Here is a 56723-nt window from a genome sequence, read left to right as displayed (position 1 = left end):
AAGAAACCCCTCCCCCTGGTGGGGAGGGGCAGGGGTGGGGGTCGCAAAGCCGGAGCGATCGATAGAAACCAGGCGGCGCTGCCACTGCTGCCAGCCCCATTTCCTGCCGACGATCACCAAGCGGCACCACCCCCATCCCCATACCCTTCCCCACAAGGGCGAAAGGAGGAGCCTACGCAGGAAAGGCAGCGCAATGAGATCGCCCTCGATGCAGCGTCCTCTGTATCAGGCGGCGGCCGGCCGCTGTGCCATCAGCTTGCGCGTCGCCCAGACGAAGACCGGCCAGAGCAGCGCGCCGAAGGTCATCGCCGCCAGCACCGACGAGACCGGCCGGCTGAAGAAGGGCAGGATCGAGCCGTCCGACTTGATCAGCGAGGTCACGAAGCTCTGCTCCACCATCGTGCCCATGACGATGCCGAGCACCATCGCCGCGACCGGATAGCCGTTCTTCTCCATCACGAAGCCGATCAGCCCGAAGATGGCGACACAGTAGACCGCGAAAAGGTTGTTGCCCGCCGTGGCGAAGGCGCCGACCGCGCAGAAGATCATGATCACCGGCATCACCGCCGAGCGCGGCGCCCCCACGACCTTGCTCGCCAGCCGGATCATGACGATGCCGAGCGGGATCATGATGATGTTGCCGATGATGAAGATGATGTAGAGCGCGTACATGCTCGACGCCTGCGAGGTGAACAGCGTCGGGCCGGGATTGAGCCCCTTCATGTAGAGCACGCCGATCGCGATCGCGGTGATCGTGTCGCCCGGGATGCCGAAGAGCAGCGCCGGCACCCAGCCCGAGGCGAGCGAGGCGTTGTTGGAGGCGCCGGCCTCGATCAGTCCTTCCGGGTGGCCTGTGCCGAACCTCTCCGGTGTCTTCGAGAAGCGCTTGGCCATGGCATAGCTGACCCAGGCCGCCATGTCGGCGCCGGCGCCCGGCAGCACGCCGATGATGATGCCGATCAGGTTCCCGCGCGCTTGCTGCTTGGGATACTTCTTGGTCAGGGCCCACTGGCCCTTCAGGATCGAGCCGAGCCGGCGGTTCTCCAGCTTGGGCGGCTCGCGTTCGGTCAGGGCCCGCATCACCTCGGCCAAGGCGAAGACGCCGACCAGTGCCGGAATCACCTCGATGCCCCCCAGCAGGTCGGTCGAGCCCAGTGTGAAGCGCGGCACGCCGCCGGGATTGTCGATGCCGATGCAGGTGATCAAAAGGCCGAGCAGCATCGCCGCAATCGCCTTGATCGGCGAGGAGCGCGCCACCAGCGTCGAGCACATCAGCCCGAGCATGGCGAGCCAGAAGTTCTCATAGGTCGAGAAGGACAGCGCCATCTCGGCCAGCAGCGGCGCGATCAGCATTAGCGAGAGCGTGCCGGCGATGCCACCGAGCGCCGAGAACCACAGGCAGATGCCGAGCGCGGTTTCCGCCTCGCCCTTGCGCGTCATCGCATAGGCTTCATCGGTATAGGCGGCGGAAGCGGGCGTGCCTGGGATGCGCAGGAGGCAGCCGGGAATGTCGCCCGAGAAGATCGCCATCGCCGAGGCGGTGATGATCGTCGCCACCGCCGCGATCGGCGAGAGGTAGAAGGTGACGGGCACGAGCAGCGCCGTCGCCATCGTCGCCGACAGGCCGGGCAGCGAGCCGACCACCAGCCCGTAGATCGCCGAGGCGAAGATCGCGATCAGCACGTCGGGGGCGAAGACGAGCCCGAAGGCCTGGATGACGGTGTTCATCGCGGCCTCACCAGGGGAAGGGCAGCAGGCCGCTGGGCAACGGCACGCGCAGCAGCTTCAGGAAGATCAGGTTGATCACGAAGGGCGCGATCAGCGCGAGCGGCACCGCGAGCTTGGGCCTGGCGCCGAAGGCGAGGCTCGCGGCCAGCACCATGATCGCCGCCGTCGGCAGGAAGCCGAGCTTTTCGGAGACGAGCGCGTAGAAGATCAGCAGCGCCGGCGGCAGCAGCGCCAGCCAGTTGCGCCAGGCCGGCAGTGGCTCGAGCAGCTCGGGCGCGCTGTGGCTCGCGACATCGGCCTCGGCGACCTCCTCGAAGCGGCGGCCGATACCGAGCACGATCATCACGCCGCAGAGCACCAGCCCGGCGCCCACCACCATCGGGAAGGCCGAGGGGCCGACCTGCTGGCCGGGCACCGGCGGCAGTTTCGAGCCATAGAAGAAGGCGGCGGCGCCGAGCGTCGCGATCACGCCCCCGGTCACGCGGTCTGGCAACAACATGCTGCGAATTCTCGTCGAACTGTGATTGCGCCACATGGCGCCAACTAGGCAGAGGAACGGACAGGCGTGGTTTCGCCCGTCCGTCCTGCTTGCGAGCGATCAGGCCTTGGCCAGACCGGCAGCCTTCATCGCCGAGGCCATCGAGGTGTCGCTGTCGGCCATGAACTTGGCGAAGCCCGGCCCGTCGGCGAACTTCATGCCGAAGCCGCGCGAGTTCATGAAGTCCTGGTATTCCTTCGAGTCGAAGGCCTTCTTCAGCGACGCGGTCAGCTTCGCCTGGATGTCGGCCGGCACGGCCTTGGGCGCGCCGATGCCGCGCCAGGCGCCGACCGAATAGTTGATGCCGAGCGACTCGTTCAGCGTCGGCACGTCCTTGAACTGCGGGTTGCGCGCGCTCGCCATGATCGCCAGCGACTTCGCCTTGCCGGCGTCGATCATCGCCCGCGCTTCCGGCACCGAGCAGGTGACGATGTCGATGCCGCCTGCCGCGAGATCCTGCATGCCGGGCGCAGCGCCGTTCGATGGCACCCAGGCGACATGGTCGGGCTTCAGACCCATCGCGACCAGCCAGCCGACCAGCGCGAGGTGCCAGATACCGCCCTGGCCGGTGCCGGAGGCCTTGAGCTTGCCGGCAGGCGCAGCCTTGATCGCCGCGGCCAATTCCTTGATGTCCTTGTAGGGGCTCGAGGCCGAGACTTGGACGCCCGGCGGGTCCTCGTTCATCAGGGCGAGCGCGGCATAGTTGGTCGATTTCAGCTCGGTCAGGCCCTGATGGTGCATCATCGCGATCTCGACCGTCAGCATGCCGATCGTGTAGCCGTCTGGCGCTCCGGACGCGATCGCCTGGTGCCCGACCACGCCAGAGCCGCCGGTGCGGTTCACCACATTGAAGGGCTGACCGAGATCCTTCTCCAGCAATTGCGCGACGATGCGCGCCGTTGCGTCGGTGCCGCCGCCCGCGCCCCATGGGCAGATCAGGGTCACCGGCCGGCTCGGATACTGCGCCTGGCCGATCGCCGGGCCTGTGATCAGGCCGGCCGCGCCGGCTGCCGCCGCGCCTTTGAGGACCGAACGTCTGCTGATTCTGCTCATTCCGATGTTCCTCCCGTTCAATCGATTTAAAATTTGAAAGCTTCTTCGCCTCACGGCGCGGCTTCCTTGGTATTCTCGCTATCAGAGCCGATTGCCGCTGGCGAGGCAACCGTCTTTGTATGCAGTATGCACGACCTGCGCAGCGAGCTTCAAAGCCCGCAGGCCACGGGCACGACGCTCTTGCCGGCGGCCTCCGCGATCGCCCCGGTGCTCAACTCACCACCGGCGGCCGCGGCGCCAAGCTTGGCATCGGCCTTCTCCAGCATGGTCCGAAGTTGCGCGACGCCGGCGATGGCATGATTGCGCTGCGGCGCGACCCCGGCAATCAGCCCTTTGTCCGAGGGATTGGCGGTGACCAGTCCCGCCAGACGGCCCTGCCGATCGAAGACCGGGCTGCCCGCACCGCCGGGCTGCAAGGGCGCGAGCACCGCATCGCTCATCACCTCTCCCGGCAGTGCGACCGCGGTACGCGCCGCCGCGGTTCCATCATAGGCCAGCACGACCACGGCCTCCTTCGCAACAGGCGCGGCCTCGCGCAGCCCCGGCACTGCGCCGGAGACCAGACCCGGCACGTCGAGCAGGGCGAGCCCGCTCGCCTGATCCTGCGATCGCAGCTTTGCCGGCCGCGAGCCGACCTTGAGCCCCTTGCAGGGATCGGCCGCAGCACGGGCCGTCAGCACCAGCTCCTTGCCGACGACGAGGCCGACGCCGAAGCGCTCCGTCGCCGGCTGCGCCGGAGCGGTTGCCACCGGAGGTGCGCCGGGCGCTGCGGGAGCCGGAGCCGGGCCGCTTGGGAACGGCTCGAAGCTGTCGGCGATCGCGGTCACCACCTTGTCGAAGGTCGTGGCCATGCTCTTGTCGTAGCCGACAGAGAAGCCGCGCAGGCCCGTTGGCCCGAGCGCCTGGCGCCGGAAGAATTTTCCGGTCGGCGTGTCGCCGGCGACGACAAAGAAGGTCGGCTGCAGCAGCTTGTAGGTGACCTTGCGCTGGATGTTCGGATTGACCGCGATGGCGCGCTCGAAAATCGCCTGAAGCGGCTCGGTCGCAGGGCCTGCGCTGACATCGAGCGTGACCTTGCCATCTGCGCTCTGCCAGCGGCTACCGCCGGCTGCGGTCGCCTCGCGCTTCGGCAGCAGCTTCTGCGGAATGCCGATACGCACGCCGGTGGGCTGGTCGGTGATCACGGCAAAACCAGCCGCATCGCGCGCTGTCTTGGCGAGCCGCGCCAGGTCCTGCCGTTCTGCCGCAGACAGCTGCCCGTCTGGCTGGCCACGGCCGGCCTTGAAGCCGTTCACGGCACGGAAGGTCAGCGCCCCGAAATTCCCGGTCGCAGCGCTGTTGAGATGCCCGGTCCAGATCAGGTCGGCCTGGATCGCCTTGCGCTCGGCTTCCGGCAAGGCGGCATAGGCCTGAGTCGCCACAGCGAGCCGCGGGTCCACCGGCTGCTGCGCTTGCGCGGCGCCGAGGCAAGCGAGGATGGCGGCGATGCCGATCAGCGCGGGAACCTTGAACACGACCATCTCCTCGTTCCAGACCGCGCCGCGACGCGGCGCCATTCAGCGTCAGCCTTGCCGCAGAGGCAAGAGGCGAGAACGGCTCACTTGGCCGCAAGCCGAGTTGCGCCCAACGCGCCCGGTGCTAGCTTCGCGCAGCGCAATGCGATGACCCGTCATCGCGTCGACGCCTGCCGCGGCAACACTCAGGCCGCCCGCCTTTCGGAGACCGAGCCATGCGCCATCTCGTCCGTCTCGCCCTCCTGCTCGGCCTGACTGTCGCCGCCGGACCCGCTTTCGCCCAGAAGGCCTATGTCCGGCCCGATCTCGCCAGCGACGGCCAGCGCCTCGAGGAACGCTTGAAGCGCGAAGTCTCGGTCGGCCAGCGTCCCTTCGCCACCCTGCTGCGCGACGGCAGCGCCGCCCTCAATCGCGGCGACGCCCGCGCCGCCCTGCCGCTCGCCAATGCCGCAGCGGTCGCCGATCCAGCCAATCCCGGCGGCTGGCGCCTGATGGCGCAGGCGGCAAGCGGCATCGAGCCGCGCGATTATCGCGAGCGCTATGAATTGCGCGAGCGCGCCGTCAGTGCTGCTTATCTTGCCTATCAGCGCTCGACCTCGCGCCCCGACGAAGCCTCTTCGCTCGGCGTGCTCGCGCGTGTCTTCGAGAAGCACGAGCTCTGGCGCCCGGCGCTGACCACCTATCGCCTCAGCCTCGATCTTTCCGACAACGCCTCGCTGCGCACCGACTACGAGGCACTGCGGGCCCAGCGCGGTTTCCGCCTTACCTCCAACAAGGTCGATTCCGATGCGGCGAGCCCGCGCGCCTGCTTCGAGTTTTCCGAGCCGCTGTCGCGCGGCCGCGTCGACTTCGCCCCTTACGTCGCGATCACCGGCAAGGGCGACTTCGCCGTCAGCGGCGAGGAGCGCCAGCTCTGTGTCGACGGCCTGCGCCATGGCGAGCGCTACGGCTTCGTCATCCGCCAGGGCGTGCCCTCAGCCATCCCCGATGAGAAATTGCTGAAATCGGCCGATTACGAGGTCTATGTCCGCGACCGCGCCCCCTCGGTGCGTTTCACCGGCAAGAACTACGTGCTGCCGCGCACCGGCCAGCAGGGCGTACCGGTCGTCTCGGTCAACGCCGACAGTCTCGATCTCGAGGTGATGCGCATCGGCGACCGCAACCTGATCGGCTCGGTCCACTCCGATGACTTCCTCAGCCAGCTCGGCGCCTACAACGCCAATCAGATCGCCTCGGACAAGGGTTCGAGCGTCTGGAAAGGCACGATGGCGGTGAAGTCCGAGCTCAACAAGGACGTTACCACCGCCTTCCCGGTGCTCGAAGCCGTCGGCCGGCTCCAGCCCGGCGTCTATGTCATGTTCGCCAGGCCGACCGGCAGCACCCGGACCGCGAGCGGCTCGGACAGCGACGGCGACTATGACGACGGCACGACGCGGGCGACGCAATGGTTCGTCGTCTCCGATCTCGGCCTGACCTCCTTTTCCGGCCCGGACGGCGTGCATGTGCTGGTGCGCTCGCTCGCCGACGCCTCGCCCGTCGCCAATGCCGAACTGCGCCTCATCGCCCGCAACAACGAGGTACTGGCGACCATCCGCTCCGACGGCAACGGCTATGCCCGCTTCGACGCAGGCCTCGCCAAGGGCCAGGGCGGCAATGCGCCCGGCCTCGTCACCGCTGCGCTCGCCGAGGATTACGGCTTCCTCGACCTGAAGCAGACCGCCTTCGACCTGTCGGATCGTGGCGTGAAGGGCCGCGTCGCCCCCGCGGGCCTCGACGCCTTCCTCTATACCGAGCGCGGCGTCTACCGCTCCGGCGAGACCGTCTACCTGACCACGCTGCTGCGCGATGCCAAGGGCGCCGCCGTCTCCGGCCTGCCGCTGACGCTGGTCGTCAGGCGCCCTGATGGCGTCGAGTACCGCCGCCGCCAGGTTGAGGATCAGGGCGCCGGCGGGCGCGCCCATTCGATCCCGCTGATCTCCGGTGCCCAGAGCGGCACCTGGCGTGTCCAGGCCTATTCCGATCCGAAGGGTTCGGCGATCGGCGAAATCTCCTTCCTGGTCGAGGACTACGTTCCCGAGCGGCTGGAATTGACTCTCGCACCGAAGAAGCAGGTGCTGCAGGCCGGCGAGCCGGCCGAGATCGACGTCAACGCCCGCTATCTCTACGGCGCCCCCGGCTCCGATCTCGACGTCACCGGCTCGATGACCGTGCGCTCGGCGGCGCAGACCGCGATCCCCGGCTTTTCCGGCTACGAGGTCGGCCTGACCGACGAGGCTTTCGAGCCGCAGCAGGCCGAGTTCGAGGATGCTGCCAAGACCGGCGCCGACGGCAAGGTCACCATCGCCAACCCGGTCGCCCAGCCCGAGACCAACCGCCCGCTCGAAGTCGAACTGACCGTGCGCGTCGGCGAGCCCGGCGGGCGCGCCATCGCCCGCTCCGTCACCATGCCGATCGTACCCAAGGGCGCCGCCATCGGCGTGCGCAAGGCCTTCAAGGACGGCGAGCTCGGCAACGGTCAGACCGCGACCTTCGACGTGATCATGGCCCAGGGCGACGGGCGCCGCATCGCCCGCCAGGGCCTGAAATGGACACTGTCCAAGGTCACCCGCAACTATCAGTGGTTCTACCAGGACGGCCGCTGGAACTATGAGGGCGTGAAGACGACCCGCCGCGTCGCCGATGGCGAGATCGCCGTCGCCGAGGCCACGCCGGCCCGCATCGCCGCTCCTGTCCAATGGGGCAATTATCGGCTCGACGTCAGCGCCGATGGCGGCGAGGCGACCGAGACCAGCGTCTCCTTCAATGTCGGCTACGAGACCGAGAAGACCGCCGACCAGCCCGATGTGCTCGACGTCGCCCTGGACAAGCCGTCCTACGCCAATGGCGAAAGCATGCAGGTGCGTCTCACGCCGCGCTTCGCCGGCAAGGCGACGCTGGCGGTGATGAGCGACCGCGTCGCCGAGATCCGCACCGTCGACGTGCCGGCGGGCGGCACCACCGTGACCATCCCCGCCAAGTCGGACTGGGGCGCCAGCGCCTATCTCGTCGTGCTCGCCCATCGCCCGATGGACACGGCGGCGCAGCGCATGCCCGGCCGCGCCATCGGTCTTACCTGGTTCAGCGTCGGCAAGGAGGAGCGCAACCTCGCCATCGACCTTAACGCGCCCAACCTCGTGCGCCCGCTCTCGACGCTGTCGCTTCCTGTCAAGGTCACGGGCGCGAAAGCAGGTGAGGAAGCCTTCATCACCGTCGCTGCGGTCGATGTCGGCATCCTCAACCTCACTCGCTTCGAGAGCCCTGATCCGACCAAATACTTCTTCGGCCAGCGCCAGCTCGGCCATGAACTGCGCGACCTCTACGGCTATCTGATCGACGGCATGCAGGGCGTGCGCGGCGCGATCCGCTCCGGCGGCGACGGCGCCCCGCAGCTCAATGGCGAGGCGCCGACGCAGGAGCCGCTGGCGCGCTATTCCGGCGTGGTCAAGCTCGGCCCCGACGGCACCGCCAAGGTCGACTTCGAGATGCCGGCCTTCAACGGCTCGGTCCGCGTCATGGCCGTGGCCTGGAGCGCCGGCCGCACCGGTCAGGCGAGCGCCGATGTCCTCGTGCGCGACCAGATCGTGGCGCAGGCGACGCTGCCGCGTTTCCTCGCGCTCGGCGACCAGTCGCGCTTCCACCTGCAGATCGACAATGTCGAGGGCCCGGCCGGCTCCTATCTCGTCGATCTCGACGTCAAGGGCCCTGTCGTCGTCGCCGCCGACGCGACCCGCCGCAGCATGACCATGACCGCCGGCGCCAAGAGCTCGCTGACGATCCCGGTGACCGCCGCCGGCATCGGCCGCGCCTCCTTCGACGTCAGGATCACCGGCCCGAACGGCATCGGCACGGTACAGAACCTTGCTGTCAGGGTGCAGCCCTCGACCCAGACGATCGCGCGCCGGATCATCAGGCCGATCCCCGGCGGCGGCTCGCTCACCGTCTCCGCCGACTTGATGGCCGATCTCGTGCCGGATTCGGGCGCAGTCTCCGTCTCGGTCTCGCCGGTCGCGGCGCTCGACGTCGCAGCGGTGCTGAAGGCGCTCGACCGCTACCCCTATGGCTGCACCGAGCAGACCATCAGCCGGGCGCTGCCGCTGCTGGTCGTCAACCGGCTCGCCTCGATGGAGCAGCTGGCGCTCGACGGTAACGCAGACGAGCGCGTCACCGCCGCGATCGAGCGCGTGCTCGCCCGCCAGGGCAATAACGGCTCCTTCGGCCTGTGGGGCGTTGGCGGCGAAGACCTCTGGCTCGACGCCTTCGTCACCGACTTCCTGACCCGCGCCCGCGAGCGCCAGTTCGCGGTGCCGCAGACGGCGTTCAACATGGCGCTCGACCGGCTGCGCAACCAGGTCGTCAACACCAGCGAGATCAACAAGGAGGAAGCGGCCGGCATCGCCTATGCGCTCTATGTGCTCGCCCGCAACGGGCGGCCGGTGATGGGCGATCTGCGCTATCTCGCCGACAACAAGCTCGGTGATTTCGGCTCAGCCCTCGCCCGCGCCCAGATCGGCGCCGCGCTCTCGCTGCTCGGCGACCGCACCCGTGGCCGCGCCGCCTTCACCAGCGCGCTGGGAACCCTGCAACAAGCCAGCGATGACGGCCTGTCGCGCGCCGATTACGGCTCGCGGCTGCGCGACGGCGCCGGCATCCTGACCCTGATCGCCGAGAGCAATGGCGAGCGCGCCGACCTCTCCCGCGCCGCCGACGTCGTCCAGAACGCGCGCCAGAACGCGCGCTACACCTCGACGCAGGAGAACATGTGGATGGCGATGGCCGCCGCGGCGATGGCCAAGGAGGCGGACGGCATGGCGTTGACCGTCGACGGCGCCGAGCGCAAGGGCGCGCTCTACCGCACGATCCCGCAGGCGGCGCTGGAGGCCAAGCCGCTGGTCATCGGCAATCCCGGCACCGCCTCGGCCAATGCCGTGATCACCGTCTCCGGCATCCCGACGACGCCGGAGCCGGCACTGAACCAGGGCTTCGGGCTGGAACGCACGCTCTTCACCATGAAGGGCGAGCGTGTCGATCCCGCGCGCCTGCGCCAGAACGAGCGCTATGTCGTCGCGCTCAAGGTCACCGAGCCGGCGGCGCGCTATGGCCGCCTGCTGCTGGTCGATCCCGTGCCGGCCGGCCTGGAGATCGAGAACGCCAAGCTGACTGAAGGCGCCTCGGTCGAGGGCCTCAACTGGCTGAAGCAGGAGGTCTCGCCCGTCCATACCGAGGCGCGCGACGACCGCTTCGTCGCGGCCTTCGAGCGCAGCGGCGGCAAGAATGATCAGCTTGGCTACACGGTCGCCTATATCGCCCGGGCCGTCTCGCCCGGCCGCTATGTCGCACCGGCGGCGGTGATCGAGGACATGTACCGACCCGACCGCTTTGGACGGACGGGCTTCGGCACGATCGAGATCACGTCGGCGCGGTGACGCCATGAAGGCGCGACCAGACGAACGGGACGCCTCTTCCTTCTCCCCTCGGGGGAGAAGGTGGCAGCGCGAAGCGCTGACGGATGAGGGAAGTCAGGCGCAAGCTGGCGACCGGCACGCCCAGTCGAACGGCCCTCATCCGTCTGCTTCGCAGACACCTTCTCCCCCGAGGGGAGAAGGAAGGCGCGCCTGGCATCGTCGGCTCGCCTATGCCGGCATAGGTGCCACCGCCTTGATCGCAGCGACCGCCACCTCCCTCTTCTGGTACGCTTCTACCCTGCCGCCGATCGACTTCGCCGCCGCCCGCGACCGCTCGACTGTGGTGCTCGACCGCGATGGCAAGCTGCTGCGCCCCTTCGTCACCAATGACGGGCGCTGGAAGCTGCCGGTCGGCGCCGATGACGTCGATCCGCGCTACCTTTCCATGCTCAAGGCGTTCGAGGACAAGCGCTTCGACGATCATGCCGGCATCGACCCGCTCGGCACCTTGCGCGCGGCAGGGCAGATGCTGGCCAATGGCCGCATCGTCTCCGGCGGCTCGACGCTGACCATGCAGGTCGCCCGCCTGCTTGAACCCCGCCAGGAGCGCTCGCTCCCGGCCAAGCTGAGGCAGGCAGTGCGCGCCTTCGAGCTCGAACGGCGCTTCAGCAAGACCGAGATCCTCGATCTCTATCTCACCCTCGCTCCCTTCGGCGGCAATCTCGAGGGGGTGCGCGCCGCGAGCTTCGCCTATTTCGGCAAGGAGCCGAAGCGGCTCTCGACCGCCGAAGCTGCCCTGCTCGTCGCCCTGCCGCAATCGCCCGAGACGCGCCGGCCGGACCGTTCCCCGGAAGCTGCACGCAAGGCCCGCGAGCGCGTGCTCGCCCACGTCGAGGCGGCGGGCCTTGCAACACCGGACGAGGTCTCCGCCGCACGGGAGGAGCCGGTACCGACGGCCCGGAAACCTTTCCCCAACCTCGCCCCGCATACCGCCGAGCAGGCCGTCGCCGAGGCGCCGGAGCAGCGCAGCCAGCGCCTGACCATCGACGCGCGCTGGCAGGCGAGCCTGGAGCAGCTCGCCCGCGAGCGCGCCACCGGTCAGGGACCTCAACTTTCCATCGCCATCCTCGTCGCCGACAACGAGACCGGCGAGATCCGCGCCTCGGTCGGCGGCGTCGACTATTTCGACGCCGGGCGTGCCGGCTCGCTCGACCTGACGCAGGCGCTGCGCTCGCCCGGCTCGGCGCTGAAGCCTTTCATCTACGCGCTCGCCTTCGACAACGGCCTCGCCCATCCCGAGACCATGCTGGAGGACCGGCCAACCCGTTACGGGCTCTACGTGCCCGAGAATTTCGACCTCGGCTTTCAAGGCATGGTCAGCGCCCGCAAGGCATTGCAGCTCTCGCTCAACCTGCCAGCGGTCGAACTGCTCTCCGCGCTCGGCCCGCAGCGCTTCCTGTCGCGAATGAAGGATACCGGCGCGGCCATCGCCATGCCCAGGGACGGCGGTGCGCCCGGCCTCGCCATCGGCCTCGGCGGGCTCGGCATCACGCTCTCCGACCTGACCCGGCTCTATGTCGGCCTCGCCCGTGGCGGCGAAGTCGTGCCGCTGCATGTGAAGCCGTCAAGCGGCATAGCCGAACCGCCGCTGCGCCTCGTCGAGCCGGTCGCCGCCTGGTATGTCGCCGATACGCTGCTCGGCGCTCCGCCGCCGCTCAACGCCCCGCCGGGTCGCATCGCCTACAAGACCGGTACGTCCTATGGCTATCGGGACGCCTGGGCCGTCGGCTTCGACCGCAAGCATACTATCGGCGTCTGGGTCGGCCGGCCCGATAATGGCGCGGTGCCGGGCCTGGTCGGGCGCGTGGTCGCGGCGCCGATCCTGTTCGACGCCTTCGCCCGCATCGGCCTCGATCCCCGCCCCTTCGTGCAGCCGCCGGGCACGATCGCAGCGACCAGCGCCGCCCTGCCGCCGCCGCTGCGGCATCTGCGTCAGGATGTGCCGAAGACGGTCGCCGCGCTGGCGACGCCGGGACTCAAGCTCGCCTTCCCCCCGGAAGGAGCCAAGATCGATCTCGCCACTTCGGCGGTCGACGGCAGCCCGCAGCTCAACCTCAAGGTCTCCGGCGGCGTCGCGCCGTTCACCTGGCTGGTCGACGGCGCGCCGGTGATCGCAGCAGTGAAGCGCCGGGAAGCCACCTGGCAACCGCCCGGCAAGGGCTTCATGCGGATTTCGGTGATCGATGCCGCCGGCGCCAGCGAGAGCGTCGCGGTCAGGCTGCAGTAATTGGGGTTGCTCTACGGGGAGACGAGGTCGTCCCGGGCGACCGGAGGGAGACCCGGGACCCATTCCGGAACCTCTTTCGGGAAGGCTCAGGAATGGATCCCGGATCTTCGCTTTGCTCCGTCCGGGATGACCAGATTTCATGCGATTCTGGGACAGAGCATCAGATCACTCGACCTTGACGCCGCTCGCCTTGATGATCGGTGCCCAGCGCTCGATCTCAGCCCCGACGAAACTGCGGAGACCAGCCGGCTCCTGCAGCTCGGCCGAGGGGATTTCGGCCCCGAGTTCGTTGAGCTTGGCCTTCACCGTAGCATCGGCGAGCGCCGCCTTCAGCGCCTGGTTGAGCTTCGCGACGGCCGGTGCCGGCGTGTCCTTGGGCGCGAACATCGCATTCCAGACCTCGACCTTGAAATCGGGCACGCCGCCTTCGGTGCTGGTCGGCACATCCGGCAGCGCCGTCGCGCGGGCCGTCGAGGCGACCGCAAGCGTCTTGATCGTACCGGCGCGGTGCTGCGGCGCGACATTGACCGCCTGGTCGCAGAGATAGTCGACCTGGCCGGCAACGAGGTCGTTCATGGCCGGGCCGGTACCGCGATAGGGCACACCGTTCGGCTTGACCCCGAGGACGGTGTTGAACAGCAGGCAGGTGGTGTGGCTGACCGAACCGACGCCGGCATGGGCGTTGCTCGCCGCTTTCTCGTTCGCCTTCACCCAGGTCACGAACTCAGCCAGTGTGCCGCTCGGATGCGTCTTGCGCACGGTCAGGAAGATCGGGTTGATGTTGACCAGCCCGACCGGTGCGAAATCCTCGACCGGCCGGTATTTCAGGTTCGGATTGAGCGAGACGGCGGCGGCATGCGTGCCGGTATGGCCGATCAGGATGACATGGCCATCGGCAGGCGAGCCCATCAGCCGCTGCCCGGCGAGCGTTCCGGCCGCGCCGACCGCATTCTCGATGATCACCGGCTGGCCGAGCGTGCAGCCCATATGCTCGCCGACGAGACGCCCGACCACATCGGTCGGCCCGCCCGCCGCGAACGGGATCAGCATGGTGACCGGCTTGCTTGGGAAGTTCTGCGCCTGCGCGATCGAAGCCGCGCCCGCCATGCAGGCGGCGGTCGCCGCCGCGTTGAACCAGAAACCAATCCTCATGCCGTTCCTCCCGTTTATCGCGGGCGGTCGCCTGAGTTCTTGCTCGTTTTGGCGCCGCCGCCCGGACGGTTAGCCTCGGGCGGCGGCGAAAGCGAATAGACGTTTCCGCTATGGGCTATCCGGATATCCTCTACCCGGACCGCTGATCATTCCGCCGGCTGCGGGTGGGCCTCGACCGGCGCATGGCGCGAGCCGTGCTTGCTCCGCGCCATGTAGCTATAGGCCACCGGCACGACATAGAGCGTGAGCAGCGTGCCGAAGGTCATGCCGCCGACGATGACCCAGCCGATCTGCGAGCGGCTTTCGGCGCCGGCACCTTCCGCCAGCGCCAGCGGCACTGCGCCGAGCACCATCGCGCCCGTCGTCATCAGAATCGGCCGCAGGCGCAGCTCCGCCGCATCGACCAGCGCGTCGATCAGCTCCCGGCCCTCTTCACGCAGCTGGTTGGTGAATTCGAGGATCAGGATACCGTGCTTGGTGATCAGGCCGACCAGCGTGATCAGGCCGATCTGGCTATAGACGTTGAGCGTGCCGCCGGAGAAATAGAGCGCGGCCAGCGCGCCGGTGAGCGAGAGCGGCACCGAGACCATGATCACCACGGGGTCCACGAAGCTCTCGAACTGCGCCGCCAGCACCAGATAGATGAATCCGAGTGCCAGCAGGAAGACGAGCAGGATCGAGGATCCCGACTGCTTGAACTCGCGGCTCTGGCCGGAATAATCGGTCTGGAACGAGGCCGGCAGCACCTTCGCGGCACCCTGCTCGAGCACCGCAAGCGCATCGCCGAGCGAGTAGCCTGCCCCGGGCACGGCGGTGATCGTCGCCGAGCGCAGCTGGTTGAAGCGGATCAACTCCTTGGGCGCGACGTTCTCCTCGATCTGGACGAGGCTGGAGAGCTGTACCGCCTGGCCGCCGCGGCCCATCAGATAGATCGACTGCAGCGCCTGCGGCGTGCTGCGCTCCGCGCCGGCGACCTGCAGCATGACGTCGTACTGCTCGCCGTTCATGTTGAAGCGGGTGACCTGGCGGCCGCCGAGCAGGGTCTCCATGGTCCGGCCGATGACGTCGACGCCGACGCCGAGATCAGAGGCGCGCTGCCGGTCGATCGAGACCTTGATCTGCGGCTTGTCGAGGATGAGGTTGGTCTCGATATTGGTCAGCGCCGGATTGCCCTGCACCTCGGCGATCAGCTTGTCGACGTTTTCCTTGATGGTGACGTAAGGGTCAGACGAGCGCAGCACGAACTCGACCGGCTTGCTGTTGGCGCCGCCCTGGCCGAGCGAGGGCGGATTGGTCGCGAACAGGCGGATGCCGGGGATCTGCGACAGCCCCTTGTTGATCTCGGCGACCAGGTTCTGCTGCTTGCGGTGGCGCTCTTCCCAGGGCTTCAGGCGCGCAAAGGCGATCGCCCGCGTCACGTCCGGGAAACCGACGATGACGAGATAGCTGTCGACCTCCTGGATCTTGCTGAAATAATCCTCGACACGCCGGGCATAGTCGGCGGTGAAGGCCATGGTCGCGCCTTCCGGCGCGACGCCGATCGCGGTGATCGTGCCACGATCCTCGACCGGGGCGAGCTCCGAGCGCAGATTGGTGAAGAAGAAATAGCTGCCGCCGGCGACCAGCAGCGCCAGCAGCACGATCGCGGGCCTGACCGACAGCGCAAAGCGCAGCGAGCGGCGATAACCGCTGGCCAGTCCTTCAAAGAAGCGCTCCAGGATATTGTAGAGCCAGTTGTGCTTATCGTGGTGCTTCAAGAGCTTGGCGCACATCATCGGCGTCAGCGTCAGCGCGACGAAGCCCGAAACCAGCACCGCGCCGGCCAGCGTCAGAGCGAACTCGACGAAGAGCTTGCCGGTGCGCCCGGTCGAGAATGCCATCGGCGCGTAGACAGCGACCAGCGTCAGCGTCATCGCGACCACCGCGAAGGCGATCTCGTTGATGCCCTTGATCGCCGCCTTCGTCGGCTCGACCCCGTCCTCGATATGACGGTGGACGTTCTCCAGCACGACGATGGCGTCGTCGACCACCAGGCCAATGGCGAGCACCATCGAGAGCAGCGTCAGCGTGTTCACCGTGAAGCCGAGCGCATACATCAGCGCGAAGGCGCCGATCAGCGAGACCGGAATCGTGACGAGCGGGATCAGCGTCGCGCGCAGCGAGCGCAGGAACAGGAAGATGATCAGCACGACGAGGACCACCGCCTCGGCGATCGTGGTGTAGACCGCCTTGATCGAGCGATCGATGAAGATCGAGGTGTCGTAGGAGGTCGCGATCGACATGCCGTCGGGCAGATCCTCGCGGATGCCCGGCAGCGCGGCGACGACGCCCGAGGAGACGTCGAGCGGATTGGCCGTCGCCTGCTTGACGATGCCGATCGTCACTGAAGGCTGGCCGCCGAACCAGGCGGCGTTGCGCTCCTCGCGCGCGCCGAGCTCGACCTTGGCGATGTCGCGCAGCTTCACCGGGAAGCCGTTGGCGTCCTTGACCGTGATTTCGCGGAATTGCTCGGGTGTGTTCAGGCTGGTCTGCGAGAGCACGGTGAATTCGCGGCTGTCGCTCTCGATCCGGCCCGATGGAATCTCGACGTTCTGCGCCCGTAGCGCCGCCTCGATCTCCTGGACCGTGATGTTGTAGGCGGCGAGCCGCGCGCGATCGAGCCAGATGCGCATGGCGTATTGGCGTTGGCCGAGGATGCGGACCTCGGCCACACCCGTGATGTTCTGGACGCGGTCGGCGATGAAACGGTCGGCGAAATCGGTCAGCTCCAGCGGCGAATGCCGCGAGCTGGTCAGCGACAGATACATCACCGGCTGGGCGTCGGCCTCGACCTTGGCGATGATCGGCTCGTCGATCTCGTCGGGCATGCGACCGCGCACGCGGCTGACGCGGTCGCGCACGTCGGAGGCGGCGACGTCGGGATCGACGTCCGGCCGGAAGCGCACCGAGATCTGGCTGCGCTCCTGCCGGCTGGTCGAGTTGATGATCTCGATGCCTTCGATGCCGGCAATCGAGTTCTCGAGGATCTGCGTGACCTGCGTCTCGATGATCTCGGCACTGGCGCCACGATAGACGGTCTGCACCGAGACGATCGGCTCGTCGATGTTCGGATATTCTCGCACCGTCAGGCGCGTATAGGAGACGAAGCCGATCAGGATGACGAGCAGGCTGAGGACGGTCGAGAGGACCGGCCGGCGGACGAAAAGCTCGAACAGGCTCATCGCTGCACGACGCCCGGCAGCGAACTGGTCTGGACGACCGCCTTCTCTTTGATCAGGACGTTGGCACCCTCGCGCAGGCGCATCTGCCCGGCGGTGACGATCTGCATGCCGGCTTTGAGGCCCTTGACCACCTCGACCTTGCCAATCAGGCGCTTGCCGAGTTCGACCGGCACGCGCTTGGCCTTGCCGTTCTCGACGATGAACACCGTCTTGCCGAGCCCGTCCGGCACGATGGCGGTTTCCGGCACGACCAGCGCATTCTCGCGCTTGTCGACCATGATCGTCACGCGGGCGAACAGGCCGGGCTTCAGGACGAGATCGGCATTGGGCACGAGGGCGCGCAGCTTGACTGCCCGGCCATTGACGTCGACGACCGGGTCGATCGCGAAGATCTTGCCGGCGAAGGGCCGATCCGGCACCGCATCGACCTTGAGCTGGATCGGCTGGCCGACCTTGAGCTGGGTCAGGTAGATTTCCGGCACGCGGAAGTCGACCTTGATCGGATCGATGCTGGTCAGCGTGATCAGCTGCTTGCCGATCGAGACATAGTCGCCGACGCCGACGGCGCGCAGGCCGACCACGCCGTTGAACGGCGCCTTGATCGTCGCGAGCGCGAGCTTGGCCTGGGCAAGTTGCAGGCGCGCCTCCTGCGAGGCGAGCTGCGCCGTCGCCTGCTCCAGCGCGACCTGGGTGCCGGCGCCGCGCTGCACCAGCGAGCGGTTGCGGTCATAGGTATCGCGCGCCAGGCTGATATCGGCCTGGGACTGCTTGAGCTCCGCGTCGAGGATGGCGGTGTCGAGCATGACCAGCGGCTGGTCCTTGGCGACCCGCTCGCCTTCCTTGAAGCCGAGCGCGACGACGCGGCCGGCGATCTCGGGAGCGATCACCACGGACTCTTCGGCCGCCAGCGTTCCGAGCGCCTCGACCTCTTCGGCGACCGTAGCGAGCTCGATCGTCCCGACTTCAACCGGAATAGCGGGGTTCGGCGCGCTGGCGACGCCCTGCGCCTGCGCCTGCTGATTGGTCGGCTTATAGTGGTAGCGGTAGCCATAGTACCCACCGCCCGCCAGCCCGGCGACAAGGATAAGGAGGAGAAAACGCTTCATCAGGCTGGACGCTCCGGGACCGCGGACATAATCTAGACTGGACGGTCTAGTTTGATAAGCACCCTTTAAGGGCGGAAGCGTGACGGAATGATCAATGCACGGACGCAATAGCGCCCCCGCTGCAGAAGCAAGACAGATGCCGGCAGAGAAATCACGGCCGGATAAGCATGACGCGATCACTAGGGCCGCGTCGGAGACGTTCCTGGCCGAGGGCTTCGACCGGGCCAGCCTCGATCAGATCGCCCAGCGCGCCGGCGTCTCCAAGCAGACGATCTACAGCCACTTCGCCGACAAGGAAGCGCTGTTCAAGGCGATCTGCGCCGAACTCACTGAAAAGCTGACGATTCCGCTGCGCCAGCCGGTGGTCAAGGGCGCCAATCTGCGCAGCATGTTGCTGCGTCTGGGCGATGATGCGCTGGCGATGATGGTCCATCCCGCCTCGCTCGATCTGCACCGCCTGATCATTGGAGCGGCCGCGCGTTTTCCTGAACTGGGACAGGCCGCCTACGAGGCCGGCGCCGGGCGCATGATTACGGAGCTCTCCGCCTTGCTGGAGCAGCGGTCACGATCCGGTGATGGGTTGTCGCGGCCACTCACGCGCGGGGAAGCGGACAGGCTCGCCGAGCAGTTCATCGGCATGCTCCGCGGCTTCCATCAGGTGCGCGGCCTGCTCGGCATCGCCGCGATCCCACCGGCGGAGCGCAAATCCTACGTCGCCGCCTGCGTCGACCTGCTGCTGCGGGCGGCCTGACGCAGCGCCCTCCAGCGGCTCACGACGATATGGTTGACGGCCGATGACCGTCTGAACCTTCCACGCCCTGGAACGCGCCTCCTGTCACCGCACTGTCATCTGGCGCCGATACCGCATCATCCCGCAATCGCGGGAGAGTAGTTGATGCTGCGTATCGAGGGTCTGACCAAGCGTTTCGGTGGCAAGGCCGCCGTCGACAACGTCACCCTATCGATTCCGCGCGGCGAGATGGTCGGCATCATCGGTCGCTCGGGCGCCGGCAAGTCGACGCTGCTGCGCATGCTGAACCGCCTCGCCGATGCCAGCGACGGCCGCATCCTCAGCGAGGAGCGCGACGTCACCGCCCTGCGCGGCGCCGCGCTGAGAGGCTGGCGGCGCGACACGGCGATGATCTTCCAGCAGTTCAACCTGGTCGGCCGCCTCGACGTTCTCACCAACGTGCTGCTCGGCCGTCTCAATCACCGCTCCGCCGCGCTGACGCTGGTCAAGAGCTTCTCGCAGGACGACAAGGTCCGCGCCATCGCCGCGCTCGAGCGGCTCGATATGGGCCATCTGCTGTCGCAGCGCGCCGAGACCCTGTCCGGCGGCCAGCAGCAGCGCGTCGCCATCGCCCGCGCTTTGGTGCAGGAGCCGAAGATCATCCTCGCCGACGAGCCGATCGCCTCGCTCGATCCACGCAACACGCAGGTCGTCATGGACGCGCTGTTCCGCATCAATCGCGAGGACGGCATCACCGTGATCTGCAACCTTCACCACCTCGACATCGCGGCGAAGTACTGCGACCGGCTGATCGGCATGGCCGGCGGCAAGGTCGTGTTCGACGGCCCGCCGCACGCCCTCACCAGCGAGCTCGCCGCCGAGCTCTACGGCATCGAGGCCAAGGATGCCGGAGCCGAGGCGCTCGACCAACTCGACGCCATCGCCATCGAGGAAGCCCAGCGCGCCAAGCAGAACGTCGCCTGAAACAGCCGGCGAAGCGCCCAAGCCTGCACTTAAGCCTGACCTTTCATCACCGATCTTTTGAAAAGGAGCACTCTCATGCTGACCCGTCGTCATACGCTCACGCTTGCCGCAGCCGGCCTTGCCGCGACGCTCGCCGCCCCGGCTTTCGCCCAGGACTGGAAGGCGAAATATCCTGAGCTCGTCTTCGCCATCATCCCGTCCGAGAACGCCTCCGGCGTCGTCGAGCGCTACACCCCCTTCGTCAACTATCTCGCGAAGGAACTCGGCACCAAGGTGACCCTGCGCATCGCCAACGACTACGCCGCGATCATCGAGGGCCAGCGCGCCGGCAACATCCACATCGGCATGTACGGCCCAGCCTCCTTCGCCCGCGCGCTGATGACCGGCGCCAAGATCGACGCTTTCGCGATCGAGACCAATATCGATGGCACCAAGGGCTACTACTCGGTCTTCTATGTGAAGAAGGACTCGCCCTATCAGAAGATCGAGGACCTCAAGGGCAAGAATCTCGGCCTCGTCGACCCGAACTCGACCTCGGGCAACAATGTCCCGCGCTTCGCGCTTGATGGCATGAAGATCGAGCCCGAGACCTTCTTCGGCAAGGTCGTCTACACCGGCAGCCACGAGAACGCGGTCATCGCGCTCGGCCAGGGCACCGTCGACGTCGCCGCCAACTGGTGGAACGACGAGCAGGAGTCGAACCTGCTGCGCATGGACCGCAAGAAGATGGTCAAGGCGGACGATTTCCGCATCATCTACAAGTCCGAGCAGATCGTGAACTCGCCGATGGCCTATCTCACCGAGCTGCCGACCGAGCTGAAGGCCAAGATCCGCGACGCGGTCCTCAATCTCGCCACCCAGGACAAGGCCGCCTTCGACAAGATCTATGAAGGCAAGCAGGGCCCGCTCGTCGCCGTCGACAACAAGTCCTACGACCCGATCATCGAGCTGAACAAGTTCGTCGACGCTCTGCGCAAGAAGAAGTCGTCGTAACTCTGACAGCCGTCATGCTCGGGCTTGACCCGAGCATCTCCTGATCGAGATTCTCGGGTCTGCGCTTCGCTCCGCCCGAGAATGACGCCCAGTCCAGGACCGGCACCAGCCGGTCCTGCGACATGACGGAAGCGCCTCATGACACTCGCGATCGACCGCAACGATCCCGCCATCACCGCCCATGCCGATCTCTATCGGCGCGAAATGGCGGCGAAGCGGCTGCAGACCTTGCTCGGCGCAGCGATCTTCGTCGCCTGCGTCCTGCTCGCCGGCATCGGCTCCGAGGTCGACTTCGCGAAATTCGCCGCGAATGCCTGGCGCTTTCCGAAATACATCCTCGAGACCGTGCCGACGCTTCGCTTGGCGACGCTCGGCGCCGATCTCAAGGAGTGGTACTGGGGCCTCAACGGCTGGCTGAAACTGCTCTGGCAGACCCTGCTGATCGCCTATGTCGGAACGATACTCGGCGCTGTCGGCGGCTTCCTGCTCTGCTTCACCGCCGCCAGCAATCTCGGCCGCTCGGCCGGGCTGCGCTGGGCGACGCGCCGCTATCTCGAATTCTGCCGCACCGTCCCCGAGATCGTCTTCGCGCTGATCTTCGTGATCGCCTTCGGCCTCGGCCCGCTGCCCGGCGTGCTCGCCATCGCCATCCACACCATGGGCGCGATGGGCAAGCTCTTCTCGGAAGTGGTCGAGAACATCGACATGAAGCCGGTTGACGGCCTGACCGCGACCGGCGCGAGCTGGTGGCAGACCATCCGCTTCGCGGTGGTGCCGCAGGTGCTGTCGAACTTCGCCAGCTACGCGCTGCTGCGCTTCGAGATCAATGTCCGCGGCGCCTCGATCATGGGCTTCGTCGGCGCCGGCGGCATCGGCCAGGATCTGATCGAGGCGATCCGCAAATTCTACTTCACCGATGTCAGCGCCATCCTCTTGCTGATCATCGTCACGGTGATGCTGATCGACTACGGCACCGAGCGCCTGCGCCACGCGCTGCTCAGCCTGGAGCACGGCAAATGACGCTCGCCCTCTCGCCCAGCGACCGCGCCGCGCTGATCGCCCGCCACAAGGCCGCGATCGACGGCTCGCTGAAGACCAAGCTCACGACCATCGCCGTCGTCGGCGGCCTCGTCGGGCTCTTCCTCTACGGGCTGACGACGCTCGAGACCTCACTCTGGAAGATCATCGCCGGCTTCTCCAATCTCGGCACCTTCGTGGTGCTGATGCTGCCGCCCGATCCCGGCTCGTTCGCCCGCGCCATCATCTTCGTCAAGGCGCTGTTCGAGACCATCGCCATCGCCTTCCTCGGCACGATCCTGGCGGCGATCCTCGCCTTCCCGCTCGGCTTCCTCGCCGCCAAGAACGTCGTCGCCAACCGCGTCGTGCATTTTCTGGCGCGCCGCTCGATGGACACGGTGCGCGGCGTCGACGCGCTGATCTGGGCGCTGATCTGGGTCAATGTCGTGGGCCTTGGCCCCTTTGCCGGCATGCTCGCGATCATGACCAGCGACCTTGGTGCCTTCGGCAAGCTGTTCTCCGAGGCCATCGAGTCGGCCGATCGCAAGCCGGTCGAGGGCGTCACCTCGGTCGGCGGCGGCAAGCTCCATGAGATCCGGTTCGGCCTGATCCCGCAGGTCCTGCCGGTAATCGCCAGCCAGGTGCTCTACTACATCGAGTCGAACACCCGCTCCTCGACCATTATCGGCATCGTCGGCGCCGGCGGCATCGGCCTTTACCTCGCCGAGACGATCCGCACGCTCGAATGGCAGCAGGTTTCCTTCCTGATCCTGCTGGTCCTCGCGGCGGTAACGGCGATCGACTTCCTCTCGAACAAGCTGCGCTTTGCCATCATCGGCAAGCGGGCGGTCTGAGCTCGGGGCGGGTCAATTCTGACCCGCGCTCCGCTTCGGCACGCTCGCCAGCCAGGCAGCAAGGTCCTTGGCCCAGAACGTCGCCATGCCGGTAGTGCCGTGGCCGCGCGTCTCGGCGCTCGCCGGAATCAGCAGCAACTTGGCGCTTGGCAACCGCTTGAGTTCGCGCTCCATGATGCCGGTCTCGGGCGGGTTGCGCTCGTCATCGGCCGAGTTGATCGCCAGCAGCGGCGCCTTGATCGCCTCGAGTTTCGGCGAGACGTTGTAGTCGCGCGAGGAATCCCACTGATAGAGGAAGTCATTGGCGTCGACGCTGAACGCCGCCTTGAGCCGGTCGTCGAGCAGCTTGTCGGCCGCCTCGCGGGTCGGGGCCAGCTTCTGATAGGCGAGCGTGCCGCCGCTGGTGGCGATGCCGAAGAAGACATTGGCGACGCGAAACCCCTGTGGCTGCTGCGTGTAGTCGCCACCCTTCCAGTCGGGATCGTTGCGGACCGCATCGATGATCATCCGCCGCATCATCCAGTTGCGGCTCGACATCTCGGTTGGCTGCGCGGCCATCGGCACCAGCGCGTCCATGAAATCGGGATATTTCTGGCCCCACATCCAGCTGTGCATGCCGCCCATCGAATTGCCGAGCACAAGCCGGAGATGGCGGATGCCGAGCCCCTCCCTCACCAACCGGTACTGAGCTTCGACCATGTCGTCATAATTGTAGCGCGGGAACTTGGCGCGCAACCCGTCCGACGGCTTGGACGAGCTACCGGCGCCGACCGCGTCTGGCAGGATGATGAAATACTTCGTCGCGTCGAGCGGCTGGCCGGCGCCAAAGAGTTCACCGGCGAAAGTCGGCGTCAGCATGCTCGTCGCCGAGCCAGCCGTACCGTGCAGGATCACCACGGGTTCGCCCGAAGGCTCGCCAACGGTCGCATAGCCGAGCTTGAGTTCCGGCAGGGTCTCGCCGGAGCTGAAGCGGAAATCCTTGATGATGAAGGTGCCGCGCTTTGGCGCGGGATACTCCGCCGCGAGTGCCAGCCAGGACAAGCAGCAAGAGACGGCAACGACTGCCGCGCGCAGCGGCGAGCTTGCGATGATCATGGCGTTTCCTCGTCCCGGCCCGGCACGATCTGATGTCGTGCCTGACGGCGGGGGGAGGATCGCGCCGCGTGTCTTGCAAGGCAAGGCACCGGAACGGCGCATCACATCACAGCGGCGCGAGCGGATCAGTCGCCGAACGGCTCGACTACCATCTCCATCCGCTCGCCGGCGAAGACGCTGTTGACGATGTGGATCGGCGTCAGGTCGGGCAGCGCGTCGATCGCATCCGAGGTGAGCACGGCCGCACCCGGCTCGATCTTGAGCAGCGCCGCCTCGCGCTCGCTGGCGAGCCGGGCCGCCAGCCGCGTCGAGCGCCGAACATAGTCGGGAATCCCGCAGGCCTTGAAGGCGGCGGTGATCGATGACCCCGCTTGCGTCAGGATCTCGTCGAAACGCGGAAAACGCTCGACGCTGAGATAATGGATGCCGGTGCCGACCGGTGTGCCGCCGGCCCGGCTGAGCGTCTCGATCGCCCAGAGCGGCGTGCCCTCGGGAAGGCCAAGCGCCAGGCAATGCTGCGCCTCGCCGGCGATGATCTCCGAGGCGAGCACCGCGCCCGACACCGCGATGCCGACCGCGCCGAAATTGGTGCGCATGCTGACCCGGCGGCCGAGCTTGTAGGGGAAGCGCGGCGCCGTCACCTGGGTGCCGCGCCCGCGCGACACCGTCACCAGCCCGCGCTCGGCGAGATGCCGGAAGGCCTGGCGCACCGTGTGCCGGTGCACACCATAACGCTCGGCCAGCGCGACCGAGGCCGGTAGCGTGTCGCCCGGCTCGTATTCGCCCTGCTCGATCGAAGCGGCGAGCGCGTCGGCGATCCGCCGCCATGCCGTGCCGCCATCGCCGCCCTGATTGTCCGGCATGCCTGACGTCATCAAAATTTCATCCAAAATGTATAGACCTTTTCCAACAACGGACTTATCATAGTCTAGACATTAGCGCTTGGCGAGAGGCCGACACGGTATGACCGAAACCGCGACACGTCAGCACTGGATGGCCGTCCTCGCACGCGCCACACGGGACGAGGTCGATGCGCTGCTGCAGCAGGCGGGACCATTGCCCGCGCATGAAGTGCTGAAAGCGCCCGAAACCGGAACCGTGATGGTCGAGGGTCGCGCCGGCGGCGCCGGTCGCCGCTTCAATCTCGGCGAAGCCACGGTGACGCGCTGCGTCGTCCGTCTCGAAGGCGGCGCCATGGGCTTCTCCTACGCACTCGGCCGTGATGGCCGCAAGGCGCGGCTGGCGGCGGTCACAGACGCGCTCCTCCAGGCCGAAGCCGAGACCGGCCCGCTGCGGCGCGGCGTCTTTGCCCTGGCGCAGAAGCAGCAGGCTGCCCGCGAGCTCGCCTCGCGTAAGGCCGCGGCCACCAAGGTCGATTTCTTCACGCTGGTCAGGGGAGCGTGACGATGCAGGACGACAACCAGATCCATGCCGGCTTCTCCGACCCGGTTTTCCAATCGCAAAGCGCTTTCCGTGCCTTGTTGGCGGCGCTCTCGGAGCCGGGCCTTGCCTGCGACATCGGCGTTTCGGTCGAGACGCCCGTTGGGCTCGAGCCAGCGACGGCGGTCGCGCTGCTGACGCTCGCAGATTACGAGACGCCGATCTGGCTGCCGGCCGCCCTGCGCAACGGTCCCGCCGGCGCCTGGCTGCGCTTCCATTGCGGTGCCCCCCTCGTCGACGATCCCGCCCGCGCCGCCTTCGCCGTGATCGACGGTGCCGCGCCGGAGCCGAAGCTCGCCGCCTTCCACGCCGGCGACGATCAGTTCCCCGATCGTTCGACAACGGTGCTCGTCCAATGCGCCGGGCTTGCAGGTGGCGAGACCGTCACGCTCGAAGGTCCCGGCATCGCCGGCCAGCGCGCCGTCGCTCCAGCCGGCTTGCGTCCGGACTTCTGGGCCGAAATCGAAGGCAACGTCGCGCTCTACCCGCTCGGCATCGACCTGCTGCTGGTCCATGGCGCGCAGGTGCTCGGCCTGCCGCGCTCGACGCAAATCGTGGAGGCCCGCTAAATGTATGTCGCGGTCAAGGGCGGTGAAGCCGCCATCCTCGCCACCCATGATCTCGTCGCCGAAGCGCGCCGCGGCGATGAGAGCGTGCCGGAGCTCGCCGTCACGCAGATCCGCGAGCAGATGGGCCTCGCCTGCGCCCGCGTCATGAACGAGGGCTCACTCTATGATCCCGACCTCGCCGCACTGGCGCTGAAGCAGGCGCAGGGCGATGCGATCGAGGCGGCTTTCTTGATGCGCGCCTATCGCACGACGCTGCCGCGCTTCGGCTCCTCCGAGCCGCTGGATACGGCGAAGATGGCGATCCGCCGCCGCGTCTCGGCGACCTACAAGGATCTGCCTGGCGGCCAGGTGCTCGGCCCGACCTATGACTACACCCACCGGCTCTTCGATTTTGCCTTGATGGACGAAGGAGCCCCGGGCGACGTGCAGGCCCGTCCCGCCGCGCAGCCGCTCGACGCTTCGATGCCGCGCGTGCCCGACATTCTCGGCGCCGAGGGTCTGATGGAAGCGGAAGCGCCGCCCGCCGGCGATCCGCGGCCCTTCGATCTCACCCGCGAGCCCGTCACCTTCCCGGCCGACCGCGACGTCCGCCTGCAGGCCATGGCGCGCGGCGACGAAGGCTTCATGCTCGGCCTCGGCTATTCCGTGCAGCGCGGCTACGGCAACAGCCACCCCTTCGTCGGCGAGGTCCGCGTCGGCGAGGTCGCGGTCGAATTCGGGCCGGAGGAGCTCGGCTTCGCGGTCGATCTCGGCGACATCACCCTGACCGAATGCCAGATGGTCAACCAGTTCGCCGGCTCCAAGGATGTGCCGCCGCAGTTCACCCGCGGCTACGGGCTCTCCTTCGGCCATAGCGAGCGCAAGGCGATGTCGATGTCGCTGGTCGACCGGGCGCTGAAGGCGCGCGAGTTCGGCGAGGCTGCGACCTATCCGGCGCAGCAGGACGAGTTCGTCCTCTACCACTCCGACAATGTCGAGGCGGCCGGCTTCGTCGAGCATCTCAAGCTGCCGCACTATGTCGATTTCCAGGGCGAACTCGAGCTGATCCGCCGCATTCGCCGGGAACGCGAGCAGCGCCTTGCCGAGCAACAGAACGAAGCCCTGCCGGAGGCCGCGGAATGACCGTGCACCAGAGCATCAGCGACGAGACCAGGCCAGCCTACAACTACGCCTATCTCGACGAGCAGACCAAGCGGATGATCCGCCGCGCCCTGCTCAAGGCGGTGGCGATCCCCGGCTACCAGGTGCCGTTCGGCTCGCGCGAGATGCCGCTCGCCCGCGGCTGGGGCACCGGCGGCATCCAGGTCACCGCCGCGATCATCGGGCCCGACGATACGCTCAAGGTCATCGACCAGGGCGCCGACGACACCACCAACGCCGTCTCGATCCGCCGCTTCTTCGAGCGCACGGCCGATGCCCGGACGACCGAGGCGACCGACGAGGCGACGATCATCCAGACCCGCCACCGCATTCCCGAGGCGCCGCTGAAGGCCGGCCAGATCATGGTCTACCAGGTGCCGCAGCCCGAGCCGCTCAGGAAGCTCGAGCCGCACGAGGCCGAGACGCGCAAGATGCACGCCTGGGCCGAATACGGGCTGATGCAGGTCAAGCTCTACGAGAACATCGCCCGCTTCGGCGAGGTGACGACGACTTATGACTACCCGGTCATGGTCAATGGCCGCTATGTCATGGCGCCCTCGCCGATCCCGAAATTCGACAATCCGAAGATGCAGATGTCGCCGGCGCTGCAGCTCTTCGGCGCCGGGCGCGAGAAGCGCATCTATGCGGTGCCGCCGCACACCAATGTGCGCAGCCTCGATTTCGAGGACCACCCCTTCCGCATCCAGAGCTGGGAGCAGCCCTGCGCGCTCTGCGGCGCCGCCGATTCCTATCTCGACGAGGTGGTGATCGACGATCAGGGCGGGCGTATGTTCGTCTGCTCCGACAGCCATCATTGCGAGACGCGGCGGGCGGAAGGCCATCGCGGCGCCATGCTCGCCGACGCCTCGGTGCTGCATCTGGTCGAGGATAAGCCATGAACATGCAGGTCAATCCGCAGGAGCTCGGGCTCGATCCGCAGCCGCTGCTCTCGGTCGCCGGCGTCAGCCGCTTCTATGGCGAGCGCATCGGCTGCGCCGACGTTTCCTTCGACCTCTGGCCGGGCGAGGTGCTCGGCATCGTCGGCGAATCCGGCTCCGGCAAGTCGACCCTGCTGCGCTGCCTCGCCGGCATCGACAAGCCCGACGAGGGCGAGGTCCTGTTCCGCGGCGGGGCCGAACCGCTCGATATCTATTCGGTCGCCGAGCAGGAGCGGCGCCGGCTGATGCGCACCGCCTGGGGCATCGTCCATCAGAACCCGCGCGACGGCCTGCGCATGGACGTCTCGGCCGGCGGCAATGTCGGCGAGCGCCTGATGGACAATGGTGCCCGCCACTACGGCAAAATCCGCGAGACTGCGCTAGACTGGCTGCAGCGCGTCGAGATCGCCGGCAACCGCATCGACGACCGGCCGCGCCAATTCTCGGGCGGCATGCAGCAGCGCCTGCAGATCGCCCGCGTGCTGGTCTCCGAACCCAAGCTCGTCTTCATGGACGAGCCGACCGGCGGCCTCGACGTGTCCGTTCAGGCCCGCCTGCTCGACCTGCTGCGCGTGCTGGTGCGCGATCTCGGCCTCGCCGCGATCATCGTCACCCATGACCTTGCCGTCGCGCGCCTGCTCACCGACCGTTTGATGGTGATGAAGGACGGCCGCGTCGTCGAGCAGGGCCTGACCGACCAGGTCCTCGACGACCCCCACCACGCCTACACGCAATTGCTGACATCGGCGGTGCTGACGGTATGACCCTCTCGCCGCACCCTCTCCCGTCATGGTCGGGCTTGTCCCGACCATCCACGTCTTCGTTTTTAGAGAGCGGTGTTCAAGACGTGGATGCTCGCCACAAGGGCGAGCATGACGGTGGAGCCTTCGTCACAACCGCGTCACCCCGAGCCCGCAAGGCAATGCGACCATGACAACGATGATTCACGTCGAGAACGTCGCCAAGGAATTCACCCTGCACAACCAGGGCGGCGTGCGCCTGCCGGTGTTCGACAACGTCAACTTTTCGGTCGCTGCCGGCGAGGCGCTGGTGCTGGCGGGTGCGTCCGGCGCCGGCAAGTCGAGCCTGCTGCGCATCCTCTACGGCAATTACCGGCCGACCTCGGGCACCATCGCCATCACCCATGGCGGCCGGCCGATCGATATTGTCTCGGCGGTGCCGCGCACCGTGCTCGACATCCGCCGCCGCACGCTCGGCTTCGTCTCGCAGTTCCTGCGGGTCATCCCGCGCGTCTCGGCGCTCGACATCGTCCGCGATCCGCTGCTCGCCCGCGGCGCCTCGCCCGAGGAAGCGAGCGAACGCGCCAAAACCATGCTGGCACGCCTCAACCTGCCGCAGCGGCTCTGGGACCTTGCGCCTGCGACCTTCTCCGGCGGCGAGCAGCAGCGCGTCAACATCGCCCGCTCCTTCGTCGATCCCTCGCCGATCATGCTAATCGACGAGCCGACCGCCTCGCTCGACGCTAACAACCGCAATGTCGTGGTCAGGCTGATCGCCGAAGCGCGCGAACAGGGCTCCGCCATCGTCGGTATCTTCCATGACGAGGCCGTGCGAGAGGCTGTCGCAACCCGCTATCTCGACATCACCGATTTCCGGAAGGCCGCCTGATGTCCACCATCCTGACCAATGCCCGCCTGATCCTCGAGGACGAGGTCGTCACCGGCACCATCGCCTTCGACGAGAGCGGCATCCTCTCGGTCGATCAGGGCAAATCCTCTCTGCCGGAGGCGATCGACGTCCAGGGCGACTATGTCGCGCCCGGCCTCGTCGAGATGCACACCGACAACATGGAAAAGCACTTCATGCCGCGCCCGAAGGTCTTCTGGCCGAACGGGCTCGCGGCGGCTTTGGTCCATGACGCACAGATGGCGGCGGCCGGCGTCACCACCGTCTACGACGCGATCTGCGCCGGCACGCCCTTCTCGGCCAAGGACTACCGCAAGGACATCTTCGCCGATGTGATGGATGCGCTCAGGCTCGGCAGCGCCGAGGGCGTCTTCCGCATCGACCACCGCATCCATATGCGCTGCGAGCTGACCAGCCCCGATCTGCTCAAGGACATCGAGCCCTATCAGGACGATGCCCTGGTCCAGCTGGTGTCGCTGATGGACCACACGCCCGGCCAGCGGCAATGGCGCGACATCGCGCACCTGCGCACCTATGCGCTCGGCAATGGCAAGACCGAATCCGAGTTCGAGGAGGACGTCACCGTCCGCCAGCGCGAGGGCCAGGCCAATGTCGGGCGCAACTGGAGCGCCGTGGTCGAGATGTTCCAGGCGCGCGGCATTCCGATCGCGACCCATGACGACACCACGATCGAGCATGTCGAGGCTGGCATCGCCTCGGGCGCGGTGATCTCGGAGTTCCCGACGACGGTCGAGGCTGCCGAGGCTGCCAAGCAGCGCGGCCTCGCCACCATCGCCGGCGCGCCCAATGTCGTCCGCGGCGGCTCGCATTCCGGCGGCGTCTCGGTCGCGGAACTCGCCGAGAAGGACCTGCTCGACGGGCTCTCCTCCGACTATGTCCCGGCGAGCCTGCTGCAGGCCGTGCTCAAGCTCAACGACAAGCACGGCATCGCCCTGCCGGCGGCGATGGCCAAGGTCACCTGGAAGGTCGCAGACATCCTCGGCCTCAGGGATCGGGGCCATCTCAAGCCCGGACTGCGCGCCGATCTCGTGCGCTTCCGTCCGCTGGGCGCGACACCGGTGATCGCCACCGTCTGGTCGCAGGGACGCCGGGCCTTCTGAGCGCAGCATGACCCAGACCGCGCCACGCTACGCGCTTTATTACACCCCCGCCGCCGACAGCGCCCTCTGGCGCTTCGGCAGCGCGACGCTGGGCTATGACGCCATCACTGGCGCGGACATTAATTTCGCCATCCCACCGGGCTGCGAGGGCCACGACTGGTCGGAGGTGACGGACGAGCCGCGCCGCTACGGCTTTCACGCCACGCTGAAGGCACCGTTCGAGCTCGCCAATGGCCGCAACGAGGGGGCGCTACGGGCCTTCGCGCGCAATTATGTCGCGGGGCGCCCGCCGGTCCGGCTCGCCGGCCTGTCCGTCAACGCGCTCGGCCGCTTCATCGCGCTGACCCCGTCGGAGCCGAGCGATGATCTGCAGCGCTTCGCCTTCGACATCGTCCAGGCCTTTGAGCCGTTCCGCGCTCCGCTCTCGCAGGCCGATCTGGCGCGGCGCCTGCAGAGCCCGCTGACGCCGGCGCACCGCGCCTATCTCGAAGCCTATGGCTATCCTTATGTCGGCGACGCCTTCCGTTTCCATATGACACTGACCGGATCGCTGCCGGACGGGGAGGTCGCGCCGGTCAAGGCGGCGCTGATTAAGGCCCATGCGCAGGCGGTGCCGGCCGGCCCTGCGCTGATCGACCGTGTCGCCATCTTCAAGCAGGAGAGCCGCAGCAGCCGCTTCGTCCTGCTCGACAACATCCCGCTCGGCTAGCGCCTCTTTCAAGGAAGCCCGTCATGGCAGGCAAAAAGCTCGGGCTCGAACCCGTGATCGATCCGACCGCCAGGGTCCGCGACGCCGTGCTCGGCCGCTATACCGAGATCGGCGCCCGCACCTCCTTCGCGGAATCGACGCTCGGCGACTATTCCTATGTCGTGAACGACTCCGACGTGATCTACACGACGATCGGCAAGTTCTGCTCGATCGCCGCGCATACCCGCATCAACCCGGGTAACCATCCGATGCAGCGGGCGAGCCAGTCGCATTTCACCTATCGCGCCAGCGGCTATTTCGAGGATGCTGAGGATGACGCCGACTTCTTCGACTGGCGCCGCTCGACGCCGGTGACGATCGGCCACGATGTCTGGATCGGCCACGGCGCCATCATCCTCGCCGGCCGCAGCATCGGTACCGGCGCGGTCGTTGCGGGCGGCGCGGTCGTCACCAAGGACGTGCCGGACTACACCATCGTCGCCGGCAACCCGGCCCGCATCACCCGCCGCCGCTTCCCGGAGGAGATCGCCGAGCGGCTGAACGCGCTTGCCTGGTGGGACTGGGAGCACGCTGCCCTGCGTACCGCGCTCGAAGACTTTCGGGCGCTATCGGTCGAGGCGTTTTTGGAGAAGCACGAGGGCTGACGGCAGGCACAACCGGTCCCCTCTCCTCCTGCGGGAGAGGGTAGGGTGAGGGGTCGCGCGACGCCAACCACAACCTTGATCTGTCTCTTCCGAAGTCTTCCAGACCTGTGCGACCCCTCATCCGGCCCTTCGGGCCACCTTCTCCCGCAAGGGGAGAAGGGAGTGCGGTGCTCGGGGAAACGGCAGGGCCTCAGCCCTGCTTCGCCTTCTTTGCCCGCTCGATCGCCTCGACGATCAGCTGCTTGGCCTTGGCGGCGTCGCCCCAGCCCGCGAGCTTCACCCACTTGCCGGGCTCGAGATCCTTGTAGTGTTCGAAGAAGTGCTGGATCTGATCGAGCGTGATCTGCGGCAGATCGGTGTAGTTCGTCACGTTCTCGTAGCGCTTGGTCAGCTTCGGCACCGGCACGGCGATGATCTTCTCGTCGCCGCCGCCCTCGTCCTCCATCATCATCACGCCGATCGGCCTGACCGCGATGTAGGAGCCCGGCACCAGCGGGCGCGTATTGGCGACGAGCACGTCGCAGGGGTCGCCGTCTTCGGACAGCGTATGCGGGATGAAGCCGTAATTCCCGGGATAGCGCATCGGGGTATAGAGGAAGCGGTCGACGAACAGCGTCCCGGCTTCCTTGTCCATCTCGTACTTGATCGGCTCGCCGCCGATGGCGACCTCGATCACGACGTTGACTTCTTCCGGAGGATTCTTGCCGATGGAGATCGCGTCGAGCCGCATGTACCTGACCTGTCGATGACAAAACTTCGGGCGCCTTATGCGCGTTCCAGCCGCAAAGGCCAAGCCCGGGCTTTAGTCGCAAGGGGTTACCGATTTGCGCAAGCCGGCAAGCGCTGCTATCGGGCCGGCATGACAGGCGCTATTCCATGCTGAACCACTGGCGGCGGCCGGAAGACCGCTATGCAAGGCGCATGGCGCGGATCGCGCGCTGGGACCGTCCCTTGAGCGGCCGGCTCGATCGCACCCGCGCCTGGGCCAACATGCTGCTGGCCGACCACGGCATTTTCCGGCTCGCCTATCTCAACGCCCACCGCGTCACGCCGCAGCTCTGGCGCGCCGCCCAGCCGGCCCCGACGGACATCGCCTGGTTCGCCCGCCAGGGCGTGAAGACCATCGTCAACCTGCGCGGCGGCCGCGAGCATGGCGCCTGGCCGCTGCAGAAGGAAGCCTGCGAACGCCACGGCATCGCGCTGGTCGAGTTCGTGCTGCGCTCGCGCGGCGCGCCGGACCGAGACACCATCCTCGCCGCGCCCGCCTTCTTCGCCGGGCTGAAGACGCCTGCGTTGGTGCATTGCAAATCCGGCGCCGACCGGGCCGGCTTCTTCGCCGCGCTCTATCTGCTCGTCCATGAGAAGCGACCGCTCGCCGAGGCGATGGCCGAGCTCTCGCTGCGCTATGGCCATTTCCGCTTCGCCAAGACCGGGATTCTCGACGCCTTCTTCGAGACCTACGCGCGCGAGGGCGCCAGCAAGGGCAAGTCGTTCCTTGACTGGGTCGCCGGGGATTATGATCCCGAGCGGCTCGATCGCGAGTTCAAGCCGGGCTTCTTCTCATCCCTGCTCGCCGACCGGCTGATCCGGCGCGAATAGCGCTCAGGCTGCTGCGCCATCCGTCGGCTCGGCGCCGATCCCGAACCAGGTCAGGCGCAGATGGAGCAGCAGGCGCGCCAGCGAAACCAGCCCGATTGCAGCGAGCAGAGCGGGAGACAAGCTGCCGAATCCCCAGATCACGACCGCGACGGCAGCCAGCGCCACTGCGTTGGCCATCATCTGGTTGTGCGGGCGCGAGGAGAAGGCTCCCATTTCCTGCAGTGGCCCGGCCAACGCGCCGCAACCATAGAACAACGCCATGATCGCCATCACCTCGCCGAGGCCACTCCATTTGGTCCCGTCGAGGACGATCTCGTCCGCGCTGATCGCGACGAGCGCGATGGCGAGGAACAGCGCCGTCACGATGGCTGCCATCGCCAAAGTGAGCAGGCGCGCCCTCTTCTGACGATCATGGCCTTGATGCTTGCGCAGATCGCTCATCACCAAAGGAATCGTCACCGCTCCGAACATCTGCGCGGGCATGTCGAGTAGGCGTGTCGCCAGCGCCACATGCGCCGCCAGAACAGGATTGCTCGCCAGCGGCAATGCCAGCAGCGGCGCTGCCGAGAAGCCGAACGAAAGGAGCGCCGACGGCAGGAGATAGGTCGGCGAACTCCGCCATTGGCGACCGGAAGCGCGCAGTTCGGCGCGCGACCAGCGCGACGAATGCATCAGCGGCAGCAGCGAATGGCGCCGGCGCCAAGCCACGTAGAGGGCAGCCACGGCGTGGCCGAATGCATCCGCGGCGAACAGCGCCAGGACGGTCGGTCCAAGCGGCCAGATCAGCAGGATCATCATCCCAGGCTGGACCAACGCCTGGACGATGTTGCTGTTGCCGATCGTGGCGAAATCCCCCTCCGCAGCAGCCTCCCCCAGGATTAGCCGCATCGCCGCGCGGCTCGCCAGCGAGATGAGGAAGAGTGCGCCGAAGCCACGCAGAACCCAGCCCTCGGATGCCGCGAACAGGATTATGACCGCCATCACACTGAGAAAGATCGCGCCGGCTGCCAGTGCGAGGCGGAAGGCACGGCCGAGATGCAAACGGCCGCTGTTCTGGAAGAAGACCGCCTCGAAGCGCAACAGCGCGGCGATCGACACGAAATTCGCCAGCGCCGCGAAGATCGCAAAATCGGCGAAGACCTTGGGCGGGCAGAGCGCCGCCGCCAGCAGCAGACCCCAGACGGACAGGAAACGCGCCTGCACGAAGCGCAACGCCAGCATCGCGCCATCGCGAAAGCCGGCGCGCTTGGTCAGCGACGCTACCGCAGCTTTCGACCCAGCCGCAGCCTGTGTCAGGCCGATCAGATCCTTGGCCAGGCTGACCCCGGTCAGGGCAAGCTGCGCCGCCATATCCGCGTCCTCCGCCGGAAGCTCAGGCAGGTCGTCCGCGCTTGCCGGCTGGCCACGGCGCTCGCCTGTCGGAACCAGCGTGCGATCGATAGGGTCGATCACGTCACTTCGCTCCGTGGGCAACAGGCTGCGCCTCTATGGTTAACGCTTGGTAAATCCCGGAACTTCCATGATATCGCGGCCGGCCCCCGTATCGCACGCGGCTCGTGGCGGAAAAGTGGCGATTGACGTCATTTGTCAGTGATCGGGCTGCGACCGTTGGCACGCGTCAAAGAAGAAGGCCTCCACCAGCAGACGGTGAAGGCCTCAAAGTTCGTCGATCTGGCCGATAGCCGGCAATGATCAGGCGAAGCTTCTCTGCAACGCCTCGAAGCGCTCGACCTGATCCGGCAGCAATTCGCGTGCCTCGTCGCGGCGGACGAAGACCTTGAACATCGCCTCGCCGGCGCCGTTGAAGAACTGCACCGAGCAGGAGCGGCGGCCATGGAAGGCGCGGTCGACCAGATAGATCGCCTTGCAGTTGCCGGCCTTGATGTGTCCGCCGATCGGGCTGTCGCCATGGATGTTGTAGTAGCCGTGGCCGAAAGAGCCGACCGGCAGCGGGCCCTCGCATTCGAGCACGATATCGGCCGTGTGCACGATGAACAGCACCGTGCCCCAGCTCGAAAGCTCCTGCCAGAGCGCCTCGAAGCGCTCGGCCGCGATGAAGCGGCGCTGCTCGTCCGGCGTCGCCTCCAGCACCGCAAGGGTCGAGACGCCGTGCTCGCGCGCGACCGCCTCGATCACCCCGTCCGGCTTGGCGGCCAGTGCCGCCCGGACCTTCTCCATGGCGTCGGCGGAAGCAGCCGGCGCCAGCGTTTCAGTGAGCGGCATGATCCTCAGCCCTCACTCGGCCGCCTGGCGCGGCAGGCGCGGGTTGTGCTCGGTCAGGATCGTCTCGAAGCCCTCGAACTCCGGATGACCGAGATAGAGCGGCGTCGGCCGCGGCTGGCCGGCACTGCGATGCGACTCACGGAACTGCTCCGACTTGGTCCAGGCGGTGAAGTCCTCCTTCGAGGCCCAGGTCGTGTGCGAGGAATAGAGGGTATGATCCTCCTTCTCCGGCCCCTTGAGCAGATGGAAGGCGATGAAGCCCGGCATCTCGTCGAGGCGGGTCTTGCGCGAGGACCAGATCGTCTCGAAGGCCCCCTCTTCTCCCTTGACGACCTTGAAGCGGTTCATGGCGATGAACATCGAAAAATCCTCGGCGGTTCCAGAACAGGGGATCACGGGCGGCTCGCACCGCTCTTGACCCTCCTTAGTAAAGCCGAATATCACCGTCAACAACGGCTCGATGATCGTTGTTTTGAACGATTATAAAATGAGCCAATACTTTGGAATGACTGTAGAGTGGGAAGCTGCCGCTGCACGGCTGCTTGCTGCGCTGCGGCGAGCCCCGAGATGCTCATGCACGACCTGTCATCCTCTGCACCAAACCCGCTCGCCGGCCTGAAGGCGAAACGCCTCGGCCGCGAGTTCGCCGCGGCGATCGGCCTCAGCGCCCTGGCCGCCCTCGGCTTCGCGGGCGAGCTTCGCTCCGGCAGCTTCATCGCCACCGCCCAGGCCCAGACCGCGGAGCGCATCGTCGCAGCCGGCGGCATCGTCACCGAAGTGCTCTACGCACTCGGCCTGCAGGACAAGGTCGTCGGCGTCGACACGACCAGCCAGTGGCCGCCGGAGGCACAGAAGGAGAAGAAGAGCGTCGGCTATGTCCGGGCGCTCTCGGCCGAAGGCGTGCTCTCGCTGAAGCCCTCGCAGATCATCGCCGTCGAGGGCGCCGGCCCGCCCGATGCGCTCGCTTTGCTCAAGGAATCCGGCACGCCGATCACGATGATCCCGGAGGCGCTGACGCCGGAGGCTGTGGTCGCCAAGATAGCGGCGATCGGCAAGGCCGCCGGCGCCGCCGAGCCGGCACAGCAGCTCGCTGCCACGGTCAAGACACGCTTCGATGAGCTCGACCGGCTGCGCACCGGTCTGCCGAAGCAGAAGCGCGTGCTGTTCGTACTCTCCCTCCAAAATGGCCGCACCATGGTCGGCGGGCGCAACAGCACCGCCGATGCGATCATCGCGCTCGCCGGCGGCGTCAACGCCGCCGGCGCTGTCGAAGGCTTCAAGCCGATGACCGACGAGGCGATCATCACGGCAGCGCCGGACATCGTCCTGATGATGCGCTTCAGCAGCGCTCACAACGCGACGCCGGAGGAACTCTTCGCCATGCCGGCTTTCTCGCAGACGCCTGCCGCAAAGCAGAAGGCGCTGATCCGGATGGACGGGCTCTATCTGCTCGGCTTCGGCCCGCGCACGCCGAACGCCGCGCGTGACCTGATGGCCGAGCTTTATCCCGAAGCCAAGATCGCCCAGCTCTCCGCCGCGAAATGACGCTCGCCGTGAAGCAGACGCCGAGCGCGAGCGCCACCGCGCTGGCCGTCCTCGCCGAGGGGCGACGCCGCAAGGGCATCATCGCGGTCGCAGCGCTGGTCGGCTTTTGCCTGCTGCTGATGCTGCTCTCGCTCGGCGCCGGCGCCTTCGCGATCGCGCCCGGCCGCGTCGCCGACATCCTCTTCGCGAAGCTTGGCTTCGGTCCTGCCGAGCTGCTCGACAGCCGCGAGGCGCTGGTCGTGCTCAACATCCGCATGCCGCGCCTGCTGCTCGGCGCGCTGGTTGGAGCGGCGCTTGCGATCTCGGGCGCGCTGATGCAGGGCCTGTTCCGCAATCCGCTCGCCGATCCCGGCCTCGTCGGCGTCTCGGCCGGCGCCGGGCTTGCCGCGGCCGCGACGATCGTCCTCGGCGACCGCTTCTTCCTCTCGAACTTCGCGATGAAGCTGCCCTTCGCGTTGCTGCCCTTCGGCGCCTTCTGCGGCGGCCTCGTCTCGACGCTGGCGCTCTATCTGATCGCGACCCGACAGGGCCGCACCTCGGTCGCGACCATGCTGCTCGCCGGCGTCGCCCTCGGCGCGCTCGCGGGCTCGCTCACCGGCCTGCTCGCCTTCATCTCGGACGACCGCCAACTCCGCGATCTGACCTTCTGGTCGCTCGGCAGCCTCGGCGGCGCGAGCTGGACCAAGCTTTCGGTGGTGGCGCCGATCGTGCTGCCGCTGCTGTTTGCCGTGCCCCTGCTGGCGCGTGGGCTCAACGCCCTGATGCTCGGCGAGGCCGAGGCCTATCATCTCGGCGTACCTGTGCAGCGCATCAAGGCGCTCGCAATCCTGCTGGTCGCGCTCGCCGTCGGTGCCAGCGTCGCCTCAGCCGGCGTGATCGGTTTCGTCGGCATCGTCGTGCCGCATCTGATCCGGCTTTCGATCGGGCCCGATCACCGCCTACTGCTGCCGCTTTCGGCGATCGGCGGCGCGGCCCTGCTGGTCGGCGCCGACATCGTCGCCCGCCTCGTCGTCGTGCCGGCCGAACTGCCGATCGGCATCGTCACCGCCTTCATCGGCGCACCCTTCTTTCTCTGGCTGCTGCTGCGTCGTGGCCGGATCGCGGAGCTCTAGCCATGGCCGCGATCCTCGAAGCAGATGATCTTTCCTTCTCAGTGCGGACCAGTAGGCTGGTGCGCGGCGCCTCGCTTGCCCTCGAAGAGGGCGCCACCACGATCGTCGTCGGCCCCAACGGCGCCGGTAAGTCGACCTTACTCAAGCTCCTCACCGGCGAACTCTCGCCCTCGCAGGGCGCGGTCCGCCTCGACGGCATGGCGCTGCCGCAAATCCCAGGCTGGGAACTCGCCTGCCGGCGAGCCGTGATGGTGCAGAACCAGCGCCTTGCCTTCCCGTTCAGTGTCTACGAGGTCGCCCGGCTCGGGCTCGAAGGCGTCGGCCGGGCACAATCGCGTGCCCGAAAGGAGCAGATCATCGCTCAGGCGCTCGAAACCGCCGGCGTCATCGGCCTCGCCGGCCGCCAGTACCAGACATTGTCCGGCGGCGAGCAGCAGCGCGTCCAGTTCGCTCGAGCACTTTGCCAGCTCGAGGCCGGCCGCAGCGTCGCGCAGCGCCAGATCCTCTTCCTGGACGAGCCGATCGCCAGCCTCGACCTCTGCCACCAGCTTTCCTTGCTCGACGCCGCCCGCAGCATCGCGGCGCAGGGCGCGGCCGTGCTGGTGGTGCTGCACGATCTCAATCTCGCCGTGACCTATGCCGACCGGCTGGTGGTGATGCATGAGGGCGCGATCGTTGCTCAGGGCGAGCCGGCGACGATCCTCGACGACAATTTGCTGCGCGGCGTCTTCCGCGTCTCGCTCTCCTTCAGCCGCTTGCCGCCGGCTGGCCAGCCTTTTCTGCTGCCGCAGCAGCATCTTTCGGCGATCTAGCCTGAACGGCAGGATAAATTTGCGGTTGTGCGCTGCGGTAACAGGTCTATAGCGGGCGCTCCGGCGCCCTTCCGCCTGACCAGGCGAGCGGGCGCATCGCTGGATCGTCGAGCGCGCCATGAACCTCCCCACCGACCGGCTTTCCTTTCCGAAGGACCGCCTCCGCGTCCTCCTGCTCGAGGGGATCAACGATTCCGCCGTCGCTGCCCTGCAGCAGGCCGGCTACACCAACCTCACCCGCCTGCCGAAGGCGCTTGACGAAGCCCAACTCGTCGAAGCCATCGAGAAGACGCATATCCTCGGCATCCGCTCGCGCACGCAGCTGACCGAGCCGGTCTTTTCCGCCGCCAAGCGCCTCTTCGCCGTCGGCTGCTTCTCGGTCGGCACCAACCAGGTCGATCTCGACGCGGCTCGCCTGCGCGGCATACCCGTCTTCAACGCGCCCTTCTCCAACACCCGCAGCGTCGCCGAACTGACCATCGGCGAGATCGTCATGCTGCTGCGCAGGATTACCGACCGCTCGGTCTCGGCCCATGTCGGCGGTTGGGACAAATCGGCCAATGGCTCCTTCGAGGTCCGTGGCAAGGTGCTCGGCATCGTCGGCTACGGCAATATCGGCAGCCAGCTCTCGAACATCGCCGAAGCCATGGGCATGCGCGTGATCTATTACGATCACACCGATCGCCTGCGCCACGGCAACACCGAGCCGGTCGAGAGCCTGAACGCCCTGCTCGCCAACAGCGACGTGGTCTCGCTGCACGTGCCGGAGACGCCCGCCACGCATAACATGATCGGCAAGGCCGAGATCGCTGCCATGCGCAAGGGCGCCTATCTCATCAACAATTCGCGCGGCACGGTCGTCGACCTCGACGCCCTCGCCGAAGGGCTGAAAAGCGGCCATCTCGCCGGCGCCGCGGTCGACGTCTTCCCGAAGGAGCCGGCCTCCAATGTCGAGCGCTTCGTCTCGCCGCTGCAGGGCCTGGCCAATGTCATCCTGACGCCGCATATCGGCGGCTCGACCGAGGAGGCGCAGGAGCGCATCGGCGCCGAGGTGGCGCGCAAGCTGGTCGACTATTCCGATGTCGGCTCGACCGTCGGCGCGGTCAATTTCCCGCAGGTGCAATTGCCGGCGCGCCCGACCGGCACTCGCTTCATCCAGGTCCAGCGCAATGCGCCCGGCATGCTGCGCCGCCTCAACGACGTCTTCGCCAGCCGCAACATCAACATCGCCGCCCAGAATTTCCAGACCGACGGCGAGATCGGCTATGTCGTGATGGAAGCCGATCCGGTCGGCGAGGTCGCGCGCGAGATCATCGAGGAGATCCGCGCCCTCGACGGCACGATCCGCGCCCGCCTGCTCTACGAGCGCGGCTGAGTTCGGCTTCACATCGCGAGTTCCAGCACGTCATGCTCGCCCTTGTGGCGAGCATCCACGTCTTGAACACCGCTCTCGATCAGTGACGTGAAGACGTGGATGGTCGGGATAAGCCCGACCATGACGGCAAATGCGCGCCCGCCTCGTAGACTGTGCATTTTTGCAGTTTTCTGACGCCGTATCACACATCGTGATGCGCCATCGCACAAATTATCTCACCGGCATCCGCACTTCGGAGCGAGCCGATGACCCCGATCGACCTCTACACCTACCAGACCCCGAACGGCCACAAGGCCTCGATCATGCTCGAGGAAACCGGGCTACCCTACGCCGTCACCACCGTCGATATCGAGGCGGGCGACCAGCATCGGCCGAGCTTCCTGGCGCTCAACCCCAACAACAAGATCCCGGTCATCGTCGACCATGAGCACGACCGGACGGTCTTCGAGTCCGGCGCGATCCTGCTTTATCTCGCCGAGCGCTCCGGCGTGCTCCAACCGAACAGCCCGCAGGCCCTCGGCAAGACGCTGCAGTGGAGCTTCTTCCAGGCAGCGCATGTCGGGCCGATGATCGGCCAGCTCTGGCATTTCAAGGTCTTCGCCAGGGAGAAGCTGCCCTACGCGATCGAGCGCTATGAGCGCGAGACCGCCCGCATCCTGCGCGTCCTCGACGGCGAATTGGCGCTGCGGCCCTATCTGGTCGAGGCCAGCTACGGCATCGCCGACATCATGGTCTGGCCCTGGATCAACGCCCTGCCCAAGCTCGGCATAGGCCTCACCGACACCCCTCATCTGCAGCGCTGGCACGAGGCGATCGCAGCCCGGCCCGCCGTGCAGCGCGGCCTCGCCGTGCCGACGCTCGCGCACGCCGACGCCTGAGCACGCCGAGCCAGACAGGATACCCGTCATGGAAACCCTCTTCATCCCCCTCTCCCTTGCTGCCGGCGGCCTGCTGGCAGTGCAGGCCGGCGCCAATGCGCAATTGTCGAAAGCGATCGGCAGCCCCTTCGCCGCGACGACGATCCAGGTTGTTCTCGCCGCCATCCTCCTGCTGATCATCGCGATCGCAACCGGCACGGCTGCCGCCTTCGGTGGGCTGCGGGCCGCGCCCTGGTGGCACGCGATCGGCGGCATCGCGACGGCGCTCTATGTCGCCTCGACCATCCTGGTCTTCCCGCGGCTCGGCGCTGTCGTCGCGGTAGGCCTGTTCATCGCCGGCCAGATGCTGGCTTCGCTCGGGCTGGACAGCTTCGGCGCCCTCGGCGTTCCCCAGCAGATGCCCAAACCCGCAACCCTGCTTGGCACGGCTGCCGTACTCGTCGGTGTAACCGCGATCGTCTTCGGCCAGAAGGGCGCAACCAGGGAGCTCTCCGGCGCCAAGCTCGGCTGGATGCTGCTCGCCCTCGTCGCCGGTGCGGTGCTGCCCGTCCAGGGCGCGATCAACGGCCTGCTGCGGCATGATCTCGGCGCGCCCTTCGTCGTCGGCGCGATCAGCTTTGCGGTTGCGACCCTGTCGATGATCGCCGTTCTGCTGGTGACATTGCTGCTGATGAACGGCGCCAGGCCCCAGCTCGGTGGCCTCCGGACAATGCCCTGGTGGGGCTGGATCGGCGCCGTCTGCGGCGCGACTTATGTCACCACCGTGTTCACCGCGATCCCGGCGATCGGCACCGCCGCGACCGTCGGCCTGACCGTCGCCGGCCAGCAGATCGTCTCGCTCTTCGTCGACCGCTATGGCTGGTTCCGCCTGCCCCAGCGCGAGATCTCGGCCCTGCGCTTTGCCGGCGTCGTCGTCCTGCTGCTCGGCGTCGCCGCGATCAAGGCCGCCTGAGTCGCTCTTTCCGGCGTCGGTGTTCCTCAGTCGATGGGTCCTCGCTCGCCCTCCAGCAACCCACGACGACGCTTGAAGGCGGCATAGGCGAAATCGGTGAAGGCGCGGACCCGCGCCGCGGCGCGCAGATCCTCATGGGTCAGGATCCACAGCGCCGTCTCCATCTCCGGGATCGGCCGGCGCACGCAGGTCAGGGCCGGCACGCTGTCGCCGAGATAGCAGGGCAGCGCCACCAGTCCGAGACCGGCCACTGCCGCCTGCTGCATCGCCAGCAGCGAATCGGCCCTGAGCGCGATCTCGCTCTTGCCCAGCTTCGCCTGCATCCAGCGCGCCACCGAGGTTCCCGCGAGCGTATCGTCCGGTCCGATCCAGCGGTGCTCGGCGAGATCGGGCTGATCGTGCTGAGCCAGATAGGCCGGAGCGGCGTAGATCGCGAAGGCGATCTTCCCAATCCGCCGGCCGACCAGCGTCGCCGGCGGATTATCGGCGGTGCGCAGCGCGACATCGGCATCGCGCTTGGTCAGGTTGAACATCAGATTGGAGACGGCGACCTCTAGAGCGATGCCGGGATGATCCGCGCCGAACTCTGCCAGGATCTCCGGCAGGATCGAGCCCATCAGCGTATCGGTCGCGGTGATCCTGAGCGTGCCGGAGAGGCGCAGATCCTGCCCGGCGATCCTGCGTTCGAGCTCCGTGACGGTGCCGGAGATGCTGCGTGCCGCCGCGACGAGCTCCTCGCCGCCGACCGTCAGCACATAGCCGCTCGGCAGGCGCTCGAACAGGCGCAAGCCCAATTGCTGCTCGAAGGCGGCGATGCGCCGGAGCACCGTCGAATGGTTGACGCGCAGTCCGCGCGCCGCGCCGGCGAGCGAGCCGGCCTCGGCGACGGCGAGGACATAGCGCAGATCATCCCATTCGAGCGCGGCCATGAGCCTCCTCGCAAGACGCTACGGGTCAGGCGACGCCTAGCGCCAGCAGATCGTGGACATGGACGAGGCCGACCGGCTTGTCGTCCGCATCGGCGACGATCAGCGCGGTGACGCGCAGGCGGTTGACCATCTCCAGCGCCTCGGCGGTGAGCGCATCCGGCGCGATCCGGCGCGGATCCCTGGTCATCACGTCGCGTGCCAGCCGTCCGCCCCAGCCGGGGCCGAGCTTGCGGCGCAGGTCGCCATCGGTGACGACGCCGGTGAGCTTGTCGTCGGCATCGATCACGACGGCGCAGCCGAAGCCCTTGGCGGTGATCATCGCAACGACATCGGCCATCGCCGCCATCTCGCCGACGACCGGCAGGCGCTCGCCGGAATGCATGATGGTGGCGACCGTCTTGAGCTGCGCGCCGAGCTTGCCGCCGGGATGGTAGACGTAGAAATCCTGGCGCGAGAAGCCGCGCGCCTCGAGCAAAGCCACCGCGAGCGCATCGCCCAGCGCCATCTGCATCGTCGTCGAGGTCGTCGGCGCAAGCCCGTTCGGGCAGGCTTCCTCGGCCTTTGGCAGGACGAGCGCGATATCAGCCTCGCGCCCGAGCGCGCTGTCGCGGTTGGCGGTGATCGCGATCAGCCCGACCCGGAAGCGTCGGGTATAGCCGACGATCGCCGAGAGCTCGGCAGCCTCGCCCGACCAGGACAGGGCGACGACGACATCCTCGGGCTGGACCATGCCGAGATCGCCATGGCTGGCCTCGGCCGGATGGACGAAATAGGACGGCGTGCCGGTCGAGGCGAGCGTCGCCACGATCTTCCTGGCGACATGGCCGGATTTGCCCATGCCGGTGACGATGACCCGGCCCGAGGCGGCACGAATCATCTCGACGGCAGCGGTGAAGGGTTCGGCGAGACCATTGCCGATCGCGTCGTGCAAGGCGTCGAGCCCGGCGCGTTCGGTGGCGATGGTCCGCAGGGCGGAAGCGCTGATGGTCGCTGTCATGGAGCGCGCCTCTAGCATGGCGGGAGGCCGGCTGGCCACCGCCGCGCCTGCGTTGACGCAGCATTAACCCTCTTCGTTCTAACTCCATTAACCATGCGCGCCCTTCCGGCGCGCGAGAGCCTTTGCCTCGCCGGAGCGTCGTCGCGCCAGTGTCCCGTTTCGCCAAGATCTGCTGGCTGGCTGGCGTCGCAGGCTGCGGCGTCGTTGCCGGGTTGACGGCCTGGCCGGAGCAGGCGGCAGCCCAGGTCCCCGACCGGCAGGCGACTCCATCAACCAGATCCGGTGCGCCGGCCCTGCGCACCAGCACTCCGAGCTATGTCGGGCAGGCTCAGACGTCGACCAGCCGTAATCAAGCCGCCTCTGCCGACGCGACAGACGGCCCTCCCGCCACAACCCGGAGCCGTTCTGGCGCGATCTCCCTTGGCCAGCCACCTCGCGCCAGCCAGCCGGTACGGTCCTCGCGCTTGCGCGGCATCACCCAGCGCGATGTTCGCGCGCCGCAGCCAACGATAACCGCCCTGCCGCCACCACTTCCGCTAGCGCCCGAGCCGCGCAGGCGCAAGCGGCCGGAGGAAGACCCTTACGCGCCGCTGGGCCTGCGCCTCGGCAATGTCATCCTGCGCCCGGCGATCACCGGCTCCGGCGGCTATGACAGCAATCCCTCGCGCGTGTCCGGGGCGAGCAAAGGCTCGCTGTTCAGCCGCACCGAGGGCGAGCTCGGCATCCAGTCCGACTGGAACGTGCACGAGCTCACCGGCATGCTGCGTGGCGGCTATAGCCGCTACTATCGCGACGACACCGCCTCGCGGCCGGATGCGGAAGGCAACATGTCGCTGCGCCTCGACGCGACGCGCGACACCCGCATCCTGCTCGAATCGCGCCTGCGCCTCGACACGCAGCGCCCGGGCTCGCCCGATCTCACTGCCGCGGTGCAGGGGCGGCCGATCACATGGAACTATGGCGCCGCGGCCGGCGTCACCCATGACATCAATCGCCTGCAGTTCACCCTGCGCGGCTCGGTCGACCGGCAGGATTACGAGGACGCTGATCTCAGCAATGGCCGCAAGCTAAGCCAGGCCGACCGCAACCAGACCCAGTATGGCCTGCGCCTGCGCGCCGCCTATGAGGTGACACCCGGCTTCAAGCCCTTTGTCCAGGGCGAGGTCGATACCCGCCAGTTCGACGAGAAGGTCGATTCCAGCGGTTATATGCGCTCCTCCGATGGCTACACCGCCCGTGTCGGCTCGACTTTCGAGATTAGTCGCCTGCTCACCGCCGAGGTCTCGGTCGGCTATCAGGACCGAAAATACGAGGATGGCCGGCTGAAGAATCTGCGTGGCATCGTCGGCGATGCCGCGATCCTGTGGACGCCGACGCCGCTGACCACGGTGACGCTGCGCGGCACCGCCGAGCTCGGCGACACCACGATCCCCGGCTCGAGCGGCACAACGGCACGCCGCGTCAATCTCGAAGTGGCGCATGCGCTACGGCGGAACATCACCGTCACCGGTTTTGCCGGCTATGGCCGTACCGACTATGACGGCCAGAACCTGCGCGAGGACCTGTCGACCATCGGCGCGAGGATCGAATACAAGCTGACCCGGACCTTCTCGGTCCGCGCCAGCTTCACCCATGAGCGCCTGAACTCGACCAACCAGGGCTCGGACTACACCGCCAACATCGCCCAGGTCGGGTTGCGGGTGCAGTTCTGAGGGCTGTCCCCGCTAGAACCTCACCGTCATTCCGGGGCTTCTCGCAGCGAAGAGCCCGGAACCCATGAACACTGGCCGTCGTCGCAATGGCGCCGCTTTCCGGAAAGCATCGGTGGTCATGGGTTCCGGGCTCAGGCCTTCGGCCTGCCCCGGAATGACGTAGCAGTTCCGCGCAGTCCCGCCTTTAACGCCCCAGCAGCCGCTCGATCTCGCCGCGCAGTTGCGGGCCGAGATCGCCGCGCTCCAGCGCATAGGCGACATTGGCGGAAAGGAAGCCGATCTTCGAGCCGGTATCATAGATGTCGCCGTCGAAGCGCACCGCGAAGAATTTCTCGAGCTTTGCCAGGGCGATCATCGAATCGGTCAGCTGGATCTCTCCGCCCGCGCCCTTCTCCTGTTTGGCCAGCAGGTCGAAGATCGTCGGCTGCAGGATGTAGCGCCCGGTGATGTGCAGGTTCGACGGCGCCGTGCCCTTGGGCGGCTTCTCGACCATCCCGGTGATCTGCGAGACCTTGGCCTTGGCGTCATGCACGCCGACGATGCCGTATTGATGGGTCTGGTCGTCCGGCACCGGCGCGACGGCGATATGGTTGCCGCCATGCTCCGCATGGGCCTCGATCATCTCGGCGAGGCAACCCTTGCCGCTAGTGTGATGCAGCATGTCGGGCAGGAGCAGTGCGAAAGGCTCGTCACCGATGATGTCGCGGGCGCACCAGACGGCATGGCCGAGGCCGAGCGGCGCCTGCTGGCGGGTGAAGCTTGTGGCACCGGCTGCCGGCAGATCGTGCTTGAGCGCCTCCAGCTCCTTGGTCTTGCCGCGCTTGGCCAGTGTGTCGTCGAGCTCGTAGGCCATATCGAAATGGTCCTCGATCACGCCCTTGTTGCGGCCGGTGACGAAGACGAAATGCTCGATTCCGGCGGCGCGCGCCTCGTCGACCACGTGCTGGACCACCGGCCGGTCGACGATGGTCAACATCTCCTTCGGGATCGCCTTGGTGGCGGGCAGGAAACGGGTGCCGAGACCAGCGACGGGAAAGACCGCCTTGCGGATTTTCTTGATCATGCGCGTCCATCTCGCGCGCCCATGGCGCGCGCCTGCTGAAGATCGGAGGGCTTCGGGAGGAGCCGGCTTCGCCCGTTGATGCCGGTCTTGTTTAGGCTGACCCGTGAATCTGGCGAAAGCCGGGCCGGCCTCATTTTCAATTACCAGTCACGCCTTGCCGATACGTCAATACTCCTGCTGTAGATTGCCGGCTTTGCCGCCCTGGTCCCCATTCTTGCATGGCTTCCCCAGGGCGATGCCCGAGATTAGCCATGTGCGGCGGACAGGGTGGTTCGAACTGTCGTGATTCCGGTTTATGCGGATCACGTGACGAGGAGACGAAGATGGCGATTCTGGTTTCGGGCGGTGCCGGCTACATCGGCAGCCACATGGTTCTCGAACTCCTGGACCGTGGCGAGAAGGTCGTGGTTCTCGACGATCTCTCGACCGGCTTCTGGTGGGCGGTGCCGCAGGAAGCGACCCTCGTGCGCGGCGACATGGGCGACCAGGCCCTGGTCGAGCGCACAATCGCTGAGCACGGCATCACCGAGATCGCCCATTTCGCGGCGAAGATCGTGGTACCGGATTCGGTGTCCGATCCGCTCGGCTACTACCAGAACAACACCGTCAAGACGCGCGCGCTGCTGGAGAGCGCCGTGCGCAGCGGTGTCAAGCGTGTGATCTTCTCCTCGACCGCCGCGGTCTATGGCGAGCCGCCGGTCTCGCCTGTGCCGGAGGAGATCGCGCTCAATCCGATCAACCCCTATGGCCGCTCCAAGCTGATGAGCGAATGGATGCTCGGCGACGTCGCCCGCGCCCATGGCCTGACCTATGTCGCCCTGCGCTATTTCAACGTCGCCGGCGCCGATCCGAGGGGCCGTTCCGGCCAGTCCAGCACCAACGCCACCCATCTGATCAAGGTCGCGAGCCAGGCGGCGCTCGGCCAGCGCGCCGGGCTCGACATCTTCGGCACCGATTATGCGACGCCGGACGGCACCTGCGTGCGCGACTACATCCACGTCACCGATCTCGCCCGCGCTCATCTTGCCGCGCTCGATCACCTGCGCGCCGGCGGCGACAATCTGACGCTGAACTGCGGCTATGGCCGCGGCTATTCGGTCAAGGAAGTGGTCGAGGTGGTGAAGCAAGTCTCGGGCATCGATTTCCCGGTCCGGCTCTCGCCGCGCCGCGATGGCGACCCGGCCGCGCTGGTCGCCAAAGCCGACCGCATCCGCGCCGAGCTCGGCTGGCAGCCAGAGCACGACGATTTGACCGAGATCGTCACCCAGGCACTTGCCTGGGAGGAGAGCCTGCGCAAGCGCAACGCCAGCTGACGAGAGCCCGTTCCGATCAGCTTGCACCGCAAGCTGATCGGTAAAACGGTCTCCAAATTAGAAGCGAGAGCGATTTGGCGCGGCATTAACCCATGGTTAACTTCGTTCGGGCGCTGTGGTGGATAGACACTGCGGCCGAGCCAGAGGAGCAACCATGCGTCCCGTCACCGTTCTCGCCTTCGCTGCGGCGCTCGGCCTCGGGCCGGCGCTCGCGCAGACGACGGGTTCGATTAATCCGGCACGGGCGCAGACACCGAAACCCGAGGCGCGCCCGGCCGCACCGGGCTTCGACGGCTTCCTGCGAACGCTCTGGCCGATGGCGCAGGCGCGCGGCATCTCGCGCCAGACCTTCGACCTCGCCTTCCAGGGTGTGACACCCGATCCGTCGATCGTGACATTGACGCAAAAGCAGTCGGAGTTCGTCGCGCCGATCTGGAGCTATCTCAACAGCGCAGTTGGTGGTGGTCGCATCTCGCGCGGGCGGGAGATGCTCGAGGCCCATGCAAGCGTGCTGGGCCAGGCCGAATCCCGCTACGGCGTGCCGAAGGAGATCATCCTCGGCATCTGGGGGATGGAGACCAATTACGGCTCGTTCAAGGGCGACAAGGACGTGATCCGCTCGCTCGCTACCTTGGCCAGCATCCGCTATCGCGGCGACTTCTTCCGCGACGAGTTGCTGACCGCGCTGGAACTGATCGAGAAGGGCCATGTCGAGCGCCGCGAACTGCGCGGTTCCTGGGCGGGTGCCATGGGCCACACCCAGTTCATGCCGTCGAGCTACATGAAATACGCGGTCGACCAGACCGGCGACGGCCATGCCGACATCTGGACCTCGACCAGCGACGCCATCGCCTCTACTGCCAACTACCTGAAAGGCTATGGCTGGACCCCCGGCCTGCCCTGGGGCATCGAGGTCACCGTTCCGGAGGGCTTCGACCATAATCTCTATCGCGCCAGCTTCTCTTCCTTCCGCTCCGCCGGCGTGCGCCGCGCCGATGGCGGCTCGCTCCCCTCCTCGGGCGAAGCCAGACTGTTCTATCCGGCCGGCCATACCGGGCCGGCCATGCTGCTGACCGCGAATTTCGACGTCATCAAGAAGTACAACTCCTCCGACGCCTATGCGCTCGCGGTCGGGCATCTCGGCGACCGGATCGTGGGGAAGCCCGCCCTGCAAGGCGAATGGCCGGTCAAGGCGCCGCGGCTCGACAAGGCCGGCACCACCGACGTCCAGCGCCGGCTGAAAGCCCTCGGTCTCTACAATCACGACGCTGACGGGCGCATCGGTACCGGCACGCGCGAAGCGGTCAGGCAGTACCAGCTGCGCGTCGGCATGCTCGCCGACGGCTACCCGACACCGGCGCTGCTGGCGCGAATGAAGGCACCCCGCTGACGAACCGGGTGATCGCGACTATATTGCCTGGCGGCGTCCCATTCTGACCGGCGCCGATCGAGAGCATGATGCGCCTGCGTTCGCTCTTCATGGTTCTGGCGGCGGCTCTGCTCCTGCTCGCGACGGGCGGGCCGACCTCTATCGCCCAGAACCCGGTGCCACCGGGTCGGATACCTTCGGCGCCGCCGCAAGGCCGCAGCCTGTTCAACATGTTCTGGCAGATTCCCGAGAGGCCGGCGGTCCAGCAGCGGCAACCACGCGAGCGCGTCGCGCCGACCCAGCGCCGGACGCCGACCCGCGTCGTCGTCCGCGACGATCCGATCATCCCCAAGGTTGACGTCAACCACCATGTCCTCGTCATCGGCGATACGCTGGCGGGGCAGATCGCCGAAGGGCTCGATGACAGCCTCGGCGACCGCGCCGATGTCGCCGTGGTGAACAAGGCGAAGGCCGATAGCGGCCTGGTCCGGACCGACTTCTACGATTGGCCGAAGGCAGCCGGTGAGCTGCTCGCCGCCGATGCCAAGGTGATGGTTGGGGTCGTCATTCTCGGCCCGAACGATCGCCAGGTCATCCGTGAAGGAGACGTCACGCACGAGCCTCTGAGCGAGCGCTGGCTCCAGCTCTACAAGGCCAGGATCGACGCCGTCGCTGCGGCCTTTGGCGCAAAGCGGATACCGCTGATCTGGGTCGGTGCGCCGCCGATGCAGAACCCCCGGCTATCTGCCGATCTGATCACGTTGAACGACCTCTTCCGCAAGGGCGCAGAAGCGGGTGGCGGCCAGTATGTCGACCTCTGGGGCGCCTATGTCGATGGAGAGAACCGCTATACGGCGACCGGGCCGGATGTGAACGGCCAGATCGCCAAGCTCCGGCTCGGCGACGGCGTCCATTTTACCAAGGCTGGCGCTCGCAAGGCCGCACATTTCGTCGATGTCGTCATCCGCCGCCTGTTGGAGGGCACGCCGACGCAGAATGTCATCGCACTGCCGACCTCGCTCGAAACCAGTGCGCCGCTCACGCCCGAGCTGCAGCCGGGCGGCGTCGAGCGCCTGATCGACCGCATGGTCAGCGGCTTGCCCGCCGATATCCAGCTCATCCCGGTCGTTCCGCCGAGACCGCTCGCCGGGCCGATCCTGCCGCTGACCGGCGCAGTCGCCGGTAGTGGTGATACGGTGCTGATCACCTCGCTCCAGGAGGCGCGCGGCCGCGGCGATGTCGCGGCAGGGCTCGACCGCGTCTTCGGCCAGGGCATCGCGCCCGAACCTCGCCCAGGCCGCGCCGACGACTTCCGCTGGCCCCGGCTGAATTGAAGCACTCTCAGCCGAGCTGAAAGCGCTCGAAGCGCTGCATCTCCTCGTCGACCTGCCGTCGCTGCTCGGGCGAAGGTTCAGGATCGAGCCAGGTCCATTGCTGTACCAGCAGTTTGCGCGCCGCCCGATCAGCCTTGAGGTCGGCGACGGCAACGATGCGATCCCCCGCCAGCACCGGCAGGCCGAAATAGCCGAAGACCCGCTTCTCCTTCGGCAGATACGCCTCGAAGACGTGGTCATAGCCGAAGAACAGTTTCAGCCGCTTGCGCTGGATGACCAGAGGGTCGAAGGGCGAGAGAATATGGACGAGGCCTTCATCGGACGGCGCGACCGGCTCCAGGGCCTCCGGCCGCGCCCAATGCGGTGTCTTCTCTGCACCCTCGATCGCGACCGGCACAAGCTCCTTGCGCCTCACCCGCCCGGCAATCAGCTCGGCGATCGCCTTCTTGCTCGGCGCATCGAGATGGCAGATCGAATCGAGGCTGACGATGCCTTGCGCCTGCAAAGCGCGGTCGAGCTTGTAGGCGGCGACCTGTCGCTCCGAAGCCGGGCCCGGAGCCTTCTCCCAGCCGAAATGCCTGTCGATCAACTCATAGGTCTTGAGCATGCCGGAGCGGGCCGAGATCGCGAGATCGCCATCATAGAAGGCGCGTTCGAGCAGCCCTTTTGACGGTTTCTTGCTGGCCCAGAGATGCGTCTTCTCGACCAGCACATCGGTGTCGATATCGCGGATGGTGAGCGCGCCGTCCTTGCGGATGCGGCGCAGCAGCTTGCGCGTCTCCTCGCGGCTGCCGACCGAAGCCCAGCGTTTCGGCTCGGCGCGATGCGCCTTCATTGCCGGCAGGAAATAACGCAGATCGGCTGTCGGCACATAGGACAGCGCATGCGTCCAGTACTCGAAGACCGATTTGTCCTGCGCCTGCGCCTGCGCGAGGTCATCGCGGCGATAATCGGGAATCCGGCTGTAGAGGATGTGATGGTGACAGCGCTCGACCACATTGATCGTGTCGATCTGGACATAGCCGAGATGCGCGATGGCCGCCGCCGTCGCTTCCGGTCCAGCGCCGAAAGGCTCGCGCCTGTCGAGCTTCTGGGCCTTGAGCAAGATCCGGCGCACATTCGCCTTGTCGAGCTTCAATATCTTTCGCGGTCGCGTCGCCATCACAGCAAGCTAGCCATCGCGGCGCCAAAGGTTAAGGCGCTGCCCCGCCACCTGCTGACAGCTCATGGCGGTGGTCTTCACCGACTCACCCCTCCACTGACAGCGCCTGCGCCAACGCCTCCGGCGTAAGCTCCGCTAGCCCCATCTGGACCTTGAAGGCTTTCGTTTTCTCACCCGGCTTCATCACCAGGATCACCGTTTCGGTGCCGGGACAGGCAGGATCGGCGCATAGGATCTCGTTGACCGCGATCACGGCGTTCTCGGGCAGGCCGAGCAGCTCTCGCACCTGCCGCTTGACCTGCGCCGCGGCATCGGCCCCGGCAGCATCGCGCTTGTCCCTGCCGAACAGACCAAGGCGCATCGCCGCCTCAGCCGCCCGGAAGGGTCAGCACGCCGGCGGCACCGTCTTCGGCACCGAAGGCGAGGCGCTTGCCGAGCTTGTCCCAGGCAAAGGCGGTGATGCCGCTACCGCGCTGCGCCGACCGCACCAGCAGTTCCGAGGCGTCGGTCAGGCGCACCATCAGGATGCAGCCATCGTCGTAGCCGATCGCCAGCACCAGCGCCTTCGGATGGAAGGCGACGCGGGTGACCTTGGCGTGGCGCGCGCCGCATTCGCGCGGCGCCTTGCCGGTCGGACCATCGCCCTGGAAGGGCCAGACGATCGCCGCATCCGCTCCGCTGGAGGCGAGCCAGAGCCCGTCATGCGACCAGGACAGCGAGCGCGGCTTGGCCGGATAGCCGGTCATGCGCATATGGCTCGGCTTGTCGCCAAGGCGCCAGCCATGCAGCGCATTCTCCTGCATGGCGCTGACGACGAAGCGCCCGTCGGGCGACCAGGTCACCTCGAGATGCGAGCCCTTCCAGTCGAGGAAATCGGGCTTGGCCTCGGTGTTCGGATACCAGAGCAGCACCCCGTTCATCTGCGCGATGGCGAGGCGATAGCCCTTCGGCGCGAAGGCAAGGCCCTGCGGTGTCGAGGCGACCTCGATCGACCTGAGCTTGCCCTTGTCATCGCGGGCATGGACGGTGCGGCCGGTGTTCCAGGCGAGGCTGCCGGCGAGCGATACCGTCACGGCATCGATCCAACGCCGCTTCGGATCAAGCGCGCGCTCTTGCGGCTCGCCATCGGCAGAGGTGGCGACGACGCGGCCGTCATCGCCGCCGCTGATCAGGCGCTCGCCATCCGAGACGGCGCAGAGCAGGCCACCGCGATTGGCCTCGACACTGAACGTCTCGCCGTCACGCCAGCGGAGCACGCGCCCGTCGGCGAGCGCAAAGGCCAGCGTCTGCTTCAGCCAGAAGGCGCCGACGACATGCTCGCCTGCTTCGATGGGAACGACATGCTCGCGCAGCGAGACGGGTTTGGTGATGGTCTCCATGGCCTTGGCTTTAGCTCAAGCCGCGCAGGCCATGAACCCCTTTCGCAACGCCGCCTCGTCGAGATCGCGTCCGATGAAGACCAGGCGCGAATTACGCTCCTCTCCAGCTTTCCAGTCACGCTGCAGGTCGCCATCCAGGATCATGTGCACGCCCTGGAAGACGAAGCGGCGCGGCTCGTCCTTGAAGGCGAGGATGCCCTTGGACCGCAGGATGTTCGGGCCCTGCACCTGGCTGATGTCGTTGATCCAGGGCATGAACTTGTCCGGGTCGACATCGCCGGGAAGCGTGAACGACATCGAGCGGATCTCGTCCGAGTGATGGTGGTGATGGCCGGCCTCGAGGAAATCAGGCTCGATGTCGAGGATGCGGTCGAGATCGAAGGCGTTGCGGTCGAGCAGCTCGGCGATCGGCAGGTCGCAGCGCGTCGTCTTGTGCAGCTTGGCGTAGGGATTGATCGCACGGATCGCCGCCTCGACCTCGACGAGTTCGTCGGCGCTGACGAGATCGGTCTTGTTCAGGATGATCACGTCGGCGAAGGCGATCTGGTTCTTTGCCTCGGGCGCATCCTTGAGCCGGTCCTTCAGCCACTTCGCATCGGTCACCGTCACGACGGCGTCGAGCTTGGTGGCGTCGCCGACATCCTGGTCGACGAAGAAGGTCTGGGCGACCGGAGCGGGATCGGCGAGGCCGGTGGTCTCGACGATGATCGCGTCGAACTTGCCCTTGCGCTTCATCAGGCCGTCGAGGATGCGGATCAGGTCGCCGCGCACCGTGCAGCAGATGCAGCCATTGTTCATCTCGAACACTTCCTCGTCGGCGCCGACCACGAGGTCGCCATCGATGCCGGTCTCGCCGAACTCGTTGACGATCACGGCGAATTTCTTGCCGTGGTCCTCGGTGAGGATGCGGTTGAGGAGCGTGGTCTTGCCGGCGCCCAGATAGCCGGTGAGCACCGTGACGGGAATCTTCTCGGACATGACTAGAACCTGGTTGGCGGCGCTGCTGCGATCGCGGACCGGTCAGGCCGGGCCGGCGACGAGCGCCTTCTCGATCTGGCTTATATTGTGTTTCATCATCGCGATGTAAGTCCCGGCCGGGCCGTTCGCGGCCGAGAGCGCATCCGAATAGAGCCGTCCGCCGATTTTCGCCCCGCTCTCCTTGGCGATCTGCTCGGCCAGGCGCGGATTGCTGATGTTCTCCAGGAAGACCGCCGGCACTTTCTCCGCCTTGATCTGGCGGATGATGCGGGCGACGTCCTTGGCCGAGGCCTCGGCCTCGGTCGAGACGCCCTGCGGCGCGATGAACGCGATGCCATAGGCTTTGACGAAATAGCCGAAGGCGTCGTGCGAAGTGATCGCCTTGCGTCGATCGGCCGGGATGCGCGCGACTGCAGCCTTGATCTCCGCCTCGAGCGCATCGAGCTTGCCAAGATAGGCGGCCGCATTGGTCTCATAGCTCGACTTGCCGGCAGGGTCCGCCGCAGTCAGCGCATCGCGGACATTGCCGACATAGATTTTGGCATTGGCGACGCTCTGCCAGGCATGCGGATCCTCGCCGCCATGGCCGTGGCCGTGATCATCGGCCAGCTTGAGCGGGGTTATGCCGGTTGTCGCGGTCGCGATCGTCGCCTTCGTGCCCGACGATTTGATCAGCCGGGTCAACCAGCCCTCGAACTTCAGCCCGTTGACGACGACGAGCTTTGCGCCGGCGACCGTCTTCGCGTCGGCCGGCGTCGGCGAATAGACATGCGCGTCGCCATCGGGCCCGACCAGCGTGGTCACCGCGACGCGCTCGCCACCGATCTCGCGCACGAAATCGCCGAGGATCGAGAAGCTCGCGACGACGGGCAGCTTCTCCTGGGCCAGGCCCGGCAGCGGCAGGGCGACACCAGCGGCAAGACCGAGGAGAACGAAGCGGCGGTTCAGCATGGCATCTCTCGCGTTATATGAAATACTATAACATAACTAGCGTTGGAGATGGGCCCTCGGCAAGAGGCGTCGCGCAAGGCCGCCCTGCGATCCCAGCAGGAGCGAGCCGAGATAGAGCGCGCCGGCCGAGAGGATGATCGCCGGCCCGGCCGGGAGATTGCTGCCGGCGGCATAGGAGGCGACGAGGCCGATATAGGCGGACGCCATGCCGAAGCCGCTCGCCAGCAGGATCAGCCGGGTGATGTCGGCGGTCCAGAACCGGGCCGCGGCGGCAGGCAGCATCATCAGCCCAACCGCGAGCAGCGTGCCGAGCGCATGGAAGCCGGCGACGAGGTTGAGCACGACGAGCCCGAGGAAGGTCAGGTGCACGACGCCGCCCGAACGGCTGACCGAGCGCAGGAAGCCGGGATCGACGCATTCGAGCACCAGCGGCCGATAGACCAGCGCCAGCACGCCGAGCGTCAGGCTGGCAACGCCGGAGAGCAGCACCAGCACATCGTCGTCGAGCGCCAGCACATTGCCGAACAGCACATGGAAGAGATCGACGGCCGAACCGCGCAGCGAGACCAGGGTGACGCCGAGCGCCAGCGAGATCAGGTAGAAGGCGGCAAGCGAAGCATCTTCCTTAAGCACGGTCAGGCGCGCGACGGCGCCAGCGGCGAGCGCCACGGTGAAGCCTGCGACGAGCCCACCCAGCGTCATCGCCGGCAGCGAGAAGCCGGCGACGAGATAGCCGAGCGCAGCGCCCGGCAGGATCGCATGCGCCATGGCATCGCCGGTCAGGCTCATCCGCCGCAGCATCAGGAAGACGCCGACCGGCGCGCCGGAGACTGACAGCGCGATCACGCCGACCAGCGCCCGGCGCATGAAGTCGAATTCGGCGAAGGGGCCGATCAGGAGGTCGTAGAGCATCGGTCTTGTCTTATGTCGCTGCGCTCAGGCGGCGCAGGGCGCGGCGTGGCTGTCGAAAGCCTCGACCATGCGGCGCGCCTTCAGCAGGTTGCTCGCCGTCAGCACCTCGCCAGTCTCGCCCCAGGCGATCGCCTCGCGCGCCAGCAGCAGCGTCTGCGGGAAGGCGCGCTTCACCGTTTCGATGTCGTGCAGCACGGCGACCACAGT

The 56723-nt window shown here is 67.0% G+C and carries 50 protein-coding genes (1 of these 50 cut by a window edge); 27 read left to right on the top strand and 23 right to left on the bottom strand.

All coding sequences use genetic code 11. The features are described 5' to 3' along the window. Nucleotides 1–225: 225 nt before the first annotated feature. The 4 genes from B6S44_RS12840 to B6S44_RS12825 all read right to left on the bottom strand — a co-directional run bounded on the left by B6S44_RS12840 (nt 226) and on the right by B6S44_RS12825 (nt 4875). Complete coding sequence (locus B6S44_RS12840) at nt 226–1728, bottom strand: tripartite tricarboxylate transporter permease (protein WP_129157290.1); 1503 nt, start codon at nt 1726–1728, stop codon at nt 226–228. 7 nt (nt 1729–1735) lie between these two features. Further along, the gene (locus B6S44_RS12835) at nt 1736–2227 is read right to left on the bottom strand and encodes a tripartite tricarboxylate transporter TctB family protein (RefSeq protein ID WP_129157289.1); all 492 of its coding nucleotides are present in this window, start codon (nt 2225–2227) and stop codon (nt 1736–1738) included. Nucleotides 2228–2326: 99 nt separating this feature from the next. Further along, entirely contained in the window at nt 2327–3319 is a 993-nt protein-coding gene (locus B6S44_RS12830; RefSeq protein ID WP_129157288.1) for a tripartite tricarboxylate transporter substrate binding protein, read from the bottom strand. A gap of 149 nt (nt 3320–3468) precedes the next feature. After that, complete coding sequence (locus B6S44_RS12825; protein ID WP_129157287.1) at nt 3469–4875, bottom strand: trypsin-like peptidase domain-containing protein; 1407 nt, start codon at nt 4873–4875, stop codon at nt 3469–3471. A 173-nt stretch (nt 4876–5048) separates the two neighbouring features. On the opposite strand from B6S44_RS12825, the gene B6S44_RS12820 reads away from it, so the two are divergent. Next, a complete protein-coding gene (locus tag B6S44_RS12820; protein WP_129157286.1) occupies nt 5049–10295 on the top strand; it encodes an alpha-2-macroglobulin family protein in 5247 nt (1748 codons plus the stop codon). A gap of 232 nt (nt 10296–10527) precedes the next feature. Beyond that, the gene (pbpC, locus tag B6S44_RS12815) at nt 10528–12561 is read left to right on the top strand and encodes a penicillin-binding protein 1C (RefSeq protein ID WP_248309577.1); all 2034 of its coding nucleotides are present in this window, start codon (nt 10528–10530) and stop codon (nt 12559–12561) included. A gap of 165 nt (nt 12562–12726) precedes the next feature. On the opposite strand, the gene B6S44_RS12810 is transcribed toward pbpC, so the two are convergent. The 3 genes from B6S44_RS12810 to B6S44_RS12800 form a co-directional block, all read right to left on the bottom strand. Next, nucleotides 12727–13713, bottom strand: coding sequence for a tripartite tricarboxylate transporter substrate-binding protein (locus B6S44_RS12810; protein WP_129157284.1), 987 nt, complete (start codon nt 13711–13713; stop codon nt 12727–12729). A 146-nt stretch (nt 13714–13859) separates the two neighbouring features. Continuing rightward, nucleotides 13860–16934, bottom strand: coding sequence for an efflux RND transporter permease subunit (locus tag B6S44_RS12805; protein WP_129157283.1), 3075 nt, complete (start codon nt 16932–16934; stop codon nt 13860–13862). Next, entirely contained in the window at nt 16931–18040 is a 1110-nt protein-coding gene (locus tag B6S44_RS12800) for an efflux RND transporter periplasmic adaptor subunit (RefSeq protein ID WP_129157282.1), read from the bottom strand. The genes B6S44_RS12805 and B6S44_RS12800 overlap by 4 nt, the downstream gene beginning before the upstream one ends. Nucleotides 18041–18176: 136 nt before the next feature. Between B6S44_RS12800 and B6S44_RS12795 the strand changes: the two genes are divergently transcribed. From B6S44_RS12795 to phnE (B6S44_RS12775), 5 genes are all read left to right on the top strand, one after another. Further along, complete coding sequence (locus B6S44_RS12795; RefSeq protein WP_164985812.1) at nt 18177–18791, top strand: TetR/AcrR family transcriptional regulator; 615 nt, start codon at nt 18177–18179, stop codon at nt 18789–18791. 144 nt (nt 18792–18935) lie between these two features. After that, a complete protein-coding gene (phnC, locus tag B6S44_RS12790; protein ID WP_129157280.1) occupies nt 18936–19754 on the top strand; it encodes a phosphonate ABC transporter ATP-binding protein in 819 nt (272 codons plus the stop codon). 75 nt (nt 19755–19829) lie between these two features. Continuing rightward, the gene (gene phnD / locus B6S44_RS12785; protein WP_129157279.1) at nt 19830–20747 is read left to right on the top strand and encodes a phosphonate ABC transporter substrate-binding protein; all 918 of its coding nucleotides are present in this window, start codon (nt 19830–19832) and stop codon (nt 20745–20747) included. A gap of 138 nt (nt 20748–20885) precedes the next feature. Continuing rightward, complete coding sequence (gene phnE, locus B6S44_RS12780; protein ID WP_129157278.1) at nt 20886–21767, top strand: phosphonate ABC transporter, permease protein PhnE; 882 nt, start codon at nt 20886–20888, stop codon at nt 21765–21767. Continuing rightward, the gene (phnE, locus tag B6S44_RS12775; protein WP_129157277.1) at nt 21764–22618 is read left to right on the top strand and encodes a phosphonate ABC transporter, permease protein PhnE; all 855 of its coding nucleotides are present in this window, start codon (nt 21764–21766) and stop codon (nt 22616–22618) included. The genes phnE (B6S44_RS12780) and phnE (B6S44_RS12775) overlap by 4 nt, the downstream gene beginning before the upstream one ends. 12 nt (nt 22619–22630) lie before the next feature. Here phnE (B6S44_RS12775) and B6S44_RS12770 read toward each other — a convergent pair whose 3' ends face one another. Both B6S44_RS12770 and phnF read right to left on the bottom strand, forming a co-directional pair. Continuing rightward, a complete protein-coding gene (locus B6S44_RS12770; RefSeq protein ID WP_129157276.1) occupies nt 22631–23713 on the bottom strand; it encodes an alpha/beta fold hydrolase in 1083 nt (360 codons plus the stop codon). A gap of 125 nt (nt 23714–23838) precedes the next feature. Continuing rightward, entirely contained in the window at nt 23839–24588 is a 750-nt protein-coding gene (gene phnF, locus B6S44_RS12765) for a phosphonate metabolism transcriptional regulator PhnF (RefSeq protein WP_129157275.1), read from the bottom strand. A gap of 88 nt (nt 24589–24676) precedes the next feature. Between phnF and phnG the strand changes: the two genes are divergently transcribed. From phnG to B6S44_RS12720, 9 genes are all read left to right on the top strand, one after another. Beyond that, entirely contained in the window at nt 24677–25117 is a 441-nt protein-coding gene (gene phnG, locus B6S44_RS12760; protein WP_129157274.1) for a phosphonate C-P lyase system protein PhnG, read from the top strand. A gap of 2 nt (nt 25118–25119) precedes the next feature. Next, on the top strand, nt 25120–25722 hold the full coding sequence (gene phnH, locus B6S44_RS12755; protein ID WP_129157273.1) for a phosphonate C-P lyase system protein PhnH: 603 nt from the start codon (nt 25120–25122) through the stop codon (nt 25720–25722). Next, nucleotides 25723–26844, top strand: a complete 1122-nt coding sequence (locus B6S44_RS12750) for a carbon-phosphorus lyase complex subunit (protein ID WP_129157272.1) — start codon at nt 25723–25725, stop codon at nt 26842–26844. Then, complete coding sequence (locus tag B6S44_RS12745; RefSeq protein ID WP_129157271.1) at nt 26841–27761, top strand: alpha-D-ribose 1-methylphosphonate 5-phosphate C-P-lyase PhnJ; 921 nt, start codon at nt 26841–26843, stop codon at nt 27759–27761. The genes B6S44_RS12750 and B6S44_RS12745 overlap by 4 nt, the downstream gene beginning before the upstream one ends. Then, nucleotides 27758–28564, top strand: a complete 807-nt coding sequence (gene phnK, locus B6S44_RS12740; protein ID WP_465246109.1) for a phosphonate C-P lyase system protein PhnK — start codon at nt 27758–27760, stop codon at nt 28562–28564. Before B6S44_RS12745 ends, phnK begins: the two co-directional genes overlap by 4 nt. Before the next feature lie 166 nt (nt 28565–28730). Further along, nucleotides 28731–29429 carry a phosphonate C-P lyase system protein PhnL gene (gene phnL, locus B6S44_RS12735; RefSeq protein ID WP_129157270.1) on the top strand — a complete coding sequence of 233 codons (699 nt, stop codon included), beginning with the start codon at nt 28731–28733 and terminating at the stop codon, nt 29427–29429. Next, complete coding sequence (locus B6S44_RS12730) at nt 29429–30568, top strand: alpha-D-ribose 1-methylphosphonate 5-triphosphate diphosphatase (RefSeq protein ID WP_129157269.1); 1140 nt, start codon at nt 29429–29431, stop codon at nt 30566–30568. Before phnL ends, B6S44_RS12730 begins: the two co-directional genes overlap by 1 nt. Nucleotides 30569–30575: 7 nt before the next feature. Further along, nucleotides 30576–31277: a DUF1045 domain-containing protein gene (locus B6S44_RS12725; protein WP_129157268.1), complete on the top strand. Its 702-nt coding sequence runs from the start codon at nt 30576–30578 to the stop codon at nt 31275–31277. A 23-nt stretch (nt 31278–31300) separates the two neighbouring features. Continuing rightward, nucleotides 31301–31921 (top strand): LbetaH domain-containing protein, encoded by a 621-nt coding sequence (locus B6S44_RS12720; protein WP_129157267.1) that lies wholly within the window; start codon nt 31301–31303, stop codon nt 31919–31921. A gap of 190 nt (nt 31922–32111) precedes the next feature. Here the strand turns inward: B6S44_RS12720 and ppa are convergent, their stop codons facing one another. Then, nucleotides 32112–32651: an inorganic diphosphatase gene (gene ppa / locus B6S44_RS12715; protein WP_129157266.1), complete on the bottom strand. Its 540-nt coding sequence runs from the start codon at nt 32649–32651 to the stop codon at nt 32112–32114. 146 nt (nt 32652–32797) lie between these two features. Between ppa and B6S44_RS12710 the strand changes: the two genes are divergently transcribed. Beyond that, a complete protein-coding gene (locus B6S44_RS12710; RefSeq protein ID WP_129157265.1) occupies nt 32798–33520 on the top strand; it encodes a fused DSP-PTPase phosphatase/NAD kinase-like protein in 723 nt (240 codons plus the stop codon). Between the two features lie 3 nt (nt 33521–33523). Here the strand turns inward: B6S44_RS12710 and B6S44_RS12705 are convergent, their stop codons facing one another. The 3 genes from B6S44_RS12705 to hmuQ form a co-directional block, all read right to left on the bottom strand. Continuing rightward, nucleotides 33524–34972 carry a polysaccharide biosynthesis protein gene (locus tag B6S44_RS12705; protein WP_129157264.1) on the bottom strand — a complete coding sequence of 483 codons (1449 nt, stop codon included), beginning with the start codon at nt 34970–34972 and terminating at the stop codon, nt 33524–33526. Between the two features lie 240 nt (nt 34973–35212). Then, nucleotides 35213–35743 (bottom strand): heme utilization cystosolic carrier protein HutX, encoded by a 531-nt coding sequence (gene hutX / locus B6S44_RS12700; RefSeq protein ID WP_129157263.1) that lies wholly within the window; start codon nt 35741–35743, stop codon nt 35213–35215. Between the two features lie 12 nt (nt 35744–35755). Further along, complete coding sequence (gene hmuQ / locus B6S44_RS12695; RefSeq protein WP_129157262.1) at nt 35756–36103, bottom strand: heme-degrading protein HmuQ; 348 nt, start codon at nt 36101–36103, stop codon at nt 35756–35758. 207 nt (nt 36104–36310) lie between these two features. On the opposite strand from hmuQ, the gene B6S44_RS12690 reads away from it, so the two are divergent. The 6 genes from B6S44_RS12690 to B6S44_RS12665 all read left to right on the top strand — a co-directional run bounded on the left by B6S44_RS12690 (nt 36311) and on the right by B6S44_RS12665 (nt 42417). Further along, nucleotides 36311–37288, top strand: a complete 978-nt coding sequence (locus B6S44_RS12690; protein WP_248309576.1) for a heme/hemin ABC transporter substrate-binding protein — start codon at nt 36311–36313, stop codon at nt 37286–37288. After that, a complete protein-coding gene (locus B6S44_RS12685) occupies nt 37285–38400 on the top strand; it encodes a FecCD family ABC transporter permease (RefSeq protein WP_129157261.1) in 1116 nt (371 codons plus the stop codon). The genes B6S44_RS12690 and B6S44_RS12685 overlap by 4 nt, the downstream gene beginning before the upstream one ends. Nucleotides 38401–38402: 2 nt before the next feature. Then, nucleotides 38403–39212: a heme ABC transporter ATP-binding protein gene (locus B6S44_RS12680; RefSeq protein WP_129157260.1), complete on the top strand. Its 810-nt coding sequence runs from the start codon at nt 38403–38405 to the stop codon at nt 39210–39212. Between the two features lie 118 nt (nt 39213–39330). Further along, on the top strand, nt 39331–40587 hold the full coding sequence (gene serA / locus B6S44_RS12675) for a phosphoglycerate dehydrogenase (protein ID WP_129157259.1): 1257 nt from the start codon (nt 39331–39333) through the stop codon (nt 40585–40587). A gap of 245 nt (nt 40588–40832) precedes the next feature. Next, a complete protein-coding gene (locus B6S44_RS12670) occupies nt 40833–41465 on the top strand; it encodes a glutathione S-transferase family protein (protein ID WP_129157258.1) in 633 nt (210 codons plus the stop codon). A 28-nt stretch (nt 41466–41493) separates the two neighbouring features. After that, entirely contained in the window at nt 41494–42417 is a 924-nt protein-coding gene (locus B6S44_RS12665) for a DMT family transporter (RefSeq protein ID WP_129157257.1), read from the top strand. A 26-nt stretch (nt 42418–42443) separates the two neighbouring features. Here B6S44_RS12665 and B6S44_RS12660 read toward each other — a convergent pair whose 3' ends face one another. Beyond that, nucleotides 42444–43346: a LysR family transcriptional regulator gene (locus B6S44_RS12660; RefSeq protein WP_129157256.1), complete on the bottom strand. Its 903-nt coding sequence runs from the start codon at nt 43344–43346 to the stop codon at nt 42444–42446. Between the two features lie 25 nt (nt 43347–43371). Further along, the gene (locus B6S44_RS12655) at nt 43372–44343 is read right to left on the bottom strand and encodes a KpsF/GutQ family sugar-phosphate isomerase (protein ID WP_129157255.1); all 972 of its coding nucleotides are present in this window, start codon (nt 44341–44343) and stop codon (nt 43372–43374) included. A gap of 149 nt (nt 44344–44492) precedes the next feature. Between B6S44_RS12655 and B6S44_RS12650 the strand changes: the two genes are divergently transcribed. After that, the gene (locus B6S44_RS12650; protein ID WP_164985811.1) at nt 44493–46055 is read left to right on the top strand and encodes an outer membrane beta-barrel protein; all 1563 of its coding nucleotides are present in this window, start codon (nt 44493–44495) and stop codon (nt 46053–46055) included. Between the two features lie 184 nt (nt 46056–46239). Here B6S44_RS12650 and B6S44_RS12645 read toward each other — a convergent pair whose 3' ends face one another. Then, complete coding sequence (locus B6S44_RS12645; protein WP_129157253.1) at nt 46240–47118, bottom strand: UTP--glucose-1-phosphate uridylyltransferase; 879 nt, start codon at nt 47116–47118, stop codon at nt 46240–46242. Between the two features lie 323 nt (nt 47119–47441). On the opposite strand from B6S44_RS12645, the gene galE reads away from it, so the two are divergent. The 3 genes from galE to B6S44_RS12630 all read left to right on the top strand — a co-directional run bounded on the left by galE (nt 47442) and on the right by B6S44_RS12630 (nt 51134). Then, entirely contained in the window at nt 47442–48431 is a 990-nt protein-coding gene (galE, locus tag B6S44_RS12640) for a UDP-glucose 4-epimerase GalE (protein WP_129157252.1), read from the top strand. A 154-nt stretch (nt 48432–48585) separates the two neighbouring features. After that, complete coding sequence (locus B6S44_RS12635; RefSeq protein ID WP_129157251.1) at nt 48586–49821, top strand: lytic murein transglycosylase; 1236 nt, start codon at nt 48586–48588, stop codon at nt 49819–49821. A gap of 65 nt (nt 49822–49886) precedes the next feature. Then, nucleotides 49887–51134, top strand: coding sequence for an SGNH/GDSL hydrolase family protein (locus B6S44_RS12630; RefSeq protein ID WP_129157250.1), 1248 nt, complete (start codon nt 49887–49889; stop codon nt 51132–51134). A 7-nt stretch (nt 51135–51141) separates the two neighbouring features. Here the strand turns inward: B6S44_RS12630 and B6S44_RS12625 are convergent, their stop codons facing one another. The 7 genes from B6S44_RS12625 to aztA all read right to left on the bottom strand — a co-directional run. Further along, nucleotides 51142–52296 carry a winged helix-turn-helix domain-containing protein gene (locus B6S44_RS12625; RefSeq protein ID WP_129157249.1) on the bottom strand — a complete coding sequence of 385 codons (1155 nt, stop codon included), beginning with the start codon at nt 52294–52296 and terminating at the stop codon, nt 51142–51144. Nucleotides 52297–52381: 85 nt separating this feature from the next. Beyond that, nucleotides 52382–52657, bottom strand: a complete 276-nt coding sequence (locus B6S44_RS12620; protein ID WP_129157248.1) for a hypothetical protein — start codon at nt 52655–52657, stop codon at nt 52382–52384. Nucleotides 52658–52664: 7 nt separating this feature from the next. Continuing rightward, entirely contained in the window at nt 52665–53675 is a 1011-nt protein-coding gene (locus B6S44_RS12615) for a WD40 repeat domain-containing protein (RefSeq protein WP_129157247.1), read from the bottom strand. A 15-nt stretch (nt 53676–53690) separates the two neighbouring features. Further along, nucleotides 53691–54653 carry a CobW family GTP-binding protein gene (locus tag B6S44_RS12610; protein ID WP_129157246.1) on the bottom strand — a complete coding sequence of 321 codons (963 nt, stop codon included), beginning with the start codon at nt 54651–54653 and terminating at the stop codon, nt 53691–53693. Nucleotides 54654–54695: 42 nt separating this feature from the next. Beyond that, nucleotides 54696–55604, bottom strand: coding sequence for a metal ABC transporter substrate-binding protein (locus B6S44_RS12605; protein ID WP_129157245.1), 909 nt, complete (start codon nt 55602–55604; stop codon nt 54696–54698). Nucleotides 55605–55640: 36 nt separating this feature from the next. Further along, nucleotides 55641–56516 (bottom strand): metal ABC transporter permease, encoded by an 876-nt coding sequence (locus B6S44_RS12600; RefSeq protein WP_129157244.1) that lies wholly within the window; start codon nt 56514–56516, stop codon nt 55641–55643. Between the two features lie 24 nt (nt 56517–56540). Next, nucleotides 56541–56723, bottom strand: the final stretch of a protein-coding gene (gene aztA / locus B6S44_RS12595; protein ID WP_248309575.1) for a zinc ABC transporter ATP-binding protein AztA. 564 nt of this gene lie beyond the right edge of the window; the window shows 183 of its 747 coding nt (coding positions 565–747); its start codon lies off the right edge, out of view — the gene reads right to left on this strand; it ends in the stop codon at nt 56541–56543.

Origin of the sequence: Allobosea sp. Tri-44 (assembly GCF_004123845.1) — a bacterium.
GTDB lineage: Bacteria > Pseudomonadota > Alphaproteobacteria > Rhizobiales > Beijerinckiaceae > Allobosea.
The sequence above is the reverse complement of the archived record's forward strand: the minus strand, read 5'-3'. Positions and strand labels throughout refer to the sequence as shown.

Bases quoted from the DNA above. Each gene is read 5' to 3' on its own strand.
- phnE (WP_129157278.1), top strand. From the start codon at position 20,886: ATGACACTCGCGATCGACCGCAACGATCCCGCCATCACCGCCCATGCC.
- ppa (WP_129157266.1), bottom strand. From the start codon at position 32,651: ATGCGGCTCGACGCGATCTCCATCGGCAAGAATCCTCCGGAAGAAGTC.
- B6S44_RS12805 (WP_129157283.1), bottom strand. From the start codon at position 16,934: ATGAGCCTGTTCGAGCTTTTCGTCCGCCGGCCGGTCCTCTCGACCGTC.
- B6S44_RS12725 (WP_129157268.1), top strand. From the start codon at position 30,576: ATGACCCAGACCGCGCCACGCTACGCGCTTTATTACACCCCCGCCGCC.
- phnL (WP_129157270.1), top strand. From the start codon at position 28,731: ATGACAACGATGATTCACGTCGAGAACGTCGCCAAGGAATTCACCCTG.
- phnC (WP_129157280.1), top strand. From the start codon at position 18,936: ATGCTGCGTATCGAGGGTCTGACCAAGCGTTTCGGTGGCAAGGCCGCC.
- hutX (WP_129157263.1), bottom strand. From the start codon at position 35,743: ATGCCGCTCACTGAAACGCTGGCGCCGGCTGCTTCCGCCGACGCCATG.
- galE (WP_129157252.1), top strand. From the start codon at position 47,442: ATGGCGATTCTGGTTTCGGGCGGTGCCGGCTACATCGGCAGCCACATG.
- phnE (WP_129157277.1), top strand. From the start codon at position 21,764: ATGACGCTCGCCCTCTCGCCCAGCGACCGCGCCGCGCTGATCGCCCGC.
- B6S44_RS12620 (WP_129157248.1), bottom strand. From the start codon at position 52,657: ATGCGCCTTGGTCTGTTCGGCAGGGACAAGCGCGATGCTGCCGGGGCC.
- B6S44_RS12610 (WP_129157246.1), bottom strand. From the start codon at position 54,653: ATGTCCGAGAAGATTCCCGTCACGGTGCTCACCGGCTATCTGGGCGCC.
- B6S44_RS12730 (WP_129157269.1), top strand. From the start codon at position 29,429: ATGTCCACCATCCTGACCAATGCCCGCCTGATCCTCGAGGACGAGGTC.
- B6S44_RS12630 (WP_129157250.1), top strand. From the start codon at position 49,887: ATGATGCGCCTGCGTTCGCTCTTCATGGTTCTGGCGGCGGCTCTGCTC.
- B6S44_RS12615 (WP_129157247.1), bottom strand. From the start codon at position 53,675: ATGGAGACCATCACCAAACCCGTCTCGCTGCGCGAGCATGTCGTTCCC.
- B6S44_RS12825 (WP_129157287.1), bottom strand. From the start codon at position 4,875: ATGGCGCCGCGTCGCGGCGCGGTCTGGAACGAGGAGATGGTCGTGTTC.
- B6S44_RS12680 (WP_129157260.1), top strand. From the start codon at position 38,403: ATGGCCGCGATCCTCGAAGCAGATGATCTTTCCTTCTCAGTGCGGACC.
- phnH (WP_129157273.1), top strand. From the start codon at position 25,120: ATGCAGGACGACAACCAGATCCATGCCGGCTTCTCCGACCCGGTTTTC.
- phnD (WP_129157279.1), top strand. From the start codon at position 19,830: ATGCTGACCCGTCGTCATACGCTCACGCTTGCCGCAGCCGGCCTTGCC.
- B6S44_RS12660 (WP_129157256.1), bottom strand. From the start codon at position 43,346: ATGGCCGCGCTCGAATGGGATGATCTGCGCTATGTCCTCGCCGTCGCC.
- B6S44_RS12720 (WP_129157267.1), top strand. From the start codon at position 31,301: ATGGCAGGCAAAAAGCTCGGGCTCGAACCCGTGATCGATCCGACCGCC.
- B6S44_RS12800 (WP_129157282.1), bottom strand. From the start codon at position 18,040: ATGAAGCGTTTTCTCCTCCTTATCCTTGTCGCCGGGCTGGCGGGCGGT.
- B6S44_RS12600 (WP_129157244.1), bottom strand. From the start codon at position 56,516: ATGCTCTACGACCTCCTGATCGGCCCCTTCGCCGAATTCGACTTCATG.
- B6S44_RS12840 (WP_129157290.1), bottom strand. From the start codon at position 1,728: ATGAACACCGTCATCCAGGCCTTCGGGCTCGTCTTCGCCCCCGACGTG.
- B6S44_RS12645 (WP_129157253.1), bottom strand. From the start codon at position 47,118: ATGATCAAGAAAATCCGCAAGGCGGTCTTTCCCGTCGCTGGTCTCGGC.
- B6S44_RS12810 (WP_129157284.1), bottom strand. From the start codon at position 13,713: ATGAGGATTGGTTTCTGGTTCAACGCGGCGGCGACCGCCGCCTGCATG.
- B6S44_RS12690 (WP_248309576.1), top strand. From the start codon at position 36,311: ATGCTCATGCACGACCTGTCATCCTCTGCACCAAACCCGCTCGCCGGC.
- hmuQ (WP_129157262.1), bottom strand. From the start codon at position 36,103: ATGTTCATCGCCATGAACCGCTTCAAGGTCGTCAAGGGAGAAGAGGGG.
- phnF (WP_129157275.1), bottom strand. From the start codon at position 24,588: ATGACGTCAGGCATGCCGGACAATCAGGGCGGCGATGGCGGCACGGCA.
- B6S44_RS12710 (WP_129157265.1), top strand. From the start codon at position 32,798: ATGCTGAACCACTGGCGGCGGCCGGAAGACCGCTATGCAAGGCGCATG.
- B6S44_RS12745 (WP_129157271.1), top strand. From the start codon at position 26,841: ATGACCGTGCACCAGAGCATCAGCGACGAGACCAGGCCAGCCTACAAC.
- B6S44_RS12670 (WP_129157258.1), top strand. From the start codon at position 40,833: ATGACCCCGATCGACCTCTACACCTACCAGACCCCGAACGGCCACAAG.
- B6S44_RS12795 (WP_164985812.1), top strand. From the start codon at position 18,177: ATGCCGGCAGAGAAATCACGGCCGGATAAGCATGACGCGATCACTAGG.
- B6S44_RS12605 (WP_129157245.1), bottom strand. From the start codon at position 55,604: ATGCTGAACCGCCGCTTCGTTCTCCTCGGTCTTGCCGCTGGTGTCGCC.
- B6S44_RS12665 (WP_129157257.1), top strand. From the start codon at position 41,494: ATGGAAACCCTCTTCATCCCCCTCTCCCTTGCTGCCGGCGGCCTGCTG.
- B6S44_RS12635 (WP_129157251.1), top strand. From the start codon at position 48,586: ATGCGTCCCGTCACCGTTCTCGCCTTCGCTGCGGCGCTCGGCCTCGGG.
- phnG (WP_129157274.1), top strand. From the start codon at position 24,677: ATGACCGAAACCGCGACACGTCAGCACTGGATGGCCGTCCTCGCACGC.
- B6S44_RS12655 (WP_129157255.1), bottom strand. From the start codon at position 44,343: ATGACAGCGACCATCAGCGCTTCCGCCCTGCGGACCATCGCCACCGAA.
- serA (WP_129157259.1), top strand. From the start codon at position 39,331: ATGAACCTCCCCACCGACCGGCTTTCCTTTCCGAAGGACCGCCTCCGC.
- B6S44_RS12830 (WP_129157288.1), bottom strand. From the start codon at position 3,319: ATGAGCAGAATCAGCAGACGTTCGGTCCTCAAAGGCGCGGCGGCAGCC.
- phnK (WP_465246109.1), top strand. From the start codon at position 27,758: ATGAACATGCAGGTCAATCCGCAGGAGCTCGGGCTCGATCCGCAGCCG.
- B6S44_RS12835 (WP_129157289.1), bottom strand. From the start codon at position 2,227: ATGTTGTTGCCAGACCGCGTGACCGGGGGCGTGATCGCGACGCTCGGC.
- B6S44_RS12770 (WP_129157276.1), bottom strand. From the start codon at position 23,713: ATGATCATCGCAAGCTCGCCGCTGCGCGCGGCAGTCGTTGCCGTCTCT.
- B6S44_RS12625 (WP_129157249.1), bottom strand. From the start codon at position 52,296: ATGGCGACGCGACCGCGAAAGATATTGAAGCTCGACAAGGCGAATGTG.
- B6S44_RS12685 (WP_129157261.1), top strand. From the start codon at position 37,285: ATGACGCTCGCCGTGAAGCAGACGCCGAGCGCGAGCGCCACCGCGCTG.
- B6S44_RS12820 (WP_129157286.1), top strand. From the start codon at position 5,049: ATGCGCCATCTCGTCCGTCTCGCCCTCCTGCTCGGCCTGACTGTCGCC.
- B6S44_RS12750 (WP_129157272.1), top strand. From the start codon at position 25,723: ATGTATGTCGCGGTCAAGGGCGGTGAAGCCGCCATCCTCGCCACCCAT.